This is a genomic window from Microbacterium atlanticum (genome assembly GCF_015277815.1).
Taxonomy (GTDB): Bacteria; Actinomycetota; Actinomycetes; order Actinomycetales; family Microbacteriaceae; genus Microbacterium; species Microbacterium atlanticum.
This window is the reverse complement of record NZ_CP063813.1, coordinates 2980772-3037291: the sequence shown is the minus strand read 5'-3', so window position 1 is coordinate 3037291 and position 56520 is coordinate 2980772. Positions and strand designations below refer to the sequence as shown.

Sequence of the window (56520 nt, the reverse complement as noted above, 5' to 3'; positions counted from 1 at the left end):
CGGTGCGCTTATCGCCCAGGAGCACCTCGACGCCGCTCGGTCCGCGCCGCAGCAGGTACACGACGCAGACCTCGGGCAAGGACATGCGTCGAGGGTACGCCCGGCGCCGTCCGGTGAGTGTGCAGGGACCGCGCGTTCCGCGAGTGACCGGCCTGCCTCGCGGCGGATGTCGGCGGGCGAACGTACCGTGTGGGCATGCGCATCCTGCACACCTCGGACTGGCACATCGGGCGGTCGTTCCACGGCCACGCCACGCTCGACGCGCTCCGCGGTGTGCTCGAGGCGCTCGCCGGTCAGGTGCGCCAGCACGCCGTCGACCTGGTGGTCGTCGCCGGCGACGTGTTCGACTCCGCCGCCCCCGCCGCGGCCGCGTACACGCTGCTCACCGACACCCTGCGCGCCCTCGCGGACGCCGGCGCGACCGTGGTGGTGACCAGTGGCAACCACGACTCCGCGGCTCGCCTGGGATTCCAGTCGGCGCTCCTGCGCGACGGCATCCACATCATCACCGATCCGGCCGCTGTCGGGGTTCCCGTCACGGTGGCCGATGAGCACGGCCCCCTCCACGTCTACGGCATCCCTTACCTCGAGCCGGTGCTGCTGCGCAGCGTCTGGCCGGGGGTGCGCACGCAGGCCGACGTCGTCACCCGCGCGATGGACCTCGTGCGCGCCGACTCCGCCCGGCGCGGCGGCAGGTCGGTGGCCATCGCCCACTGCTTCGCCGCCGGGGTGCAGCCCACTCCCCACCTGGAGCGCGACATCCAGCAGGGCGGTCTCGACGTCGTGCCGCTGTCGGCCTTCGACGGCGTGGACTACATGGCGCTCGGCCACATCCACGGGCGGCAGCAGCTGTCGCGCGCGGTGCGCTACGCCGGCGCGCCGCTGCACTACAGCTTCGACGAGGGCGCCAAGCCGCGCGGCTCGTGGCTGGTCGAACTCGACGCCGGCGGGCTCGCCGACGTGCGGTGGCTGCCCCTCCCGGTGCCGCGTCCGCTGGCGACCGTCAACGCGACCCTCGACGAGCTCCTGACCGACAAGCGCTTCGCCGAGCACGCCGACCACTGGATCCGCGCCGAGTACACCGACCCCCTTCCGCAGCGCGATCCGATGCGCCGGCTTCTCGCCCGCTTCCCCTTCTGCGCGGAGGTGCGGCACGCACCTGTCGCCGGTCCGGCCGGAGACGGGCGCACCTATGCGCAGCGCGTGCGCGCGGCGCGCAACGACGCCGAGCTCGTGGACGCCTTCCTCGCCCATGTGCGCGGCGGCGAGGGCGCCTCGCCGCGCGAAGCGGAGCTCGTCAGGGAGCTCCTCGACGAGCGCACGCGGGTGGAGGCGGGCACGTGAGGCTGCACCGCCTCGAGCTCACCGGGTTCGGGCCGTTCCGCGAGCGGCAGACGGTCGACTTCGACGCCTTCGAGCGAGAGGGCATCTTCCTCATCACGGGGCGGACGGGCGCCGGCAAGTCGAGCATCCTCGACGGCGTCTGCTTCGCCCTCTACGGCAGCGTGCCGCGCTACGACTCCGGCGACAAGCGCCTGCGCAGCGACCACTGCTCTCCCGACGATCCCACTGAGGTGCGGCTCGAGTTCACGGTCGGCGACCGACGGTGGCGGGTGACCCGGGCTCCGGAGTACCAGCGGCCCGCGCGCCGCGGCGGGGGCCTGACCGCCGAGCCCACCCGGGCCGAGCTCGAAGAGCTCGTCGACGGCGCGTGGGCCGGACGCGCAGCCCGCCCGCGTGACGTCGGCCTGCTGCTCGACGAGGTGCTCGGCCTCAGCGCGCAGCAGTTCCAGCAGGTGATCCTCCTCGCCCAGAACCGCTTCTCCCGGTTCCTCCTCGCCGCGGGGTCGGAGCGTCAGTCGCTGCTGCGCGCGCTCTTCGGCTCCCGGCGCTACGAGGATTATGCGCGCGAGCTCGCCGATCGCAGCAAGGCCGCGCAGGGCGAGCTCGAGGCGCTCGGCGAGCGCGCGCGGACGCTGCTCGGCCAGGCCGAGCGGCTCGTGGCCGCCGCAGCCGCGGACGGCGATGACCCCGCCGGCAGTCGCGGGGACGACGCGCCGCCGCCCGACCTCGCCACCCGCCGCGCGGCGGTCGAGCTGGGGCAGCAGCGCGCGGCGTACCGCCTCGACACCCTCACCAGAGAGCGTGTGGCCGCCGATGAGGCCCGTGCCGCCGCCGACGCCGCACACGCCGAGCTCGTCGCGCTGTCGAGGGCGCAGGCCGAGCTCGCACGTGCCCGCGAACGACTCACCGCGCTCGAGACGGCCCGCAGCCTGGTCGCCTCCGATCGGGAACGGCTCGAGCGCGCGCGGTCGGCCGAGGCGCTCCGTGCGCCGCTGGAGGCCGCCAGCCGGGCCGATCGCGCGGCGGCCGAGGCTCGGACGGCGGCGGCCGAGGCGGCCGCCGCCTGGGAGCTCGCAGCCGAAGCAGGCGGCGAGGACGCCTCCGCCGACCTGTCGGTCGTCGTCGAGCGCCTCACCGGCGAGCTCGCCGTGTGGACGGCGGCGATCGAGCAGGAGTCCGCGCTCGCCGATGCCGAGGCGCGGCTGACCGAGGCCGAGGCGGAGTGCTCGCGGCTCGCGGCCGACATCGCCGCCCTCGACGCCCAGCGCGCGCAGGTCCCCGCCGAGCTCACCCGCCTCGAGGGCGAGCTCGCGCCCTTGCGCGAGAGCGCCGCCGGGCGCGATGCCGCTCGGGTGCGTCACGACGATCTCGCCGCCCGCCTGAGCGCGGCAGAGGAGGCCGAACAGCTCGCCGACGCCCGCCGCGACGCCGAGGTCGACCACCGTGACGCAGCCGCCGCGGTCGCCGCGGTCGGATCCCGCCTCGCCGCGCTGCTGCAGCGACGCCTGGACGGCTACGCCGGCGAGCTCGCCTCGGCCCTTGTCGACGGCGAGCCGTGCGCCGTGTGCGGCGCGACCTCGCACCCAGCGCCCGCCGGGCCCGCCGATGAGCCGGTGACCGACGAGGTCGTCGGGGCCGCCGAAGCCGCCCGCGACGCAGCCCTCGCGCGGGAGCGCACCGCGGCGGAGGCCGCGCGCGCGGCGCGCGAGCGCCACGGCGACGCCGCCGCCCGCGCCGGCGGCGAGGGCGCGGACGCATTGCGAGAGGCACTGCGCGAGGCCGCCGACCAGCTCGCCGCGGCCGACGCGGCAGCAGAGCGCCGCGACGAGCTCGCGACGCAGCACGCGCAGCTCGCGGCACTCGACGCCGACGCCGAGGCGTCCCGTGCGGCACTTGCCGATCTCCTCACCACCGCGCGGACGCGATCGGCCGGTCTCGCCGCGACGGTCGAGGGGATCAGGGCCGCCGTCGACGCCGCGCGCGGTCACCACCCCAGCGTGGCCGACCGCGTCGCCCAGGCCAGGCGTGTCCGCGATGCCGCCCGGCGCGCGCACGATGCGCGCGCCGACGACGCCCGCGCGGCGGCGGCCGCCGCCGAGAGCCGCGCCGACGCCGACGCCAGGGTGCGCGCGTCCGCGTTCGCCGACGCGGACGACGTCATCCGGGCGCTGCTCGAGCCGCGCGAGGCGGAAGCGCTCGCGGAGGGCATCGCCACCCACGACGCGCAGCTCGCCGCCACGCGGGCCCGCCTGCTCGACCTCGAGCTGGAGCTCGCCGGCGCCCCCGACCAGCCCGTCGACACCGCCGCCGCGAAGGCGGCCCTCGATGCCGCGGATGCCGCTCGCACGGCGGCGCTGCGGGCGGAGCGTGACGCGCAGACGCTCGTCGAGGCGCTGCGCGACCTCGCATTGCAGATCGACGAAGCGTACGCGGGCGTCGCCGCCAGGATCGCCGATGCCGAGGCCATCACGCGTCTGGCCGACACCGTCGCCGGACGCGCCCCCAACACCATGAAGATGGATCTCGAGACGTTCGTCCTCGCCGCCGAGCTGGAGGAGATCGTCGCCGCCGCCAACATCCGCCTCGCCGACATGTCGTCGGGGCGCTACCGCCTGCAGCACACCGATGCGCGGGCCGCGCGAGGCGCCGCCTCCGGGCTCGGCCTGGACGTGATGGACGCCTTCACCGGGCAGGCGCGCCCCGCGCAGTCGTTGTCCGGCGGCGAGACGTTCCTGGCCTCCCTCGCCCTGGCGCTCGGACTCGCGGAGGTGGTGACCGCGCGAGCCGGCGGCATCCGCCTCGACACGCTGTTCGTGGACGAGGGGTTCGGGTCGCTCGACGAGGAGACGCTGGAACTCGCCATGAGCACCCTCGACGAGCTGCGGCAGGGCGGTCGGACCGTCGGGATCATCAGCCACGTCGCCGCGATGAAGGAGCAGCTGCCCGCGCAGCTGGCGGTCGAGGTGACGCGCGAAGGGCCGAGCGTCATCGCGCAGGCCGTCGTCGCACCCGCCTGATCCCGCGGCAGCGGCCTCTGTCGCGTTCCGCGCCGCGGGTGTATCGTTCGCGGCAGATCGTGTCACCCGACATGGGATTCCTGGGGGGATCCGCGATCCCGGCTCGACCGCCGGCTCCGTCCGGCCGCGGCAGCGCGCCGCGCCCATCCGTCACGCCGACGTACGGAGGAATCATGCCTTCTCGCATCCGGGCGCGCCGCGCCCTCGCCGCGATCGCGGCAACCGCAGTCCTGCTCACCGGCTCGCTCGTCTCGGCCTCGGCCGCGAGCGCCGCCCCGCCACCGGCTCAGATCGTCCGCATGGCGGCGCTGGGCGACTCGATCACCCAGGCCGCGATGACCTGCTCCAGCCTCACGTCGTGCCCGGCGAACAGCTGGGCGACCGGATCGAGCACCACCGTGAACTCGCACTTCCTGCGGCTCCGCGCCCTCGGCGCGACCGGGCTCGCCGCCTTCAACTTCGCCAAGGCCGGTGCCACCTCGTTCGCGCTCAAAGGGCAGGCCGACGCCGCGGCCGTGCAATCGGTCCAGTACGTGACGATCGAGATCGGTGCGAACGACGCGTGCACGCGCACCGTCGGCGCCATGACGCCTACCGCCACCTTCAAGGCGAACGTGACGGCGGCCCTCACGGCCCTCGCGGCGAGCCCCGGCTCGCCCGAGATCTTCGTCGCCAGCATCCCGAGCCTGCAGCGGCTGTACGAGCTGAACCGGACGAGTCTGTCGGCGCGGCTGGCGTGGAGCCTGCTGCAGACGTGCCAGTCGATGCTGGCGAACCCCAGCAGCACCGCAGCGGCGGACGTGCAGCGCCGCGCCGCCGTCCAGCAGCGGGTGAACGAGTACAACGCGGCGCTCTCGGAAGCCTGCGCGGCGACGGTCAAGTGCCGCTTCGACGGGATGACCGTGGCAGGCTACGCGTTCGCGCGCTCGGACGTCTCGACCCGCGACTACTTCCACCCCTCGCTGTCGGGCCAGGCGACCCTGTCCTCGATCACGTGGCCGAAGACGCAGTGGGTGGTGCCGTAGGTTCCGCGAGCGCCGCGGGCTCCGGCTCGGCGTCTGTGCTGCGTGCAGGGCGGCTCAGACGCCGTAGTCGGCGCGGATGCGATCGCGGAGCTGGCGGCTGCACGCGGCGACCGCGGCGTGCCAGTCGGTGATGGCACCGTCCTGCGCGCGATCGGACACCGCCTTGAGCACCCGGATCGGCACACCGAACCGCTGCGCGACCCAGATGTAGGCGTAGGTCTCCATGTCGACCAGGCCCGCGCCCAGCGGGCGGATCACCTCGACCGCCTCCGCGTCGTCCACGAAGTGGTCGCCGGTGGCGATGGTGACCCCGTCGGTGTCGAGCTCCACCAGGGGCGGCAGCGACACGTGCTGGCCGACGATGCCGTCGATGTCGGTGACGTCGTGCTGCAGCGCCGCGGCGATCTCGTAGACGGATGCCTCCAGCCGCGCGTCGATCGCGCCGGCGGTGCCGACCACCACGACCTCATCGTAGGTGCCGGCGTCCAGCGCGCGCGTCAGGGCGTAGGTGGCCTGCAGCTTGCCGGGACCCGTGACGAGCCGGTCGAACCCGGGGAGATCCTCGGGGAAGGCGACGAGTTCGGAGGCGAGGGCGGCGACGAGGAGTCTCACGCCTCCATCATCTCCCGGCCCCTGGCCGGCCCGCACCACGGCGGGACGGGACTAACCTGGGCACGATGCCCGAGACGCCGCCGCAGACCCCCTCGCGCACGGCGCGCACCGTGCCCGCTCACACGGCGGTCATCCCGCTCTCGGCCGGCGCCCGCTGGCGGGCGTTCTGGGTGTGCGTCTCCGTCGCGGCGATCACGATCCTCGACATGACGAAGGTCAACGTCGCGCTGCCGTCCATCGGGGAGGTGCTGGACGCGGGGTCGACCGAGCTGCAGCTCATCGTGTCGGGCTTCGTGCTGACCTTCGGCCTGGTGCTCGTCCCCATGGGACGACTCGGTGATCAGCGCTCGCGCCGGACGCTCTTCGTGGTGGGGCTCTCGCTGTACACCGTCACCAGCGTGCTGTGCGCCCTCGCGCCCACCGCCGAGGTGCTGCTGATCGCCCGGCTGCTGCAGGGCGTGGCGGCCGGCATCCAGATGCCCCAGGTGCTCGGCATGGCGCAGGAGCTGTTCCAGGGCAAGGAACGGGCCCGCGCGTTCGGGCTGTTCGGAGCCACGATCGGCCTCGCCACCGCGTTCGGGCCGACGCTCGGCGGCCTGCTCATCGCGCTGGGCGGTCCGACGGACGGCTGGCGGCTGATCTTCTGGATGAACGTGCCGCTGTGCCTCATCGCGATCGGCCTCGCGCTGTGGCTGCTTCCCGAGACGCGCACGCGCTCGCAGCGTCCGGTGCAGCTCGACCCGGTCGGGGTGCTGCTCTTCGGCGCCGGCATCGTCTCGCTGATGTGGCCGTTCCTGTTCACGACCGGCGCGCCGACCGACAACCCGGCCCGGTGGTGGCTGCTGGTCGCCTTCGCGCTGTTCGCATCGGCCTTCATCGCGTGGGAGCGCCGCTACGCGGCGCGCGGCCGCAACCCGCTCATCCCGCTCGGCCTCTTCCGCATCTCGTCGTATCGCAACGGCACGCTGCTGCAGACCGCGTACTTCACCGCCCTGCCCGCGCTCTTCCTGCTCACGACGCTGTTCCTGCAGATCGGGCTCGGGCTCGAACCGGTGTTCGCGGGGATGGTGTCGATCGGCTTCGCGCTCGCGAGCGCGGCATCCTCGTGGATCGGCGGCAACCTTGTGAGCCGCCACGGCCGGGTGGTCGTGGTGTGGGGCCTCGTGGGCGTGCTGGTGTGCGCAGGGGGCCTCGTCCTCATCGCGCTGTACAGCGCCCCTGCCTGGACGCCGTACCTCGCCGCGGCGATGATGACGGTCGGCGGCGCCGGGGGCGGCCTCGTCATCGCCCCCAACCAGGCGCTCACCCTGGCCGACATCCCGGTCAAGCAGGGCGGCCTCGCCGGCTCCGTCGGCCAGCTCGGGCAGCGCATCGGCGCCGCGGTGGGAACCGCGGTGGGGCTGTCGCTGTTCTACGCGGCGATCTACCGCGAATCCGGCACCCACGACGACATCGTGGTGTACCACGACGCGTACGCGTTCGGGATGCTCTCGGTCGGCGTCTTCCTCGGCATCGCGTTCCTCATCTCGATCATCGATCTGACCGCGCGCCGCAACCGGGCCGCCGACGGGGCCGCCGCCGGCGGAGAGCAGATGCCGTGAGACCGGGACGCCGGCGGCGAGCCGGTCAGCGCCGCAGCGACACCGGCCCGAGAACGGGCCGCCGGCGGTCGCGCGTCCACCGGGCCCGGGTCCGCCGGAACTCGGCCCGGTCGGTGAAGCGGTAGCGGTACGACACCGCCCGCACCCACCGCGGCCGTGCGCCCGCGAACGGGTCGTGGGCCAGCAGGCGCAGGGTGGGGGCATCCGCCTCCAGCAGCCGCACCAGGAAGGCGGTGAACCAGTCCTCCAGCGACCGCCCGAGCGGGAGGAACCACATCAGCCAGTCCAGGCGCAGGTGGTACGGCGCGAACTGCCGGGGCACCCGGCGGACGTCACCGGGCTTGCCCTTGAATCCGTACTCGTGCCAGGTGGCGGCATCCGGATCGTCGTCCATCGTCCCCTCGACGACGATCTCGATCCGCTCCTTGGTCACCGTCCCGAACGCTCCATAGGCATTCGCCAGCTGCCAGCGGTTGAACGAGGCGTTCATGAGCTGGCGATGCGCGAACAGGTTCTTGAGCGGCCACCAGCTGAGCACGAGGTACAGAGCCCCGACCGCGCTGGTGACGACCACCCAGACAAGCGGCATCCCGTCGACGATCCATCCAGATCCGGCGGCCGCGGGCCGGGGCTCCGCGCCGATCCCGGGGATCCCGACGGCCGAGAATGCCAGCACGATCGTCATCCAGTTCAGCCACGCGAAGTTGCCGGTGACGACGAGCCACGCCTGGGTGGCGATGACGACGGCTGCCGCCGCCGCGCCGACGACGGCCGGCACCGGGCCGGGAGCGATGAGGCCGAGCACCGGCGCGAACAGGAGCCACGGCACGACGAGCTGCGCGAAGTGGTTCCCGAGCACCTCGCCCCGGTGGAACCAGCGCGGCAGCAGGTGCGCCTGGCGGCTGAGCGGACCGGGCATCGGCTGCGTCTCGTGGTGGTACATCAGCGCAGTGAGGTCGCGCCATTCCCGGCCGCCGCGGATCTTGATCATGCCCGCGCCGAACTCCAGACGGAACACCAGCCACCAGAACAGGACGATGATGATGGTGGGCGGCGGCTGGTCGTCCGACCCGAGGAACGCGGCGAGGAAGCCCGCCTCGAGCAGCAGCATCTCCCACCCGAAGCCGTAGAAGGTCTGGCCGATGCTGGTGACCGACATGTACCCGAGCCACAGCAGGAGGAAGCACGCCATCGGCAGCCACGGCGGTCCGAGCTGCGGGATGCCGGCCACGAGTGCCGCCGCAACGCCGATGCCCGCTGCGCACAGCGCCACGAGCCGGCGGTCGGTGTAGCGGACGAAGCGGAACAGGGTGGGGCGCAGGAGCCGCCGACCCCGCGAGGAGGTCCGCGCCCAGTCCAGCAGCGCGGGCGCGGGAAGCAGCCCGCGCTCCCCGAGCAGCGGCCGGAACTGGTTCAGCGTCGAGACGAAGGCGACGACGAAGAGGGCGGCGATGCCCCGCTGGAGCACCTGCCGCGCGAACTCGAAGTCGACCGCCGCGAATCCGTCCATGCGCCCTGCCCGCCGTCACCCCCGGGATCTGCCGCCTGCTCGCCCACGCTGTCATCCTCCGGTGCCGTGGGTGCTGGCGCCAGGGGGGTTGACGTGCGGCGCGCTCCCTGCGCGTGGCGGTCTGGCCACCCGGCCGGTGCGTGGCCAGGATGGAGGTGCGGACGGGCCGCGGAGACGGGGTGTGGTCATGGAATCGGTGCTTCTGGAGACTCCGGCAGGGATCACGGCGCGGCTCGGCTGGGACCCGAAGCTGCCCGAGCACGACCGCAAGCGCCTGCTCGCGAAGGAGATCGTCGCCGCGCGCCTCGGCGTCGAGCCTGAGCGGGTGCGCGTCGAGCGCGAGGCTCCGCGCACCTTCGGCTTCCACACGCAGCTCTTCGCGGAGGTCGACGGCGCCGAGGTGCCGCTCAAGATCCGGAACGTGAGCTTCCGCGCGGCCACGGTGGTGGCCGTCAGCGAGGCGGGCACGTCACTGGGGCTCGACCTGCGCGACGCGCACCCCGACGACGCGGAGCTGAATCTCATGAAGCGGCACTCGCACCTGCTGGAGGAGACCGACCTGCGCCGGCTCCTCGCGCACTGGACGCGGGTCCAGGCGGTCCGCGACGCCGACGGCCGGGGCGCCCGCGTGGCGGCCGACCACGTGCGCCTCGACAGCCCGCTGACGAAGGGCTGGATCCCCGACCGCAAGGTGTCCTACCAGCTGGTCGATCTCTCCCGGGACAGCTGGATCATCACCCTCGCCCACGCCCCGGCTCCGGCGGCCTGACCCCCGCCGTCACTCCTGGACGAGCTCGGGGAGCGCCGACTTCAGCTCCTCCAGCCATGCCCGGGCGTTGCCGTCGGACGGGGCGCGCCAGTCGCCTCGCGGCGACAGCGACCCCGCCGGCGAGACCTTGGGCCCGTTCGGGATCGCCGACCGCTTGAACTGCGCGAAGGCGAAATAACGCTTGAGGAAGACCTGCAGCCACTTCACGACGGTGGGGAGGTCGTACGCATACCGGTCCTCGTCGGGGAACCCGGGCGGCCATGCGCCGGCATCCTTGTCGCCCCACGCCGCGGCGGCGAGGAACGCGATCTTCGACGGCCGGAATCCGAACCGCAGCACGTGGTACAGCGCGAAGTCGTGGAGGGCGTACGGGCCGATGCGGTCCTCGGTCGACTGCATCCTGCCGTCCTGCCCGGCCGGGACCAGCTCGGGCGAGATCTCGGTGTCGAGGACCGACTGCAGCACCTCGCGCGCGCGGTCGCTGAGATCGGCCGAGCCTCCCTCGTCGCCGCGGTGCGAGATCACCCACCGGATGACGTGCTGGATCAGGGTCTTCGGCACGCCCGCGTTGACGGCGTAGTGACTCATGTGGTCGCCCACGCCGTACGTGGCCCAGCCGAGGGCGAGCTCCGACAAGTCGGACGTGCCGATCACCATGCCGCCGTGGTGATTCGCCAGGCGGAAGAGGTAGTCGGTGCGCAGACCCGCCTGCACGTTCTCGAAGGTGATGTCGTGCACCGGTTCGCCGTCGGCGAACGGATGGTCGAGGCGCTCGAGCATCTCCAGCGCGAGCGGACGGATGTCGATCGTCTCGATCGACGCCCCCACCGCCTCGGCGAGGGCGATGGCGTTGGACTTGGTGTGCTCGCTCGTGGCGAAGCCGGGCATGGTGTACGCGAGGATGTCGGTGCGCGGGCGGCCCATGACGTCCATGGCGCGCGCCACCACCAGCAGCGCGTGCGTCGAGTCGAGGCCCCCGCTCACGCCGATGACGGGCTTCGGGCCGCCGATCGCCCGCATGCGCTGGACGAGTCCGGACACCTGGATGTTGAACGCCTCGTAGCAGTCCAGGGCGAGGCGCTCGGGGTCGTCCGGCACGAACGGGAAGCGGTCGAGCACGCGGCGCAGCCCGATGCCGGTCGGCGGCGGATCGAGCTCGAAGTGCACGATGCGGAAGGCGTTCGCACCCGCGCCGGTCGAGGCATCCGTCCAGGTCCGCCGGTTGTCGTCGAACGTGCCCTGGCGCAGGCGGTCCTGACGGAGGCGGTCGAGATCGACGTCGGCGACCGAGCGGCGCGGCCCGTCGGGGAAGCGCTCGGTCTCGGCGAGCAGGTTGCCGCCCTCGTAGATCATGGTCTGACCGTCCCACGACAGGTCGTTCGTGGACTCCCCCTGCCCGGCGGCCGCGTACGCGTACGCGGCGAGGCAGCGCAGCGACTGCGACTTGCAGAGGTCCTTGCGGTCCTCGGCGCGGGCGATCGTGATGGGGCTGCCGCTGAGGTTCAGCAGCACCGTGGCGCCCGCCAGCGCGGCGGCCGACGACGGCGGGATGGGCACCCAGACGTCCTCGCAGACCTCGACGTGCACCACCAGGCCGGGGATGTCGAGCGCCTCGAACAGCAGGTCGGGGCCGAACGGCGCCTCCAGGGCGCCGACGCGGATGTCCTGCCCGGCCTGGTCGTCGCCGGGCGCGTACCAGCGCCGCTCGTAGAACTCGCGGTAGGTCGGCAGATACGACTTGGGGGCGACGCCCAGCAGCTCGCCGCGGTGGATCACGACGGCGCAGTTGTAGAGGCGGTTGCGGTGGCGCAGCGGCGCGCCGACCACGATCACCGGAAGCAGATCGACGGATGCCGCCACCAGCCGCTCGACCGCCGCCGCCACGCCGTCGAGCACGGCGTCCTGCATGACGAGGTCCTCGATGCTGTAGCCGGTCAGGCACAGCTCGGGGAAGACTGCGACCGCGACCCCCTCGGCGTCGCACTCCCGCGCCGATGCCAGCACCGCGTCGGCGTTCGCGACCGGATCGGCGATCGAGATCGGGATCGTGCACGCTGCGATGCGGGCGAATCCGTGACGGTACGCGCTCTCGAAGGGGAGGCTCATGGGTTCAGTCTGGCAGGTGCGTCGCGGGCGGTGCCGGGGTTGCTCCCACGTCACTCTGTGCCCAATCCACCTCTTCTCGCCGAAACCACCCGTCGCGGACCGTCCGTCGCGGGTGGCTTCGGCGAGAAGAGGTGGTCTGGGCATCGGGGCGGGAGGTGTCGGGGGCCGCGGCTAGGGTCGTGGGGGAAGGGCAGGGCATGCGATACATCGAAGACGAAGGCCGGATCGTCTGGAGCGCGAGCGACCTCAAGGCCGCCGCGGAATGCGAGTTCGCGTGGCTGCGGGCGATCGACGCGCGGCTGGGGCGCATCGCCGCCGTCGAAGAGCCCGAAGACCTCACCCTCGAGCGCGCCGGACGCCTCGGTACGGTGCACGAGCGGCGCGTGCTCGCCGACTACGTCGCGCGGTTCGGCGACCGGGTGGTCCAGATCCCCGAGACGAGGTCGTCGGATGCCGCGGGCCTGGCCGATGCGGTCGCTCTCACGTCTGCGGCCCTGGCGTCGGACGCCGAGGTGGTCTACCAGGCGGCATTCGCCACCGAGTCGTTCGTCGGCTTCGCGGACTTCCTCGTGCGCGACCCGTCGGCGGGACCCGCAGCCGACCGGCCGTGGCTCGTGCAGGACACCAAGCTCGCCCGCCACGCCCGCGTGACCGCGCTGATGCAGCTCGCGGCGTACGTCGACCAGCTCGACCGGCTGGGCGTGCCCCGCGCCGGGCGCGTGCAGCTGCTGCTCGGCGACGGCAGCGTCAGCGAGCACGAGGTCGACGACCTGCTGCCCGTCTTCGCACTGCGGCGCGAGCGGCTCGAAGCCCTCATCGCCGATCGTCGCCTCGAGCAGGGGCCGGCGGGTGCGCCGATCGCGTGGGGAGACCCCCGCGGCGACCTCGCGGTCGTCGCGTGCGGACGCTGCGCGACGTGCGACGCCGAGGTCGTGGCATCCCGCGACCTGCTCCTGGTGGCGGGGATGCGGCCGGTGCAGCGCGAGCGCCTGCGCGCCGCCGGCATCGCGACGATCGAGCAGCTCGCCCACGCCGCCCGCGGCCCCGCGGCGATGAACCCCGACGTGTTCGCCTCGCTGCGCACCCAGGCGCGCCTGCAGCTGGAGAGCCCGGCCGGAACGCCGCCGCTCGTCGCGCCGAAGCCCGCGGCGGCCGTCGTCACTGCGGCGGCGGTGGCGGTGGGGCCCGGGGCGGCCACCACCCAGCCGGAGGCCGCCCGGCTCGGGATCGGCGCGCTCGTCGACGAGCCCGAGGCCGCCCCCGACGAGGCGCCGCCCGTCCCGGTGTTCGAGGTGGTGGCCCCGAAGGCGCTCGGTGCGCTGCCGCGGCCCGACCACGGCGACCTCTTCTTCGACTTCGAGGGCGATCCGCTGCACACCGAGCCCCCGCTGCCGGGCGAGCCCACGCAGTGGGGGATCGACTACCTGTTCGGGTGGGTCGACAGCCGCGAGCAGTACACCGCCCTGTGGGCGCACTCGTTCGCCGACGAGCGGCGCGCCCTCGAGGCGTTCCTCGACATCGTGAACCTGCGGCGCCAGCAGTTCCCCGGCATGCACATCTACCACTACGCGCCCTACGAGCCGACGCACCTGCTGGCGATGGCCGCGCGGCACGGCGTGCGCGAGGCCGACGTCGACCGGCTCCTGCGCGACGGCGTCTTCGTCGACCTGTACCCCATCGTGCGTCGCGCGCTGCGCGTCGGGTCGCGCTCATACTCGATCAAGAAGCTCGAGCCGCTCTACATGGGCGACGAGGTGCGCACGAGCGACGTGCAGAAGGGCGACGACTCGATCGTCCGCTATGTCGAGGCGCGCGCTCTCGCTGCCGACGGGCATGATGTCGAGGCGCGGCTCGTGCTGGACGATCTGGCCGACTACAACCGCTACGACTGCGTGTCGACCCGCCGCCTGCGCGACTGGCTCGTCGACCGGGCGCGCGAGGCGGCGCTGGTGCCCTCACCCAACCCCGAGCCCGACGAGCGTGCCTACGAGCCGTCGCCGCGTGCGACGATGCTCGAGGCGCTCGCGCACGGCCATCCGGAGGATTCCGTGGCGGCCCGGTCCCTCCGCCTCGGCGCCGCCGCGATCGACTACTACCCGCGCGAGGCGAAGTCGTTCTGGGCGACCCACTTCCTGCGCCTGCGCGAGCCGGTGTCGCTGTGGGACGAGACGCGCGACGTCGTTGCGATCGACCCCGCACGCAGCCGGGTCCGCGAGGACTGGCACTTCTCGGAGAGCGGCCGGGGCGGCGAGCGCCGCATCGTCGAACTGCGCGGCGACGTGGCGCCGGGCACGCGCCTGAGCGAAGGCACCCATCCCTTCGCGCTGTACGAGCTGCCGGCCCCCTACCCGTTCGAGCCCTCGCCGCGCTGGATCCACTCCGCCCGCTCGGTCACCGTCATCGAGGTGCTCGACGACGGCGCCGTGATCGAGGAGACCGCGGTCGACGGCGTCACCTGGACCCAGCTGCCCCTGGCGCTGACCCCGCAGGCGCCCCCAGCGGCGGGCAACCAGCAGGCCGCGATCGACGCGTGGGCGGATGCCGTCATCGCCGCAGCGCCGGACCTCCCGGCCGACCCCGCCACCGACATCCTGTGCCGGCGCCCGCCGCGGCTCCGACCGGCTCGGGACGGCGCCGTCGCGGGGGCGCTGCCGTCCGCAGACACCGATACCGTGGACGCGATCGCACGCGCCGTCCGCGACCTCGACCGCAGCTACCTGGCCGTGCAGGGTCCGCCGGGCACCGGCAAGACCTACGTCGGATCCCACGTCATCGCCCGCCTCGTGCGCGAGCACGGCTACAAGGTCGGAGTCGTCGCCCAAGGTCACGCCACGATCGAGCAGCTCCTCGACCGGGTCATCCAGGCGGGCGTCCCCGCCGCCCAGGTCGGCAAGGCGCCGAAGGATCCGTCGGACCCGCACACCTTCACCGTGCTGCCGAAGAACGGCGTCGCCGCCTTCACCGCCGAGCACGAGGCATCCGGCTATGTGATCGGCGGCACCGCGTGGGACTTCAGCCACGAGGGGCGCGTGCCGCGCGGCAGCCTCGACCTCCTGGTCGTCGACGAGGCGGGGCAGTTCTCGCTGGCCTCGACGATCGCGGTGTCGCTCGCCGCCCCCCGGCTGCTGCTGCTGGGCGACCCCCAGCAGCTGCCGCAGGTCAGTCAGGGCACCCATCCGGCGCCGGTCGACACGTCGGCGCTCGGCTGGGTGATGGACGGCGCCGACGTCGTGCTGCCCGAGTACGGCTACTTCCTGGCCCAGACCCGTCGCATGCGGCCCGAGGTCGCCGCCCCCGTCTCGACGCTGTCGTACCGGGGCGAGCTCGAGGCCCACCCCTCGACCACGCTGCGGCGGATCGCCGGCATCCCGCCGGGCCTGGTGCCCGTGCCGCTGCGGCACCGCGGGAACGCCACGCAGTCGCTCGAGGAGGCAGCCGAGGTGGCTCGCCTCGTCGCGGACCTCGTCGGACGCGACTGGACCGACGTGGCGACCGACGACGCCGAGCGGAAGTCCGCAGCGGCATCCGCCTCGGTGGCGATGCCGCCGCGCCCGCTGCAGCCGCGCGACATCATCGTGGTCACGCCGTACAACGCGCAGCAGGTGGCGGTCGAGGCCGCCCTCGCCGCGGCGGGATTCGCTGAAGTCCCCGTCGGGACGGTCGACAAATTCCAGGGCAAGGAGGCGGCGGTGGCGATCGTGTCGCTCGCGGCCTCCAGCGGGCGCGACGCACCCCGGGGCCTGGAGTTCCTGCTGCTGCGCAACCGGCTGAACGTCGCCATCTCGCGCGCGATGCACACCGCGTACCTCGTGTATTCGCCCGGGCTGCTCGACGACCTCCCCTACACGCCGGAGGGGGTGGCCCGCCTCAGCGGCTTCGCGCGGCTGGTCGGGCGCGGCTGACCGCCGCGTAGACTCGCGCACACGTCGCACCGACATCACCGGCTCTTCCGCCGGTCCCTCGCCGCGAGACCCGACGCCCGAAGAGGAGCCCGCATGGCCGACGACGCATCGCAGCAGTTCGAGATCGACCTTCCGCCGGAACTGATCGGCGGCGCCTACGCCGACTTCGCCAACGTGTGGCACACGCCGACGGTGTTCGTGATGGACTTCCTCACCCTCGCGCAGCCGCCGCGGGAGCAGGTCGACGCCGAGACCGGCCAGCGTCACACCGTGGTGCCGGCGCGCGTCGTGAGCCGGATCCGCATCCCGCCCGACCAGGTGTTCGAGCTCGCCAAGGCGCTGACCCAGCAGTTGGAGTTCTGGGAGCGCGAGACCGGCCGCAGCAATCCGCAGGAGCCGTCACTCGGGGATTGAGCAGCCGACACCCACGTTTCCCAGGCTCACCCCACGCCGCGGCGGCTTCTAAGCATCCGGCACGAGGATGTCAACCCCGTTGGGGGTCTTTTCCTCCCGTGATTGGGTGGGCCATGCGTCGCACAGACGCTGAGGCGCGGCATCCGTTCGGCGAGGGGCGGATGCCGCGCCGGTCTGTCCGGGTATCACGCTCGGCCCGCCCTCCTCCTCCACAGCGAGGAGGGCGCCATGACCACCATCGAGGACCCGATCGCCGCGACCGTGACGGCGACGGAGGACACGCGGACGGATGCCGCCTCCCGGCGTCGCGGCCCGGTCTTCTGGATCATCCGCTACCTGCCCGCGGAGCTGGTCGGGACCGCCGCGATGGTGTTCGCCGGCCTGCTCGCCACCATCTGGACCGAATCCGCACCGCTCATCGCGCTGGCGGCGCTCGCGGGGGAGACCCTCGGGTTCTACCTCGTGCTGGCCGTCACCATCTACAGCGAGCAGGCGCAGGTGTCCGCGACCTGGCGGCGGGCGGTGGCCCGCACCGGCATGCTGCTGCTGGCGGAGTTCGGCGCGGCCGAGCTCCTCGACACCTTCGTGATCCGCCCCGCCGCCCTCATGCTCGGCGTCTGGCTCCTTCCCGACCCGTTGTGGGGCATGCTCGCCGGCAAGGTCGCCGCCGACCTCGTCTTCTACTCCATCGCCGCCGGCTCCTTCACGGTGACGGCCCGGACCGGTCTGCGCGACGGGCGTCGCCGGACCCCGGTGACATCATGAACCTCAGCACGCTGCGGCGTGAGCCGCGCACCACCCGCCCGTACGAGGACCGCCGCCGGGCCGAGGCATCCGCTCTCCTGTCCACGGTCGCTGCGCGCGCCGCAATCGCCGTGCACGGCACTCCGGTGCTGCTGCTGGACCCCGGCCGCGTCCAGGCGCAGTACCGGCGGCTGCGGGCGGCCCTGCCGTTGGTCGGCTTCCACTACGCCGTCAAGGCGCTCGCCCATGACGCGGTCCTCGACGTCCTCGACAGCGCAGGATGCGGCTTCGACGTCGCCACCGGCGAAGAGCTGCGGCTGCTCACGCGACGCGGGGTGGCGGCGACGCGGATCATCCACACGCATCCGATCAAGAAGCCGGCCGAGATCGCCGAAGCGCTCGCCGCCGGTGTGCGCGTGTTCGTCGTGGACAACGAGGCCGAGATCGCGAAGTTCCGCGGCGCACCGGCCGACACGCGGCTGCTGGTGCGGCTGGCTTACCGCAGTCCGCACGCCAAGAGCGACCTGTCGAGTAAGTTCGGGGTCGGGCCGTTCGAGGCCGCGCGGCTCGTCGAGAGCGCGCTGTCGGCCGGCGTGCGGGTCGCGGGCTTCAGCTATCACGTCGGCAGCCAGCTCGACGACCCCCCGCGCTTCGCCGCGGCGGCGGCCGACACGCTCGAGCTGATGGGCATCCTCGAGCGGCGCCTCGACGTCCGGTTCGACACCCTCGACATCGGCGGCGGCCTGCCGGCCTCGTACGACAGCGAGGCAGCCGGCATCGACGCGATCGCCGCGCTGCTGCGACCGGTGCTGGCGCCGCACGCGCGCCGACTGGACATCATCGCCGAACCGGGGCGGGTCATGGTGGCCGAGGCGATGAGCCTCGTCACGAGCGTCGTGGGCGTCGCCGAACGCGCCGACGGGCGGTGGTACTACCTCGACGACGGCCTGTACGGGTCGTACTCGAACGTGCTCACCGAGGACGTGCATCCGCTCGTGTTCGCCGAGCGCGACCTCGGCGCGACCGACGCCCGGGGTCGCCGGCGTCCGCCGGACGACCACCGCTGGGCGACGCTCGCCGGCCCGACCTGCGACTCGTCGGACGTCGTCGCGCGCGAGGTGCTGCTGCCCGACCTGCAGCTCGGCGACCTGCTGATCAGCCCGACGATGGGGGCGTACACGACCGTCACCGCGACGCGGTTCAACGGCCGTCCGTTCACGCCGGTCGCGATCGTCGGCACCTGGGCGGTTCCCGGTGCCGCTGCCGCGGTGCGGCCGGCCGCCGCCCCCGCGGACGGACTGCCGGTGGCAGAGGGTCAGACGGTGCCGTAGAGACGGTCGCCGGCGTCGCCCAGGCCCGGCACGATGTAGCCCTTGTCGTTGAGCCGCTCGTCCAGCGCACCGAGCACCAGCGTGACGTCGCGCCCGTCGACCTGCTTCTCGATCGCCGCCACGCCCTCGGGGGCGCCGAGCAGGCAGATCGCCGTGACGTCCTGCGCGCCGCGACGGAACAGGAACTCGATCGCCGCGCCCAGCGAGCCGCCGGTCGCCAGCATCGGGTCGAGCACGAAGCACTGGCGATCGCTGAGGTCGTCGGGCAGCCGCTCGGCGTACGTCGACGGCTCGAGGGTCTCCTCGTTGCGCACCATGCCGAGGAACCCGACCTCGGCGGTCGGGATCAGCTTCACCATTCCCTCCAGCATGCCCAGGCCGGCGCGGAGGATCGGCACGACGAGCGGCCGCGGGTCGCCGATCTTGACCCCGGTGGTGGTGGTGACGGGGGTCTGGATCTCGATCTGCTCGACGCGGACCTTGCGGGTCGCCTCGTAGGCGAGCAGGGTCACGAGCTCCTCGGTGAGCTGACGGAACACCGGCGACGAGGTGCGCTGGTCGCGCAGCACCGTGAGCTTGTGCGTGATGAGGGGGTGGTCGGCGACGTGCAGGCGCATACGCCCCAGGGTAGTGCGTCCGGGCCGTCGCGCCCGGGTCGATCCGCGCGGCTACGCTCATCGTGTGCAGCACCAGTCGGCCGACCTCGCCGCGATGGATCGCGCGCTCGCGCTTGCGGCGCTGGCGGGCGAAGCGGGTGACGTCCCCGTCGGAGCGGTGGTGACGGATGACGCGGGGGCGGTGATCGGCGAGGGGCGCAACCTTCGCGAACGCGACCACGACCCCACGGCCCACGCCGAGGTCGTGGCGCTGCGGGCGGCCGCGACCGCGCTCGGCTCGTGGAATCTGGAGGGGTGCACGCTCGTGGTGACCCTCGAGCCGTGCGTGATGTGCGCCGGCGCGGTGCTGCAGTCCCGGGTGTCGCGTCTCGTGTTCGGCGCGTGGGACGAGAAGGCCGGCGCGGCGGGATCGGTCTACGACGTCGTGCGCGACCGGCGCCTGCCGTACCGGGCCGAGGTGGTGGCGGGACTGCGCGAGGGCGAGGCATCCGCTCTCCTGCGCACGTTCTTCGACGCCCGCCGCTGACGATGCGGGGGTCAGCCCCCGGGCGTCGGGGGGTCTGCACCCTGCTGGGCAGGCGACGCCCGGGCCTAGCGTGACGCTCGTGACCCGCCTCATCGAACCCGTCCGCACCGCCCCAGCCGTCGCGCGCTCCGGTGGGGTGCGCTCCCGCGTCGGCTGGACCTTCGTGCTGCTCACCGCCGTCGCGATCGTCGCGTTCTCGGCCGTTCCCTACTTCAGCGCGTCGCTGGCCGAGCTCGCCGAGCGCGAGGTCGGCCTCGCGCCGACGTACGCGCAGGCGCATCCGCTCGTGCAAGGGGCCCTGTACGCCCACATCGCCGGCGGTGCCGTCGCGCTCCTCGCCGGTCCGCTGCAGTTCTGGCGCGGGCTGCGGGCGCGCCTGCCGCGCCTGCACCGCTGGACGGGCCGCGTCTATCTCGTCGGCGTCGGCATCGGCGGGGTCGCCGGCCTGGTCATCGCGCCGTCGAGCCCCGCCGGGTACGTCGGGCTCTTCGGCTTCGGGGCGCTGGGCGTGCTCTGGCTCATCACGGGGTGGCGGGCCTACCGGGCGATCCGCCGCGGCGACGTCCCGAGCCACCGCGCGTGGATGATCCGCAACTACGCACTGACCTACGCGGCGGTGACCCTTCGGCTCTGGCTGCCGGTGCTGCTGCTCGCGCCCCTCGCGCTCGGCCTCCCCTGGGAGTTCGATGCGGCGTTCGCCGACGCCTACGCGGCGGTGCCGTTCCTCAGCTGGCTGCCGAACCTCGTGGTCGCGGAGTGGCTCATCCGCCGTCGCGGCCTGCCGTCGTACCGCCTGCCCGCCTGACGCGGACCCGATCGGGCTCAGCGGGGGAGGTGGGGAAGCACCTCGCCGAGGTACTCGACGTGCGAGACGTCCTGCAGGTCGAGGAGCTGGAAGTACACGCGCTGGGCACCGAGCGCCGCGAGGCGCTCGACCTTCGCGACGATCTCGTCGCGGTCGCCGACGATGTTGACGTCGCCGCGCAGCTCGTCCACGGTCCGGTCGATGCGGGTGGCGCGACGGTCCAGGTCGGCGGCGGATGCCCCGGCCACCGTGGGCAGCGCGACCGAGAGCTTCAGCGACGCCGGGTCGCGTCCGGCCCGCTCGCACGCCTGGCGCACGCCGGCGAACTTCTGTGCCGACTCCTCCTCCGAGCGGAAGCCGATGTTGAACTCCGTCGCGTACCGTGCCGCGAGGTCCGGCGTGCGCCGTGGCCCGCCGCCGCCCACGATGAGCGGGATCCGCCGCTGGACCGGCTTCGGCAGGGCCGGGGCATCCGTCAGCCGGTAGTGGGCGCCCTCGAAGCTGTAGGTCTCGCCCGCGGGGGTGCTCCACAGGCCCGTGAGGAGCTCGAGCTGCTCCTCGAGGAGGTCGAACCGCTTCGCGGGGAAAGGGATGCCGTACGCCTCGTGCTCGCGCGCGAACCAGCCGGTGCCCAGGCCCAGCTCGACGCGGCCGCCCGACATGGCGTCGACCTGCGCGACCTGGATCGCGAGCACGCCCGGCACCCGGTAGGTCACCGACGAGACCAGGGTGCCGAGGCGGATCCGGGAGGTCTCGCGGGCGAGGCCGGCGAGCGTCGTCCACGCGTCGGTGGGACCGGGGAGCCCCTCTCCGTCTCCCATGTGGAGGTAGTGGTCCGAGCGGAAGAATCCGTCGAAACCGAGCCGCTCGGCCGTCTGGGCGAACGCCAGCTGGTCGTCGTAGCTCGCTCCCTGCTGCGGCTCGGTGAAGACGCAGTACTCCATCAGTCGGATGACCGGAGGATGATCGTCTCGGTCGGCGGCGCCGGGTCGCTGGGGTGCCCGACGTATCCGATGACCTCGAGGAGCGCATGGCGGAACTCCGCGGGCCGCTCCAAGTGCGGGGTGTGGCCGACGTCCTCGAGGTCGAGCTCGGTGACCTCGCCCCCGCCGTCGGCGTAGCGGGCCAGCACGTCCCGCGTCTGCGACACCATGGCCTGCGGCGGCGCGATGTCGTCGCCCGGCCAGTCCGGCACGATGCCGAGCTTTCCGAGGTTGTTGTAGTCGTAGAAGGACGCGTCCGACACGATCGGGTCCAGGCGCCCATGGATCCAGAGCACCGGCGGCTTCGGGTCGAGCCCGACGATCCCGCTGAGGTCGCAGTGACCGGGAGCCATCGCGTTCAGCACGCCGATCCTGCCGGCCGCGAATCCCGGCCAGCTCTCGCTCGTCACAGAGTCGCCCGGGTAGTTGCCCGTGGCGGTGGACGTGGTGAGCATCGACTCCACCCACACGTCCTCGTGCGGGGTCTGGAAGCCGGGTGCGACGTACCCGGAGCGGAAGACGCTGCGGGGAGAGTTGGGGTCGTCGCTCATGTCATGGTCGATGAGGCGCTGCACGAAGTCCGGGTTCACGGTGCCGCCGCCGCAGCCGGCGTCGTCGTCCGTGAGGCGGCTGCCGTCCGGGCGCGTGCCGCCGACGCCGTACGGCGAGATCGGTGCTTCCAGCGTCAGGCTGAGCACGGAGTGCTCGAGGGCGTACTGCATGATCACACCGGCGCCCATCGACCATCCGACGAAGTGGGCCGTGGGGATCTCCAGCGCCGTCAGGGTCGCCCGCACGTCGTCGCTGAAGTCCCGCATCCCGCGCGTGGCGTCGATGGGCGCGTGCTCGGTGCCGCCGTAGCCGCGGAGGTCGATGGCGATGACGCGGAGATCGGTCGGCAGGTCGAGCATCAGCGGCTGCCAGAACAGCGACGACGACACGTTGCCGTGGACGAAGACGATCGTCCGCTCGGGGGGCGTCGCGGGGTCGTCGCCGTCCCGCTCGAGCACGTTCACGGTCAGGTCGGGCGTCTCGACGCGGCGTGCGATGATGCCGTCGAAGAGGGTCATGTCGGGTGCCTCCCACGTCCTGCGGGAGCCTCAGCGCCCCCGCACTCATGAGAATAGACCGGCCCGCGTCGCGCGCAATCGACTTCCGGGTGCGGATGCCGCCACCGGCGCGCCGGCCCGCGAGCGGCGTCGCGCCTCACGGCGTCCCGTCGGCCTCCGGGGTCTGCCCGGTGTAGAACGCGTAGGTGTTGTCGGCGGCCCGGCGAGCCGTCTCGGCGTCCGTCCCGTCGGCGGCATGGGCCGCTCCCCAGCCGTCGGCGGCCGCGCGGTAGAAGGCCCGCCCCTCGTTCGAGAGCGCCCACGCCTCGGCCTCGGCCGGCGTCGGCCCGTCGCCGGAGCCGGACAGGTGCAGCGACAGGCCGAGCAGTCCGCCGTCCCAGCCGACGCCCGTCGCACCGGGGCCGTACGTCTCCCAGAAGCCGTCCGGGACGTCGTCGGTGCGGGCCACGTGCTCCAGTTCGAGGCGAGTGGCTTCCGGCCCCTCCGCGGTCAGGCGGACGGTCAGCCACGTCACGCCGCCGCCGTACTCCCAGGTCGCCTTGTAGTGCGCGCGTCCGTCCGCCGGCGTTGCGCACTCCTGGATCTCGCCCCCGGCGTTCCCCTCGAACTGGTACCTGCCGCCCAGCACGAGGTCGCCCGAGACGGGCAGGAACCACCGGGCGATGCGCGCCGCGCTCGTCACGGCGTCCCAGACGTCGTCGATGGGTGACGGGTACGTCTGCGCGAGCGTCTGCACGCGCGACGGGAATCCGTCGATCTCGTCGCTTGCGATCTCGCGCGTCACCGCGGCGACCTGCGCCTGTACGTCCACCATGTCACTCCTCCTGCGGGGTTGTCGGTTCTGATGTCTCGGGTCGGGGCGCGGGCTCCGTCGCCCCGGACCCCGCGGCCGGACCGTCCTGAGCGCCCGCCTCCCGACGTCGCCGTTCGCGTCGGCCGCGCGCCAGCTCCGTCGCCAGGGCATCGAGGTGGGGCTGCCAGAAGCGGCGGAACGGGTCGAACCAGGCCGCCGCGTCCTCGAGCGGAGCGGGGGAGATCGCGTACAGGCGCCGGGTGCCGTCAGGGCGGACGGATGCGAAACCCGCCTCGCGCAGCACCCGGAGGTGCTGCGACACGGCCGGCTGGGAGATGCCGAATTCGCGCTGGACCGCGGCGCCGATCCGGCCGGCGCTCAGCTCGCCCTCCGCGAGGAGCTCGAGGATGCGCCGCCGGACCGGATCACCGAGGACGTCCAGCGCGTGCATGGGTTCATCATTGCGTTCTGGCTTATATAAGTCAAGGCTTTTTGAAACGGATGCCCGCCCCGCCGCTCGTAGGATGACGCCATGCCCTCTCGCCCCACGCTGCTTCCTCCCATCGCGATCCTCGGTGCCGGCTCGATGGGCGGCGCCATCGCCCGCGGGATCTCCCGGTCCGGGCTCGCGGGCGGCGGGGTGACCGCCACCAACCGCTCGCGGGCCAAGGCCGCGGAGCTCGACGGCCTCGCCGCGGTGACCAGCGTCGCGCTGGAGGATCACGAGACGGCGAACACGGATGCCGCCGCCGCTGCCGACGTCATCCTCGTGGGCGTCAAGCCGGCGATGGTGCCCGGCCTGCTGCGCGAGATCGCGCCGGCGGTGCGGCCGGGAGCCGTCGTGGTCAGCCTCGCCGCCGGCGTGACGATCGCGACGTTCGAGCAGATCCTCGGCGACGGCGTCGCGGTGCTGCGCTCCATGCCCAACACGCCGGCACTGGTCGGCCGCGCGGTGACGGGCCTCGCGGCGGGGAATCACGCCGACCCCGCGGCGGTGGACACGGCTCGGCGCGTCTTCGAGACGGTCGGCACCGTCGTGGAGGTGCCCGAGTCGCAGATCGACGCACTGTCCACCATCTCGGGCTCGGGTCCGGCGTACTTCTTCCTCCTGGTCGAGGAGTTCACGAAGGCCGCGATGGACAAGGGCTTCGCGCGCGCGGAGGCGCGACTCATGGCCGAGCAGACCTTCATCGGCGCAGCCGCGCTCCTCGAGGCATCCGCCGATGAGCCGGCCGAGCTGCGCCGGCGGGTCACGAGTCCCAAGGGCACCACCGAGCGCGCCATCGCCGTGCTGCAGCAGGCCCGGCTCGACGAGGTGTTCGCCGAGGCCACCGATGCGGCGCTCGCCCGCGCGAAGGAACTCGCCGCCGGCGGGTGAGGCCGGGTCAGCTCGGCCGCGCGTGATCCATCCACCACTCGGTGAACGAGCTCGCGCGTGGGTCGTCGGCGAGCGTGACATCCCACAGATTGCTGTAGGTCGTGCCGGAGGCGTATCGCGTCTCGCCCTGAATGAAGACCCGGCGGCCGTCCACCCCGACGACGCGCGCATCGAACTGCCACGTCCCCGGCTCGTCCTGCCGCTCCAGCCACGAGGCGACGATCGCGTCGTGGCCGCTGATCGGCGCCCGGAACGGCTCGGTCCGGTACTCGGCATCGTCGGTGAAGGCCGCCCGGATGTCGTCGGGATCGTTGCTCGTCCACGCGCGGCGGTACGCGTCGAGCCAGCGCTCGGCGTCGGCGGCGGTGCTCTCTCGGTCGCTCATGGGGTCAGTCTGCTCCGCCCCGCCGACATCCGCACGCCGCCGGGTCACCGCTCGAGCGACGCGAACCTCTCGATGTCGGAGTTCGTGCCCGACACGATGATGAGGTCGTGGTTGGTGACCACGGTGTTCGCCTCGGCGTAGCGGAAGGGCTTGCCCGGGCTCTTCACGCCGACGACGGTGACGTTGTACTTCGTCCGCACCCCCGACTCGTTCAGGCCCACGCCGCGGATGAACTTCGGCGGGTAGAGCTTGGCCAGCGCGAAGTCGTCGTCGAACCGGATGAAGTCCAGCATCCGTCCGCTCACGAGGTGGGCGACACGCTCGCCGGCCTCCCGCTCGGGATAGATCACGTGGTTGGCGCCGACGCGCGCGAGGATCTTGCCGTGCGACTGCGACACCGCCTTGGCCCAGATCTGCGGCACCTTCAGGTCGACGAGATTGGCCGTGATGAGGACGGATGCCTCGATCAGCGAGCCGACGGCGACCACGGCCACCTGGAAGTCCTGGGCGCCGATCTGCTTGAGCGCATCGATGTTGCGCGCGTCGGCCTGCACGGTGTGCGTCACGCGCTCGGACCACTTCTGCACCAGGTCGAGGCTCTCGTCGATCGCGAGCACCTCCCGGTCGAGCCGGTCCAGCTCCCCGGCGCAGGCGGCGCCGAAGCGACCGAGTCCGATCACGAGCACGGGCGCGTCGCCCCTGATCCGCTCAACCAACGATCGGCCTTTCGACAGGCAGCGAGTACAACTGCGAACGGGATGCCGCGGCCACCGCCGCTGCGAGTGTCACTGTACCAACGCGCCCCATCACGATCGTGATCGCCAGCACATACACAGCCGGATCGGGGAGCGTCTCGGTGAGGCCGGTCGACAGGCCGACGGTGGCGAAGCCGGAGATGACGTCGAAGAGGACGTCCCCGAGGTCGGCCTTGGTGATCTGCGTGATGATGATCGTGGAGATGGCGACGATGGTCGCGCCCCACGCCACCACGGACAGCGCGACCCGGAGCACGTCGCTGGGGATGCGCCGTCCGAACACCTGGTTCGAGGCGCGTCCCTTCGCCTCGGAGACGACCGCGAGCGCGATGACCGCCAGCGTGGTGACCTTGATGCCGCCGGCGGTGGAGGCCGACCCGCCGCCGACGAACATGAGCATGCATCCCACCAGCAGGCTGGACTGGTTGAGCTCGCCGATGTCGAGGATCGCGAACCCGCCTGATCTCGTCATCGCCGACAGGAAGAACGCCTGGAAGGTGGTGTCCCACGCGTCCTCGGTGCCGAGCGTGAGCAGGTTGTCGTACTCGAGGACGAGGAAGACCGCACCGCCCGCGAAGAACAGCAGCACCGTGGTGATGAGGGTGAGCTTGGCGTGCAGCGACCAGCGGCGCACGTGCCACAGCTCGCGGCGGAGCGTGTAGATGACCGGGAACCCGATCGAGCCGAGGAAGACGCCCGCCATCAGCGCGGTCAGGAAGAAGTAGTCGTGGCGGAACGGCTCGAGGCCCTCCGCGTTGGGGGTGAACCCGGTGTTCGTGAACGCCATCGCCGCGTAGAACGGGGCCTCCCAGAGCGCCGCATGCCACGGGACGCCGGCGAGGATCAGACCGGGGAAGAGCAGCACCGCGATGATCGCCTCGATGACGAGGGTCGACAGCGCGACCGTGGCCAGCAGGCTGCCGATCTGGCCCAGCTGCACCGTCTGGCTCTCGTTGACCGGCCCGCCGTGGGTGCGCAGCGGATTCGAGTCGCTCGCGGCGATGAGCTTCGCGCGCAGCCCGAGCCGGCGCGAGATCACCAGGCCCAGGATCGAGGCCAGCGTGAGCACGCCCAGAGCGCCGATCTGCACGCCGACGAACACCAGCACGTGACCGAAGGGCGACCAGTGCGTGGCCATGTCGACCGTGGCGAGCCCGGTGACGCAGATCGTCGAGACGGCGGTGAAGAAGGCGTCGGCGAAGGGGGTCACCTGGCCGTCCGCCGAGGCGATCGGCAGCGAGAAGAGCCCGGTGAACACCAGGATCAGCGAGAGGAAGATGATGATCGCGAACCGCGCGGGGGAGCGCTGGGTGAGCTCGCGGAAGAACTCCACGACGGCGTGGCCGATGACGCGCAGGCGGAGTCGAGGTGCGACGCGGGCGCCTCGCCTGCCATCCGTCATCTGGACTCCTCCGCGTCGCCGGCCACCTGCCCTCGGGGGCGGGGCGCCCTCATGGTACTCCGCAGGGGTCCCGACTACTCTGAGCCTATGGCGGACATCTTCGACGTGATTGCGGACAGAACGCGTCGCGACATCCTGCGACTCCTCCTCGACCGCTCATCCGCCGGAGACCGGGGCACCAGCGTCTCGCACATCGTGACCGAGCTCGGCGCCAGCCAGCCGACGGTCTCGAAGCACCTGAAGGTGCTGCGCGACGCCCACCTGGTGTCGGTGCGCGAAGAAGGGCAGCACCGCTACTACAGCCTGTCCGCAGGCCCGCTCGACGAGGTGGACGACTGGCTCGTGCCCTTCCTCGACGACGGCGCCGCCGAACCCGGCGACGGTGCCGCGGCTGCGCTGCCGGACGGCGCCGCGCACGCGGCCGAGGTGGTCGGCCGCGCGGCGGCATCCGCCAAGCACGCGCTGGAGAACGCGCTCCGGCGACTGCCGGGCCGGTGACCGGCCCGGCGACGGCGATGGCTCAGCGCCGCCCCGCCTTGCGCCGGAAGAGCCACGCGCCCCACGCGAACGAGACGATCAGGATCGCCAGGCACCAGCCGACCGCCCACCACGCCGCGTCACCCATCGGGGTTCCCATCAACAGACTCCGCAGCGCCTCGATGATGGGCGTGACCGGCTGATTCTCCGCCGCCCACTGCAGCCACTCGGGCATCGTCGAGACCGGGACGAAGGCGCTGGACAGGTAGGGCAGGAACAGGATGATGAACCCGTAGCCGTTCGCGGCCTCGGGGCTGCCGGCGGCCAGGCCGATGGCGGCGAACAGGTAGGTGATCGCGAGGATGTACAGCGCGATGAGCGCGACAGCGCCCAGCCATCCCCAGAGATCGGCCGTCGGGCGGAAGCCGACCAGCAGCGCGACGCCGATCACGATGCCCGTGGCCAGCAGGTTGCGCAGCAGGCTGGCGACGACGTGGCCGGTGAGCACCGCGCCGGATCGCAGCGGCATGGTGCGGAAGCGGTCGATGATCCCCGCCTTCATGTCGTTGGCGACATACACGGCCGTGGAGGCGGCGCCGAAGCCGGCGCACAGCAGGATGATGCCCGGCACCACGTAGTCCACGTAGCCCCCGGAGGGATCGATGGCCCCGCCGAAGACGTACGTGAAGAGCACCATGAGCAGCACCGGCAGCATGATCGCCATGACCAGCGACTCGCCGTCACGCATCGAGTGCAGCAGGCTGCGACCGACGAAGACGCTCTCGGCGGTGAGCCCCGAGATGCGCGGGCGCACGGCAGGGGTGGGGGCGACGGCGGTCATGCGAGCTCCTTGGCGGTCTCGGCGGTCGTGCGCACCGCGCCGCGGCCGTCGGGGGAGGTGAGGGTGAGGAAGACGTCGTCGAGGCTCGGCCGCCGCAGGGTGACGACGCCCTGGGTCCCCGACTCGTCGAGCACGTCCAGCGCCCGGCGCAGGCCCGACACCGAGCCGTCCGTGGGAACCTCGCGCAGGAGTGCGCCCTGCGCGTCGTGCACCTGGACCGCGTCGCCTCCGACCCGCGCCTTCAGCTCCGCGGCGGTGCCGCTGCCGACGACCCGTCCGCCGTCGAGCACGGCCACGCGGTCGGCCAGCTGATCGGCCTCCTCGAGGTACTGGGTGGTGAGGAAGACCGTCGTGCCCGCGTCGGCGAGCGAGCGGATGACGTCCCACAGCTCGCGCCGGCTGCGGGTGTCGAGGCCCGTCGTGGGCTCGTCCAGGAACAGCACCTCGGGGGCCACGACGAAGCTCAGCGCGAGGTCGAGGCGTCGGCGCATGCCGCCGGAGTAGGTGCCGACGCGGCGGGTGGCGGCATCCGTCAGTGCGAACTGCTGCAGCAGCTCGGCGGCGCGGGCTCGCGCGGCGCGACGTGAGAGTCCGGAGAGCCGCCCGAGCATCACGAGGTTCTCGGTACCGGTGAGGGCGTCGTCGACCGCGGCGGCCTGCCCGGTGAGGCTGATGCGACGCTGCACCTGTTCCGGTGCGGCCGTCACGTCGAAGCCGGCGACGACTGCAGTTCCGGCATCGGGTCGCACGAGGGTGGTCAGGATGTTGATGGTCGTCGTCTTCCCCGCCCCATTCGGGCCGAGCAGAGCGAAGACCTCCCCTCGCTGGACGTCGAACGACAGGCCGTCGAGCACGCGCTGGCGACCGAACGTCTTGCGGAGTCCGTCGACCGCGATGACCGGTGGAGCGGTGGGGGAACGCATGGCAGTCCTTTCGAGTACGGCATAAACTGTTTATAGCGGTAACTGTTTATCACACCCTCGCTATGTGTACAAGGTAAACAGTCCTAGACTGACCGCATGTCCGACGCAGCCGAGCCCGAGCTTCCGCGCGGCATCGCCTTGGCCTGGGGCGTCGCGGCGACTCCGCAGCGGGGTCCGAAGCGCGAGATGAGCGTGGAGCGGATCGTCGAGGCGGCCGTCGAGATCGCCGACGCGGAGGGGCTGGGGGCGGTCTCGATGGCGGCGGTCGCGGCGCGGCTGGGGTTCACGCCGATGTCGCTGTACCGGTACGTCAGCGCGAAGGACGATCTGGTGCTCCTCATGCAGGAGGAGGCGACGGGCGCGCCGTCGGAGGCCACCCGCACCGCAGGGGGCTGGCGGGAGCGCCTCGAGGCGCTGTACCGCGAGCAGCTGCAGCACTACCTCGCCCACCCCTGGGTGCTCGAGATCCCACTCTCCGGCGTGCCCGCCACGCCCAACAGCGCCGCCTGGATGGATGCCGGCCTCAGCGCGCTCGCCGAGACGCCGCTGTCGTACGAGGAGCGCCTCGCCGTGATGCTGCTGGTGACGGGGACGGCGCGCTGGGCGGGCACGGTCCTCACCGCGTACGCGCGGGTCGAGCGGGAACAGGGGCTGCGCGACGACGAGATCGCCCGCCGGGAGGACGCGATGTTCCGTGCGCTCATCACGGCGGACGCCTACCCGGAGCTGCGCGCGGCGATCGAGGCCGGCGCGTTCCTGGACGAGTCGGACCCGTTCTCGTTCGCCCTCGCGCGCGGGCTGGAGGGAGTCGCGGACTACATCGGTGCGATCGGGGCCGGCGCACGTCCCGCCCGCGAGTCCTGGTTCGCACCCGACGACGCGGACATCGCCGACGACAAGAGCTACCGGGAGGCGCAGCGGGCCGTCCGCGCCGCCGAGAAGGCGCTCCGTGACGCCCGCAAGCTCGAGCGGCAGGCCGCCCGCGAGGCGCGCGAGCGCCGGGCGCGGCAGCGGTCCGAGACGTGAGCGCGCGCATTCGCACCATCTGCCACACGAGTTGACATCGGCCCCGGTTTACACGCTGGTCTACGTCCGTCTAAAGTGATCGCAAGACGTCTGGGGAAGGGGATCGACATGGCGGAACTGCCCGATGTGCGCTTCCTCACGGTGGCCGAGGTCGCCGAGCTGATGCGGGTCTCGAAGATGACGGTGTATCGCCTCGTCCACTCCGGCGAGCTGCCGGCCGTGCGCTTCGGCCGCAGCTACCGCGTTCCCGAGTCCGCGGTGACCGAGGCCCTGCAACGGCCGATCGCCGACGTCGGCTAGACTGTTCCGAGGCATTTTCGTATCTGCCCGTTCCCGGGCGCGCACACGCCGCGCCCAGACCCCGACATTGTGAGGTTTTCCGTGGGTTCTGTCATCAAGAAGCGCCGCAAGCGCATGGCGAAGAAGAAGCACCGCAAGCTGCTTCGCAAGACTCGCCACCAGCGCCGCAACAAGAAGTAAGCGGTATCCGCACCAAGCGCCCCCACGGCGCTGCGCTTCGACAAGCTCAGCACCGGTCGGAAGGGGGCGCTTCGTGTCTGCGCGGTCCGCGTCCCGAGAGGCATCCATGAAGTCCATCACCGTCCAGCAGCTGCGCGAGCGCACCGGCGTTCCGCTGATCGACGTGCGCGAGGTCGACGAGTTCGCCGCCGGGCGCGTGCCCGGCGCGATCAACATCCCGATGTCGGCCCTCGGCGACCGGCTGCACGAGCTGCCCGACGGAGCCTTCGACGTCATCTGCGCCGTCGGTGGGCGCTCCGGACGCGTCGTCGAGGCCCTCGAGGCCCGCGGCTACGACGCGACCAACGTCGACGGCGGCACCAACGACTGGATCGCCTCGGGCTACCCCGTCGAGCGCTGAGCCGCGCCGTGACGACCCTCACCCTCATCGGCAAGCCCGACTGCCACCTCTGCGACGTCGCCCGCGAGGTCGTCGAGACCGTCGTGGCCGAGCTGCCGGAAGATGCGGTCGAGGTCGAGGAGCTGTCGATCGCCGACGACGCCGCCCTCTATGCGCAGTGGTGGGAGAAGATCCCGGTCGTGCTCATCGACGGTGAGCTGCACGGCCATTGGCGGGTGTCGCCCGACCGCCTGCGCGCAGCGCTCAGCGGCTGAACCGTCCCGCGAGCCGCACGCCGTGCCGCGGCATCCGCTCTCCGGTCGTCAGGGCGCCAGGCGCGTGGGACCGCGGAAGAGGTAGGTGACCTCGCGGATCGAGTCCTGACCGAGCAGCAGCATGAGCACGCGCGCGAGCCCCATGCCGAACCCGCCGTGGGGCGGAGCGCCGTAGCGGAAGAAGTCGAAGTAGAAGTCCAGGTGCTCCGGCTCCAGGCCCTTCTCCCTGGCCTGCTCGATGAGCACGTCGACGCGGTGCTCGCGCTGCGCACCCGTCGTGATCTCGACGCCCTTGAACAGCAGGTCGTAGGACTTCGTGAGCCCGGTCTCGGCGTCGCGCATGTGGTAGAACGCGCGGATCTCGGGGTGGTAGTCCGTGATGAAAACGAACTGGTGGCCGTAGGTCTCCTCGACGTGCGCGGAGATCTGGCGCTCGCCCTCGGGGTCGAGGTCGCCGTCCGTGCGGGGGATCTCATAGCCGCGGCTCCGGACGATCTCGCGCGCCTCGGCCAGCGGGATGCGCGGGAACGGGATGGCGGGAACCTCCACGTCGAGCCCGAAGAGCTCCTGGATCTCGGCGCCGTGCTTGTCCTTGACCGCCTGGAACCCGGCCTGCAGCAGCTCCTCCTGCATGCGCGCGACATCCTCGTGCGAGTCGATCCAGCTGATCTCGGCGTCGATCGAGGTGAACTCGGTGGCGTGGCGCGACGTGAACGAGGGGTCCGCGCGGAACGCGGGGGCGATCTCGAAGATCTTGCCGAAGCCTGCCACCTGCGCCATCTGCTTGAAGAACTGCGGCGACTGCGCGAGGTAGGCGGTCTTGTCCTCGAAGTAGGGCACCTCGAACAGCTCGGCATTGGACTCGGATGCCGACGCCATGAGCTTCGGCGAGTGGACCTCGATGTAGTCGCGCTCGATCCAGTACGTGCGGAACGCGTGCTCCAGCGTGGTCTGCACGCGGAAGATCAGGTTGTTGCGGCGCTGGCGCAGGTCGAGGAATCGCCAGTCCATCCGCTTGTCGAGTCCCGAGTCGGCGGCGATCGGGGTCTCGGGCAGAGCGGATGCCGCGACATCCAGCGCCGCGATCTTGATCTCGACACCCCCGAGCTTCACGCGCTCGTCGTGCTTGAGGTCGCCCGTCACCGTCAGGAAGGTGCCGGTGGCGAGGGTGGAGATGAGGTCGGTGAGGGCGAGGGCGGCGGCATCCTGCTCCGCGCCGTCCTCGGCGGGACGCGTCGCGGGGTTGACCAGCTGCACCGCGCCGGTCTCGTCGCGGAGGATGACGAACTGCACCTTCTTCTGGTCGCGGACGGTCTCGACCCACCCGGAGACGGAGACGGGGCCGTCGGCGAGACCCTGCAGCTGGTTGACGAGGACGCGTTCACTCACGAGCGACAAGTCTAGGCGCCGCGGCTCGCCGGAGCGGTCGCGCTACGATGCGGGCATGACCGGCGCGTATCCCGGCGCTTCCGCCGCCGCCCCGCCCCCGGCGAAGCCGCCGGTGAAGACCCTCGATCTGATCGTCACCATCGTCCTGCTCGTGGCCGACGGCGTGCTGGCGGCACTCGCGTCGTTCATGGGCATCTTCCTCGTGATGGGCTCGGACTCCTGCGGCGTGCGGGAGTGCAGCACGGAGCTGATCACGCTCGGCTGGCTCATGGGCATGATCCTGCCCTGGGTGGCGTTCGCGCTGACGGTGGTGGTGGCGATCGTGCTGATGGTCAAGCGCCGGCTCGCGTTCTGGGTGCCGCTCGTCGGCGCGGCGCTCATCGTGCTCTCGCTGGTCCTCGCGTTCGCCGTCACCTCGTCGGGCGTCTCCAGCGCCTGACCTCCCCGCGGGAAGCCCCACCGGCATTCGGGGGTCTGCCCCCGGGATTCGCTCAACTTCGTTCCGTAGCGTGGTGTCGTCGCGTCCGGACGGTTCGCGGCCGCCGCCACACAGCTGCCACCGACGGACGGGAATCCGACGAATGACGAATGCGACGACGACCGCACCGGCCACCGACGGGTCGTGGCTGACCACGCTGTCCGACTGGGCGGTGTCGTTGATGGAAGTCATCGGGCCGATCGGCGCGGGTATCGCCATCGCCCTGGAGAACCTCTTCCCGCCGCTGCCGAGCGAGGTGATCCTGCCGATGGCGGGACTGGCCGCCAGCCGCGGGTCCTTCTCGCTCGTCGAGGCGCTGGTCTGGACCACCGCGGGCTCCCTGGCCGGCGCGCTGCTCCTCTACGGGCTGGGCGCGTGGCTGGGCCTCCGCCGCCTGCGCGCGATCGCGGCGAAGGTTCCGCTGCTGCACCCGGAGGACATCGACCGGACCGTGGCGTGGTTCGGGCGGCACGGCGGCAAGGCGGTGTTCTTCGGGCGCATGATCCCGATCTTCCGCAGCCTCATCTCGATCCCCGCGGGGGTCACCGGGATGCCGGTCTGGCGCTTCGCCCTGCTCACCGCGGCGGGCAGTCTGATCTGGAACTGCATCTTCGTGCTGTCGGGGTTCTTCCTCGGCGAGTCGTGGCACATCGTCGAGCGCTACGCTGACGTCCTCCAGTACGTCGTCATCGGCGTCTCGGCGCTCGCCGTCGCCTGGTTCCTCGTCGTCCGCATCCGCGCACTGCTCGCCGAGCGCGCGGGTGGCGCCGAGCCCGACCTCGACTGACGCTCAGCGGCCCCACAGAACCGGCCCACGTAGACTGGTGCGGTGCCCGCCGACCGCCTCCACCTCGTGCGCCACGGGGAGGTCCACAACCCCCGACGCGTGCTCTACGGGCGTCTGCCGGGGTTCGGGCTGAGCGAAGCGGGACGCCGGATGGCGCGGCAGGCGGCCGAATACCTGCAGTCGCTCGACCGCCCGGTCTCGGCGCTGGTGTGCTCGCCGCTGCAGCGCACCCAGGAGTCGGCCGAGCCGTTCACCGAGCTGTTCGGGCTCGAGCCGATCATCGACGAGCGCGTCATCGAGCCGACGAACGTCTTCGAGGGCAAGCGCATGGTGATGGCCCTCGTCAACCCGTGGAACTGGCGGCACCTCAGCAAGCCCGCGCTGCCCAGCTGGGGGGAGCCGTACGCCGACGTGGTCGGCCGCATGAACGCGGCGATGACCCATGCGTGGGACGCCGCCGACGGGGGCGACGTCGTCGTCGTCTCGCACCAGCTGCCCATCTGGATCACGCACCTCGCCGTGACGGGCCTTCCGCTGCGCCACGACCCGCGAGCGCGCCGGTGCGCGCTGTCGAGTGTGACCAGCTTCGAGATGGTCGACGGCACCTGGACCGAGACCGCCTATGCCGAGCCGGCATCCACGGCCGGCGCCGTGGACGTGGGGGCGGTATGACCCGTCGCGGGACGCGCCGGTCGAGGGCGCGGCGGGGGCGGGCCGCGGCATCCGCTCTCCTGGCCGTCGGGCTGATCGCGGGGCTCGCCGCGTGCGCGGAGGACCCGCTGGCCGAGCAGTACCGCTCCGGCGACAACAAGGGGTTCGTCGCGGCGGACGGCTTCCGCGTGGTCGAGATCCCGGCCGCGGAGCGCACCGACCCCGTGCAGTTCGAGGCGGTGCTCGACACCGGCGGCACGACCTCCAGCGCCGACTACGCCGGTGACGTGCTGGTCGTCAACTTCTGGTACGCCGGCTGCGCGCCGTGCCGCGTCGAAGCTCCCGAGCTCGCCGCCGCCGACGCGTCGTTCGAGGGTCAGGACGTCTCGTTCCTGGGCGTGAACCTCTACGACGGCGCGGAGGCCTCGCGCGCCTTCGCCGAGACGTACGGCGTCGAGTACCCCAGCGCTCTCGCCGTCGAGGACGGCTCGATCAAGCTCGCCTTCGCGGGGGAGACGCCGCTCAACGCCGTTCCGGTGACGCTCGTGCTCGACCAGGACGGCCGCGTCGCCGCCCGCCTCGTCGGCCAGATCGAGGACGCCTCGATCCTCGAGACCCTCGTGCGCGAGATGCTGGAGGAGACGTGAACCTCGGCGCGCTGGTGGCCGACGGGTCGCTGCTGGTCGCCGTCCCCATCGCGATCCTCGCGGGGGCGATCTCGTTCCTGTCGCCGTGCGTGCTGCCGCTCGTGCCGGGCTACCTCGGCTTCATCGGCGGAGCGGTGAGCCCGCGGCCGGCGGCGGAGCCGTCGAAGACGCGCGCAGAATCGGCCGAATCGGTCGCCGCGGCGACGGAACCCGGGACTTCGCCCGCTTCTCTCACGCGCGAGACGGTGGCCGTGGGTGCAGACCCCGACCCAGCTCCCGGCCGCGGCCGCCTCGTGCTCGGCGTGGCCCTGTTCATCGCCGGCTTCACCGTGGTGTTCGTCAGCATCGCGATGCTGGGCGGCACGCTCGGCCGGTTCCTGGTGGAGTACGCGGACCCCATCACCCGCATCCTCGGCGTCGTCATCATCGCCATGGGCCTGGTCTTCATCGGCTGGTTCGGCGCGGCGCAGCGGATCGCCCGGCCCCAGGTGCGCGGCAGCCTCGGGCTCGTCGGCGCGCCGCTGCTCGGCGTCGCGCTCGGGATCGGCTGGGCGCCCTGCATCGGCCCGACGCTCGCCGTGATCCTCACGATGGCCTTCGACTCGGGTTCGGCGGCGCGCGCCGCCCTGCTCGGCGTGGCGTACTCGCTGGGCTTGGGCATCCCGTTCCTCCTGCTCACCCTCGGCTTCGGCTGGGCGACGAAGTCGGTGTCGTTCGTGCGCCGTCACATCCGGCTCGTCAACCTCGTCGGCGGCGCACTGCTCATCGTGCTGGGCCTGCTGATGGTGACGGGGGTCTGGACGGCGATCATGGCCCAGCTGCAGGGGGTGTTCGCGAGTGTCCCGGCCCCGCTCTGACGCCGCCGGAGAGTCGACGATCGACCCCGCGGACCCCGCGCCGGTCGAAGGGCCGCTGCGCCCGTCGGACCACGCCGACGGCGCGGCATCCGATCCGTCGTCCTCCGAGGTCGGCTCGCCCGCGCTCGGCGTGACCGGCTGGCTGCGGTGGGGCTGGCGGCAGCTCACGTCGATGCGCACCGCGCTCGTGCTGCTGCTGCTGCTGGCGATCGCCGCCGTGCCGGGGTCGCTCGTGCCCCAACGGAGCGCCGACCCCAACGGCGTCCGCCAGTACTTCGTCGACAACCCCGACCTCGCACCGGTGCTCGACAACCTGAGCCTCTTCGACGTCTACACGTCGCCGTGGTTCTCGGCCATCTACATCCTGCTGTTCGTCTCGCTCGTGGGCTGCGTCATCCCCCGCACGAAGCACCACTACAAGGCGATGCGGGCAAAGCCGCCGCGCACGCCGGCACGGCTGTCGCGGCTCGACGCGCACCGCTCGGAGGTGCTCGAATTCGGCGACGCGCCGGATGCCGAAGCCGCCGCCGCGGCCGCGATCGACGCCGCGCGCGCTCAGCTTCGCAAGGCGGGATACCGCGTCGAGCGGTACGACTCGGCCGGGACGCTGTCGGTGTCGGCTGAGCGGGGCTATCTGCGCGAGACCGGCAACCTCGTCTTCCACGGCGCGCTGGTCGGGGTGCTGCTCGCCGTCGGCATCGGTGGGGGCTTCACCTACACCGGGCAGACGGTGATCATCGAGGGTCGCACCTGGGTCAACACCATGCTCGACTACACCTCGTTCAACCCGGGGCGGTTCGTCGACGAAGACGCGCTCGAGCCGTATGCGCTCACACTCGACGAGTTCGCGCTGTCGTACGTGGCGCCGGGACAGCAGGGGGCGGGACAGGCCGGCGACTTCGTCGCGCGACTGACGACCCAGTTCCCCGACGCGGCCGCCCAGCAGGGCGAGGTGCGGGTGAATCACCCGCTGGAGATCGCCGGCGACCGCGTGTACCTGATGGGCAACGGCTACGCCCCGACCATCACGATCCGCGACCCGGAGGGCGAGGTCGTGTTCTCGGAGTCGGTGCCGTTCCTGCCGCAGGACGACAACATGACCTCGCAGGGCGTCGTGAAGGTGCCGGACGGGCTGCGTGATCAGGTCGGGCTCGTCGGCTTCTTCTACCCGACCGCGCAGGAGCTCACAAACGGCGCGTTCACCTCGGTCTACGGCGACCTCGAGTACCCGATGCTCACGTTCTGGGTGTACTCCGGCGATCTGGGGATCAACGACGGCATCCCGCGGTCGGTGTACACGCTCGACCCGAGCGAGATGACCCAGCTCGCCGGGGGCGACTCGGGCGCCGAAGCGCTCGAGCTGATGCCCGGCCAGACGGTCGACCTGCCCGACGGGCTCGGCACGATCTCGTTCGACGACGAGTCGCCGGAGGGTGCAGCCGACCTGAAGGAGTCGGTGAAGCGCTACGTGTCGCTGTCCATCCACCGCGATGCGTCGGCGACGTGGGTGCTGGTGTTCGCCGTGCTCGCGACCGCAGGCCTGCTTGCGGCGCTGTTCGTCCCGCGCCGGCGCATGTGGGTCAGGGCCGCCGCCGACGGGCACACCGTCCGGCTGGAGTACGCCGGCCTCGCCCGCGGCGAGGACCCCGCCCTCGACGCCGCCGTCGCCCAGTTCGCCCAGCAGCATCTGGCGTCGCTCGGCGAACCCTCGCCTTCCGCATCGCCCACTTCGCAGGATTCCGGGCCCGAGAACCGCAGCGTGCGCGATTCGAGAGCCGGATCCGCCCCCGACGTAGACTGAGGAATCATGCCCGACGCCTCCCCACTGACCCTCGACTCGGTCTCGGTGCTCCTGGTCTGGACGGCCATCGCGGTCTACGCGCTGGCATTCATCGCGTACGCCGTCGACCTCGCCCGCCGCGGTGCCATGGCCGTCGACACGAAGAATGCGGCGACGAGCAGCGTGCGCGAGCGCGAACTGGTCGCCGCCGGCGCCGGGCGCACGGGCGAGGCGCAGCCGCTCCGTGAGCAGGGGCCGGACGCCGCCCTCAACGCGCCGATCGGTCGTCGTCAGCGCCTGGTGTGGGCGCGCATCGGCACGTCGCTGACCGTGCTCGGGTTCCTCTTCCACCTCGGCGCAGACATCACCCGCGGCATCGCCGCCGGTCGCGTGCCGTGGTCGAACATGTACGAGTTCGCCCTCACCGGCACCCTCCTCATCGTCGCGGTGTACCTCGCGGTGCTGCTGCGCTACGACCTCCGCTTCCTCGGCACGTTCATCACCGGGCTCACGGTGGTGCTGCTGGGCGGCACGGCGATCTGGTTCTACACCGACATCGTCCCGCTCATGGACCCGCTGAAGTCGGTGTGGCTGGTCATCCACGTCTTCGTCGCGTCGCTCGCGACCGCGCTGTTCGCGCTGGCCTTCGGGCTGTCGGTGCTGCAGCTCATGCAGGGCCGCCGCGAGCGCAAGGTCGCCGCGGCCGAGCGTGCGGAACGGACGACGGATGCCTCGGCCGAGGCATCCGTCCCCCGCACCGGTCCGCGCTTCCTGCGCACGCTGCCCAGCGCCGACACCCTCGAGTCGCTGGCGTACCGGTTCGCGATCCTCGGCTTCATCTTCTGGACCTTCACGCTCATCGCCGGATCGATCTGGGCCAACGACGCGTGGGGCCGCTACTGGGGCTTCGACACGAAGGAGGTCTGGACCTTCGTGATCTGGGTGCTGTACGCCGGCTACATCCACGCGCGTGCGACGCGCGGCTGGCGCGGAGCGCGCTCGGCGTGGCTGTCGATCATCGGGTTCACGGCCGTGATCTTCAACTTCACGATCGTGAACATGTTCTTCAAGGGCCTCCACGCCTACTCCGGGCTGAGCTGACGGGTCCTCCCTGAGCTGCAGGTCCCGGCGGGATCGCCGGTGGCGCCGTGTCAAGCCCGTTGGCGACGCCACGCGCGTCCGCGACAGTGGCCGGACGCGAGAGGAGAACCATGAGCGATCCGACACCCCACGAGCGTCACGCCGACGACGCCCGCGCCGACGAGGCGCCCCCGACCGACGCGGTCACCGACGAAGTCCGCGAGGACGCCGCCGACGCGGAGGCCGGCGCCGCGGACGGCACCGGCCCCGAGGAGTAGCCCGGCGGTTGCGGGATCAGGCGGCGACCGGCGCCGCCTTCAGGAGCGCCCGGGCCGACGTGCTGCGGCGGCGGGCGACCACCAGGATCGTCGCGGCGAGCCCCAGCAGCGTCCAGATCACGAGACCGGTGAGGGCGGCGCCGACGCCGGACACCGACGTGAGGGCGGCGAGCATGCCGTTGTAGGCGGGCGCGGTGGGCAGGAGGCCCGCGACGCTCGAGAGCACGCCCGGCACCGTCGAGACCACGCCGGTCGCCATCGCGAACACGCCGACGAGGGCCGAGATCCACCGGCCGCCGCCGCTGAACACCGCCACGAGCGCCTGGTTGACCGCGGCGAAGGCGATCCCCGCGATCACGCTCACGAGCGCGAACGCCGACCACTGCGACCATGAGTAGGAGGCGGCCAGCTGCACGACGCCTGCGACCAGCAGGCCCTGCAGCGCGCCGAGACCCGCGGCCGGGGCGAACGTGCGCAGGGCGAGAAGGGCCGACGGGGCCCGTGAGGTGAGCGCGCGGCGGGAGACGGCCTGAAGGGCGATGAAGGTGCCCAGCCCGCCGAACCAGAGGGCGAGCGTGGCCAGCAGCGGAACCGCCGACGCGCCGAAGAGCGACGTCCCCAGGCCTTCGGCTGCGACCGGGTCGGCGACCACCGAGGCGAGGTCGGTCGCCTCGTCGTCAGTGTAGGTGGGGATGGACTCGGATGCCGTCGTCAAGCCGTTCGCGAGCTCTCCGGTGCCGTCGGCGAGCTGTGCCACTCCATCGGCGAGGCTCGTGGCGCCGTCGGTGGCCTGCGTGGCACCGTCCGCGAGCTGGGAGGCGCCGCCGGCGAGGCCGTTCGCGCCGTCCTGGATTCCCGCGGCGCCGCCGGCGAGCTCCCCGGCGCCCGCAGCGGACTGGTCGATTCCACCGGCGAGCTGCGAGAGCCCGCCGCTCAGCGCGACGACGTTGGCGCCGATGTCGCGCAGCTGCCCCGCGAACTCCGCCGTGGCGGCGGTGTCGAACGCCCGCAGCCCGCCGGCGGTTCCCTGGGCGGCCTGCTGGGCGCCGGCCGCCGTGCGCTGTGCGATCGTGGCCTGGGTGACGAGATCCACGCAGAACTGGGGGTCGGTGCTGACCGCGAAGCACCCGCCTGCCAGCTCGAGCGTCTTTGCTGCGGCCGCCTCGGTGTCGCCGGCGAGCGTCGCGCTCAGGTCGGCCCCCGCGTCCAGCTCGTCCGGGACGAGGCCGCTCTGCTCCAGCTGCGCCGCGCCGCCGGTCACCCCGTCGGCCAGCTGCTGCGCGCCCCCCGCGGCTTCGCGCGTCTTGCCCGCGATCGTCGTCAGGCCGCTCTGGAGGGAGCTCGCGCCCCCGGCGAGCTGACCGGCGCCGCCCGCGAGCTGCGAGGCGCCGTCCGCGAGCTGTGCGTTGCCCTCGGCAAGCTGCGAGAGTCCGCCGGGCAGCTCGGCGGCGCCGTCGGCCGCCTGCGTCGCACCGTCGGCGAGCTGCGTCGCGCCGTCCGCGGCGGTGCCCAGCTGCTCACCCAGCGTCGTGAAGCCCAGGAACACGTTCTCGAGGTAGACGGTCGACAGCTGCGTGCCCATCGTCGTCGCCGCCGCCGAGGCGACCTGCGCGGTGATCGCATCGTCCACGATCAGGCTGTCGGGCGGGGTCGTCACCTCGATGGTCGCCCGCTCGGGGGTCTCGCCGGGCTGGGTCGAGGTGGCCGCGGCGGAGAAGTTCTCGGGGATCGTGATGACCGCGGCGTAGGTGCCGTCGGCGAGTCCCTCCTCGGCGTCTTCGGCGTTGGAGATCGTCCAGGTGAGATTGCTGTCGAGCTCGTCCGAGCCCTCGACGAGCCCTGCCGTCAGCTGGCGGCCGAGCGGCACCAGCTGCCCGTCGATCGTCACCGGCTCGTCCTCGTTGACCACGGCAGCGTTGAGGCTGTCGAGGCGCTCGACCGGGTTGTACAGCGCGGCGACGAGGATACCGCCGATGACCACGGGGAGGAGGAGCACCCCGATGAGCGTCAGCCACGTGATGGGGCGGCGCGAGCGGGCGCGTTCGATGGGGAGCGTCATGCGGTCACCTCTGCGGAGCGAGTGGTCTGAGTGCTGCCGGCGTGCAGGGCGATCGCTGCGACGTCGGGGCGGTGCGCGTCGGCGAGGAGCGCGAGGGCGGCGCTCTCGGTGCGCGAGGTCAGGACGAGGGTGAGGCGGGCGTCCGATTCCGTCAGCGAATCGGTCGCGTCGCGCAGGAGCGCCGCGGCCTGGTCGCGCTCGGCGGCGTCGAGGGCGTCCACCCCGTCGATCACGACGACGCTCGCCCGCCCGCCGAGGGCGCGCCGCAGCGCGGGCAGGCGGTCGTCGGCGTCGCCGAGGAGGGCGAGACCTGCGTGGGCGCGCACCCACGCCGCGCGCTCGGGCAGCAGGTGGCCGGCGACGCGCAGCCGGCCGTCGGTGGGGGCCAGGCGGCCCCCGACGGTCAGCGCGAACGCGCGCGCGGCGCGCGGGTCGCCGGTGGCGATGAGGGTGCCGCCGGGCTCCACCCGGAACGACGCGCCCTCGAAGAGCACGACCTCGCCGGCAGGGCCGCCGGCGTCGGCCCGCACGCCCACCCCGTCGCCGACGACGACGGCCGTCGTGTCGGCCTCGGGCCACGTCGCGAGGGCGAGCTCGCGCTCGACCGCCTCCCCTTCGATGTCGAAGTGGGGGAGGATGCGCTCCAGCCAGCGCGGCATCCACCACGCGTTGTCGCCGAGCAGGGTCATCACCGCGGGCACGAGCGTCATGCGGACGAGGAACGCGTCGACGGCGATCCCCACCGCGAGGCCGAGGGCGATCGGCTTGATGGAGGAGTCGCCCTCTGGCACGAACGCCGCGAAGACCGCGAACATGATGACGGCCGCCGCGGTCACCACCCGGGCCGAGGCGGTGAAGCCGGAGCGCACCGCGCCGACCGCGATGTCGCGGCGGCTGCGCGCGGCGTGGCCGCGTGCGCGGCGCGCATGCACGTAGTCCTCGCGCATGCGGCTGACCAGGAACACCTGGTAGTCCATCGCCAGGCCGAACAGCACGCCCATGAGGATGATCGGCATGAAGCTGATCACCGGGCCGGTGCGGGTCACGTGCAGCAGATCGGCACCCCAGCCCCACTCGAAGACGGCGGCGACCACACCGAACGACGCGGCCACCGACAGCAGGTACCCCAGCGCGGCCTTGATCGGCACCCACACGGAGCGGAACACGATCATCAGCAGCACCAGCGACAGGCCGACGACGAAGACCCCGAACGGCAGCAGGGCGGCGCCGAGGCGATCCGAGATGTCGATGCCGACGGCGGTGAAGCCGGTCACCAGGAGGTCGACGCCGTACTCGTCCTCGAGCTCGGGCGCGAGCTCGCGCAGCGCGCGGACGAGGTCGGCGGTCGCCGGGTCGTCGGGCGCCGTCTCGGGCACGATCTGGATCAGGCCGGTGTCGGCCGTCTCGTTCGGCGTCGCGAGGGCGACCTCCTTCACCCCCGGGACCTGCTCGATCTCGGCGGCGAGGTCCGCCATGAGCCCCAGGGGGTCGGTCGAGGTGACGATCGTGCCCGTCATGATGAGGGGGCCGTTCGCGCCGGGCCCGAAATGCTCGGCCGTGAGGTCGTACGCCTGCCGCGCCTGACTGGACTCGGGCTGCACGCCGGCGTTGGGCAGCGCGAGGGCCAGGCTCGCCGCCGGGATCGCCATGATCCCGAGGGTCACCACGACCGCGATCGTCGTGATGAGCGGATGCCTCGTGATCAGCATCACCCACCGGTTCGGCCTCTTGCCGGGGCCGGCATGGGGGTCCGCTTCCTGCTGAGGGTCCGCAGCGCCCGGCGTCCCCTCCTCGTCGGCGGCGGCGGCGTCGCCGCGGGTCGCGCGCGAAGTCGTTCCCAGCGGCATCCCGCGTCGCTTCCGGCCGTGGCCCCAGCCGACCACCCGGTCCTTGGCGAAGCCCAGGAGAGCGGGCGTCAGCGTGACGGCGACGACCACCGCGATCGCGACGGCGACGGCGGCCGCGATGCCCATCGTCGTCAGGAACGGGATGCCTGCGAAGCCCAGGCCGATCAGGGCGATCAGCACCGTGACGCCGGCGAAGACGACGGCCGAGCCGGCCGTGCCGGTGGCGCGCGCGGCCGACTCCTCCGGTGCGATGCCGGCGCGCACCTGGTCCTGATGCCGCGCGACGATGAAGAGGGCGTAGTCGATGCCGACCGCGAGGCCCAGCATGATCGCGAGCATCGGGGTCGTCGACGAGATCGACGCGAACGCCGTCGACACGAAGATGAGCGCGATGGCAAGGCCCACGCCGATGAGTGCGGAGACGAGCGGGAACCACGCGACCGCGAACGAGCGGAACGTCACGATCAGCACGAACAGCGCGATGAGCACACCCACGGCCTCGATGAGCGACAGCGCCGGAACCGACGTCGAGAAGAGATCGCCGCCCATGGCGACCTGCGATCCGTCCGGGAGGTCGGCGCGCAGGTCCTCGGCGACGTCCTCCAGCGCGGACTTGGTCTCGTCGGAGACGTCGGTGGCCTGGCCGTCGAACTGCAGGCGGATGATGGCGGCCGAGCCGTCGTCGGCGACCATGCCCGAGACCATCTCGTTGAACGGGTCGGTCACGGCGATCACGCCGTCGAGGTCTTCGAGCTGCGACACCGCCCCGTCGATGCCCGCCGCGTAGGGCCCGTCGTCGATGCGGTCGCCGTCGGCGGCGACCACGACGAGCTGGGCGCTGGTGCCGCTGGCCTGGGGGAAGCTGCGGTCGAGCAGCTGGATGCCCTCCTGCGCCTCCGTGCCGGGGATCGAGAAGGAATTGTCGGTCCCCTTCGCGAACACCAGCGCGCCGCCGCCTGCCAGCACGAGCAGCAGCACCCACGAGACCAGCACGCGCCAGGGGTGACGGTACGACCAGCGTCCGAGCGCATAGAGAAGAGTCGACACAGCGCCTCCGGTTCACGGGTGGAAAGGTGAGAGTCTTTCGATACAGCGCCGTATCGGATACATGAGTGTATCGTAAGACGGGTTGCCCGCCCGAAACTGAAGAGTCCGTGTGAGACTGGCGGGGAGGAGAGGACCGATGAGCGATACCGGTGTGGCCGAGGCGCCCGGCACCTCGCCCGGCACCTCGAAGCGGCGTGAGGCCACGCGTCAGAAGCTGCTGGATGCCGCGGCCGAGGTCTTCGCCGAGCTCGGCCTGGACGCGGCATCCGTCGAAGTCATCTGCGAACGGGCCGGCTTCACCCGCGGCGCGTTCTACTCCAACTTCGAGACGAAGGACGAGCTGATGCTCGCGCTGACCGAGCGCGTCGCCGGCGAGAAGATCGACGCGGTCGCCGCGCGCGTCGCCGAGCTGCAGTCGCAGGGACAGGACCTGGAGGCCGGTGCCCTGGTGCGCCAGCTGCTGGACGTGGCATTCGACCGCGAGCACGGCATCCTGCTCACCAGCGAGATCCGCACCCGCGCGATGCGCGACCCGCGGCTGGCGGCGACGTACGTGGCGTGGCAGGAGGGGATGGCCGAACGCGTCGGCTCGTTCATCGAGAGCCTCGCGCAGTCGTACGGCTTCGGGCTGCGGCTGCCCGCGACCGAGTTCGCCGGGCTCATCATGCAGACCTGGGAGGACGCGTGCGCGTACGCGGTGATGACCGGCCTCACCGCCGCGCAGGCGCATCAGCTCACGAACGAGCGCACGGCGCGCCTCGCGACGGCGCTGGTCGACCCCGCCTGACCGGTCGTCAGCCCGCCGCCGCCAGCACCGCGTGGCAGCGGGTGAGGCGATCCAGCCACCACTGCGTGCGGTCGGCGGATGCCGCGTGCGCGGCCAGCAGCGCCGGGTCGGGGTCGACGCGGCCGACGCTCAGGTGGCCGGCGTGCGGGATCAGCGGCGGGTCGACGACGTCTGCCGCCAGGAGCGCTGCGGTCCCCAGCCCGCAGTCGTAGTCGAGCTCGGGGAGGGCCGCGGCCAGGGCGACGCCCATCGAGAGGCCGATCGAGGTGTCGAGGGCGCTCGACACGACGGCCGGAAGCCCCGCTTCGGCGACGATGTCCAGCGCGCGCCGGATGCCGCCGAGCGGCTGCGCCTTGACGACCAGCAGATCGGCCGCGCCCGCGCGCGCCACGGCGAGCGGATCGGCGGCCTTGCGCACGCTCTCGTCGGCGGCGATGGGGATGCCCATGTACTTCACGCGCCGTCGCAGCTCGGCGAGCTCCTCGACCGACGCGCAGGGCTGCTCGGCGTACTCGAGGTCGAACTCGGCGAGCGCGTGGAGCGCCCGCTCGGCCTCGTCGAGGTTCCACGCCCCGTTCGCGTCGATGCGCACGCGCCCCTCGGGACCCAGTGCGTCGCGGACCGCGCGCACCCGCGCCACGTCGTCGGCGAGCCGCTGACCGGGCTCCGCGACCTTCACCTTCGCCGTGCGGCACTCGTCGAATCGCGCGAGCACGGCGGGGACGGATGCCGCGGCCACGGCCGGCACCGTCGCGTTCACGCCGATGGCATCCCGGCGGGCGGCGGGGCGCGGCACCCAGGCGTCCTCGATGGCTGCGCCCAGCCACGTGGCCGCCTCCTCGTCGCCGTACTCGGCGAAGGGCGAGAACTCGCTCCACCCCTCGGGGCCCTCGAACACCAGGGCCTCCCGCACGTCGACGCCCCGGAACCGCGTCACGAGCGGCAGCGCCACGACGCGCGCCCCAGCGAGGATCTCGGACAGCGGGGGGAGGGGCGCGGGTGTGCTCACCTGCCCAGTCTGCCCCGTCCGCCGTCCCATCCGAGGAGATCTGCCGAATCGAGGACGGAGGTGGCGGATGCCTCCTCTCACGCGCAGATCCCCTCCCTGCCGACGCGGCGCGCGCCGGCGACGATGAAGTGTGGTTGACAATGGTGTGCGTTACACAGTATCGTGTGGGGCATGAGCGAGTCCGAGGTCCTCGAGACCCACCTTCAGGAGCTGCGACGCGGCACGGTCGTGCTGGCCTGCCTGCGGCTGCTCGAGCAGCCCGGGTACGGCTACGGCCTGCTCGAGCAGCTGGCGGAACGCGGCTTCGCCACCGACACCAACACGCTGTACCCCCTGCTCCGCCGCCTGGAGAAGCAGGGATATCTCACGAGCGAGTGGAACACCGACGAGGCCCGGCCCCGCAAGTTCTATCGCGCCAGCGCCGCCGGCAGCCGGCTGGCGGCGGCCCTCATCGAAGAGTTCCACGCGATCGCCGCCGCGATCGACGCGCTGCCCGAGGAGAACTGACATGCACACCACCCCCGCCACCCTCACCGACCGCTACGTCGACGCCGCGCTGCGCACGGTGCCCGAGAATCAGCGCGCCGACCTCGGAGCCGAGCTGCGGGCCTCCATCGACGACCAGGTGGAAGCGCGCGTCGCCCAGGGCGAGCCGCCCGCGGATGCCGAGCGGGCCGTGCTCGTCGAGCTCGGAGACCCCGACAAGCTCGCCGCGCAGTACACCGACCGCCCGCTGTGGCTGGTGGGGCCGCGATACTTCCTCACCTGGTGGCGCCTGACGAAGCTGCTGTGGGCGATCGTCCCGGTCTGCGCGGCGTTCGGCGTGGCGCTCGGTCAGACGCTGTCGGGTGCGGGATTCGGCGAGATCGTCGGGTCGGTGGTCAGCGTCGTCCTCAGCGTGATCGTCCACATCGGCTTCTGGACCACGCTCGTGTTCTTCGTCGTCGAGCGTTCCACCCACAGCGCCGACGTGGGGCTGGTGAGCAGCTGGACCCCCGACGATCTGCCCGAGCCGCGCGAGCGCGGGACCGGTCTCGGTGACCTCGTGGCATCCCTGGTGTTCCTGGCGATCGCCGCCGGCGCGATCCTCTGGGACCACTTCGTCGGGTTCGCCTACAGCGCCGAAACCGGGTGGACCTCGTTCCTGGCCCCGAGCCTGTGGCCGTGGTGGATCGGCGGGCTCTTCGCCGTGATGCTGCTGGAGGCGCTGCTGACGATCTCGGTGTACGCCAAGGGCAGGTGGGACCTCGGCTCGGCGACGGTCAACCTCTTCCTCAACCTCACCGTGGCCGGCGGGGCGCTGTGGCTGCTCTCGCAGCAGCAGCTGATCAACCCGGTGTTCTTCGACACCGTCATCCCGGCGGAGTCCGCCGACACCGTCACCACGGTCGTCACGACGGTCTTCGCGTTCGGCATCGTCGCGATCGCCGCGTGGGACACCGCCGACGCCTACCTCAAGGCGGCGCGGGCGCGGCGCTGACAGTGACGGATGCCTCGACCCGGCGTGCGACGCCGGGTCGAGGCATCCGTCCGCGAACGAGGACCACCCCTCCCAGGCCGCCTTAGTCTTTCCCCATGCCCCTCCTCGATGCTCCGGTGCGCCTCGGCGTGCAGTTGCAGCCCCAGCACGCCCCCTACTCCTCCTTCCGCGACGCCGTCCGGCACCTCGAGGACATGGGCGTGGACGTGCTCTTCTGGACGACCTCGCCGAGGGCCTCGCGCGCATCGAGGCGCGCTGGCGCACGCTCAACCCGGCGCCGACGCGCGACATCCCGGTGATGATCGGCGGCAAGGGCGAGCAGAAGACGCTGCGGCTCGTCGCCCGGCACGCCGACATCTGGCACAGCTTCGTGCGTCCGCACGAGCTGCCCCACAAGCTCGACGTCATCGAGCGCTGGGCCGAGCGCGAGCAGCGCGACACGTCCGGCCTGGTCATCTCGAACGAGCTGGGGCACCGCGGCGAAGACCACGCCGACGACCTCTACGACGCCGGCGTGCGCCTGTTCACCCTCGCCTTCCACGGACCGGACTGGGACTACGACCTCGTCCGGCGCTGGCTGCGCTGGCGCGACGCGAAGAACGCCTGAGCCCGCTTCGCGGCGGCGAGATCGCGCGGTCCCGGCGAGCGCGCAGACGCCGGACCGGCCGCGTGCGCCGGGCAGCGGCATCCGTCACGAACCGCAATGCGAAACGGGACCGCGGCTAAAATCGCGAGGTGACCGCCGCACCGCCCGCCCCTCGCTACGCGCTCGACATCGAGGGCGTGCCGCGGCCGGGGCGGTCGCAACAGCTGCTGGACGCCGTGCGCGACCGCGTCGTCATCGCCGACGGCGCCATGGGCACGATGCTGCAGCAGTACGACCTCTCGGTCGACGGCGACTTCAACGGCCTCGAGGGCTGCAACGAGATCCTCAACGTGTCGCGCCCGGACGTCGTGGGCGAGATCCACGACGCGTACCTGGCCGTCGGCGTCGACGCCGTCGAGACCAACACGTTCGGCGCGAACTGGTCGAACCTCGACGACTACGGCATCGTCGACCGCATCGCCGAGCTCGCCGAGGCGGGCGCGCGCATCGCGCGCGAGCGGGTCGAGGCCGCCGAGTCCGCCGACGGTCGCGTGCGCTGGGTGCTCGGATCGATGGGTCCCGGCACGAAGCTCCCGAGCCTCGGCCACACCACCTACGACAACCTCAAGCAGACGTTCGCGCTGCAGGCGGAGGGCCTCATCGACGGCGGCGCGGACGCGTTCCTCGTCGAGACCTCGCAGGATCTCCTTCAGACCAAGGCGGCGATCAACGGCTGCCGGCAGGCGATCGTCAGCCGCGGCATCCGTCTTCCGATCTTCGTCGAGGTGACCGTCGAGACGACCGGCACCATGCTCATGGGCTCCGAGATCGGCGCCGCGCTCACCGCCATCGAGCCGCTCGGGGTCGACGCGATCGGCCTCAACTGCGCCACGGGCCCGACCGAGATGAGCGAGCACCTGCGGCACCTGTCGAAGCACGCGACGGTGCCGATCGCGTGCATGCCCAACGCCGGGCTGCCCGTGCTGGGTGCGAACGGCGCGCACTACCCGCTCACGCCCGTCGAGCTCGCCACGGCGCACGAGCAGTTCATGCGCGAGTTCGGGCTGGGACTGGTGGGCGGATGCTGCGGCACGACGCCCGAGCACCTCGCAGCCGTCGTCGAGCGGCTGCGTCCGCTGCGGGGCGCGGGGGAACGTCACCCGGCGATCGAGCCGGGGGTGGCCTCGCTGTACCAGCACGTGCCGTTCCAGCAGGACGCGTCGTACCTCGCGATCGGCGAGCGCACGAACGCGAACGGCTCGAAGGCGTTCCGCGAGGCGATGCTCGAGGAGCGCTGGGACGACTGCGTCGAGATCGCCCGTGACCAGATCCGCGTCGGCGCGCACCTGCTCGACGTCTGCATCGACTACGTGGGCCGCGACGGCGTCGCCGACATCCGCGAAGTCGTCTCGCGCTTCGCATCGGCGTCGACGCTGCCGCTCGTCGTCGACTCGACCGAGCCGGCGGTCATCGCCGCGGGGCTCGAGCTCATCGGCGGCCGACCCGTCGTGAACTCGGTGAACTACGAGGACGGCGACGGCCCGACCTCGCGCTTCGGGCGGATCATGCCGCTCGTCAAGGAGCACGGCGCCGCCGTCGTCGCCCTCACGATCGACGAGCACGGCCAGGCCCGCACCACCGAGGGCAAGGTCGCGATCGCATCGCGCCTCGTCGACGAGCTCGTCGGCGAGTGGGGGATGCGGGTGAGCGACATCATCGTCGACTGCCTCACCTTCCCGATCGCCACCGGCCAGGAGGAGACCCGCCGCGACGCCATCGAGACGATCGAGGCGATCCGCCGGATCACCGCGAAGTACCCGGGCATCAACACCACGCTGGGCGTCTCGAACGTCTCGTTCGGGCTCAACCCGGCCGCGCGCAGCGTGCTGAACTCGGCGTTCCTGCACGAGGCGGTCGAGGCGGGCCTGACCTCCGGCATCATCGACGCCGCCAAGATCGTGCCGCTCGCCTCGATCTCGGACGAGCAGCGCCAGGTCGCGCTCGACCTGGTGTGGGACCGCCGCGAGTACGACGCCGACGGCAACGTCACGTACGACCCGCTGGCCCGGATGCTCGACCTCTTCGCGGGCGTCGACACCGCCGCGCTGCGCAACCAGCGCGCCGCCGAGCTCGCGGCGCTGCCGGTCGGCGAGCGCCTCGAGCGCCGCATCATCGACGGGGAGGGAAAGGGCCTCGATGCAGATCTCGAGCTCGCCCGCGAGGGCGGCCTCACGCCGCTGCAGATCATCAACGACCACCTCCTCGAGGGGATGAAGGTCGTCGGCGAGCGGTTCGGCGCGGGGGAGATGCAGCTGCCGTTCGTGCTGCAGTCCGCCGAGGTCATGAAGACCGCCGTGGCCCTGCTCGAACCGCACATGGAGAAGTCGGATGCCTCGGGCAAGGGCCGCATCGTCCTGGCGACCGTCCGCGGCGACGTGCATGACATCGGCAAGAACCTCGTCGACATCATCCTCACCAACAACGGCTACGACGTCGTCAACCTCGGCATCAAGCAGCCGATCGCCGACATCATCGCCGCCGCCGAGGAGCACGACGCCGACGTCATCGGCATGTCGGGGCTGCTCGTGAAGTCGACGGTCGTGATGAAGGAGAACCTCGAGGAGCTCACCTCGCGGGGCCTCGGCACCCGGTGGCCGGTGATCCTCGGCGGCGCCGCCCTCACCCGCGCCTACGTCGAGGACGACCTCGCCTCGCTGTTCGACGGCGAGGTGCGCTACGCCCGCGACGCGTTCGAGGGCCTCGCGCTCATGGAGCCGCTCGTGAAGATCGCCCGCGGCGCCGACCCCGCCGCGGTCGGGCTGCCGGCGCTGAAGAAGCGCCGCCACGCCGCGGGTTCGAAGCTCACGCTCACCGAACCCGAGGCGATGCCGGCGCGCTCGGACGTGGCATCCGACAATCCCGTGCCCGCCCCGCCCTTCTGGGGCACCCGCATCGTCCGCGGTCTCGCGCTGCACGACTACGCCGCCTTCCTCGACGAGCGCGCCACCTTCATGGGGCAGTGGGGGCTCAAGCCCGGCCGCGGATCCGAGGGGCTCAGCTACGAGCAGCTCGTCGAGGCCGAGGGTCGCCCGCGGCTGCGCTACTGGCTGGACCGCATCCTCGCCGAGGGCATGCTCGACGCGTCGGTCGCCTACGGCTACTTCCCGGTGGTGTCGGAGGGCAACGACGTCGTCGTGCTGCACCACGGCGACGACCCTGCCGGCGTGATCGGCGTACCGGGGCTGCTCGCGCCGGACGGCGGCTCGGGCGGTGCGGTCGGCGCCGACCGCCTGCGCTTCCATTTCCCGCGCCAGCGTCGCGACCGCCACCTGTGCCTGGCGGACTTCGTGCGCTCCCGCGAGTCGGGCCAGGTCGACGTGCTGCCGGTGCAGCTCGTGACCGCGGGCGCGAACATCGACTCGGTCACCGCGAGGCTCTTCGCCGCGGACAAGTACCGCGACTACTACGAGCTCAACGGCCTCGTGATGCAGCTGACCGAGGCGCTCGCGGAGTTCTGGCACGCCCGCATCCGCTCCGAGCTCGGGTTCTCGCACGAGGACCCGACCGAGACGGCGGGCCTGTTCAAGCTCGAGTACCGCGGCGCCCGCTTCTCGCTCGGCTACCCCGCGTGCCCAGAGATGGAGGACCGTCGCAAGGTCGTCGAGCTGCTCCGCCCCGAGCGCATGGGCGTCGAGCTCAGCGAGGAGCTGCAGCTGCACCCCGAGCAGTCCACCGACGCCTTCGTCTTCCACCACCCCGAGGCGAAGTACTTCTCGGTCTGAGCCCGCAGCGCCGCGCGGGGGCGGGCGCCGCGCCTCGCGCCGAACGTACGACGTGTCGTCGAGCGCACGACTCCCGGCTGTCGGTTACCCGTGCGCTCGGGGCGAAGTCGTGCTCTCGGCGGGCGGGGCGGACGGCCCGTGATCCTCACGAGAGGGCGGCAGCAGCGGGCTCTCGCGGGGCGGGCACGGTCTGCGGCCGCGTCGCGAGCGGCTTGGCGCGGCGGAGCGCGGCGAGGATCGGCCGGCCCACGAGGACGAGCCCGATGACGGTGGTGATCGCGCGGAGGGTGTCCCAGCTCAGGGTCGAGGTCACCAGAGAGTAGACGAGGAAGCTCGAGAGGTTCACTCCGAGCGGGGCGGTGCCGTCGTACGAGATGCCGGTGCCGAACCCGACCGCGAACGGCCAGAACCACAGGTTCATCAGCAGGCCGAACACGTACGAAGCCACGACTCCGTAGACGGCGAGCATCGCGATCTCGCCGGGGCGCGGCATCCGTCGCGGCAGGAGTCCGGCGATCGCGCCGACCCATGCGCACGCGAACATCTGGAACGGGGTCCACGGCCCGAACGTGCCGGTGATCAGCGTCGACAGGACGATCGTCGCCATGCCGAGCAGCATGCCGAACCGCGCGCCGTAAGCCCGCCCGGCGAGGATCAGCAGGATGAACACGGCCTCGACGCCGCCGACGCCGGTGCCCGCGATCCGCACCGCGGCGCCGATCGCCGCAAGGGTGCCCAGCAGCGCCAGCATGTGCGCCGACCTCACCGTGCCGTCGAGGGTCGCCACGACGACGAGCGCCGCGAGCGGAATGAGGGCGAGCGCGGCGACGGGCACGGCGGCGTACGCCTGCTCGGGCACGGCGCTGGCGACGAGGGGCCAGCAGAACGCCCCGAGCGCGACGAGGTTCGCTGCCGCGAGGGCCCCCAGGCCGGCGCCGCGCGCGTGGGGTGTTCGGGATTCAGTCTGTGCGGGCGGGTCAGCCACGGCGACAGGCGGGATATCGAGGGGACGGGCGACGGCTGCGGCGCGTCTGGACTGAATCCTGAACGCGCCCTGCGGGACGGCCGGCTCCACGGGCCCCGGACGCTCAGTCGACAACAGCCCGGACCGCATGGTCAGCCGACGGTCTGCGCGGGCGGCGACCTCCGGCTCGTGCGACGCCACCAGCACCGCGGTGCCGCTCCCGGCGAGCGCGGTGAGCGCCGCCCACACCAGCTCGCGCGCCGCGAGGTCGAGGCCCCGCGTGGGCTCATCCACCATCAGCACGCGTGGCGAGCCCGCGAGCTGGATCGCGAGGGCGAGGCAGCGACGCTCACCCGCCGAGAGGTCGCGCGGGTGCCGCGCCATGCGCGCTGCCAAGCCGGGGGACTCGGGGTCGAGACCGAGGAAGCCCGCGAACCGCGCGGCGGTGGCGGGTGCGGCGCCTCGCGCGGCACGCCGGTCCGCCCGTCGGCACTCGGCCGCCACGGTGTCCGATGTGAACAGGTCGTCCGAGGCATCCGGAACCAGCGCCACCCGGCCGGCCGCCTCGACGTCCATTCCGCGGCCGGGCAGCGCGAGCGCGGCGAGCAGGGTGGACTTTCCTGCGCCGTTCGGTCCGACCAGCGCGACGATCTCACCGGCGTGCAGCTCGACGGCCGCGCCGGCCACGGCCACCGTGTCGCGGTGACGCACGGTGATTCCGCGGGCTCGAAGCACGCAACCCTGCGACGAGCCTGCTTCGGCACGGCTCGCGTGCGCTCGGGGCGTACCCCCCGCACCCGAAACCTCCGCGCCGCCCACGGGCGACGCCATACAGCGGATCACGCCGTCGTCGATCCTCAGCACCGTGTCGGCGATCCCCGCGAGCGTGCCGACGCGGTGCTCGGCCACCACGACGCACATCCCCGCCTCGTGCGCGAGCGCTTCGAGCAGCCCGGCGACACGCGCCCGAGCGTCCGCGTCCAGGTCGGCGAGCGGCTCGTCGACCAGGAGCAGGATCGGGTGCTCGACGATCGCGGCGGCGATGGCCACCAATGTCGCCTCGCCCGCCGAGAGTCCGCGCGTCGGGCGGTCGAGCAGCCCGGTCACCCCGACCCGGTCCGCGATCTCGGCCACGCGGGCGGCCACGATCACGGGTGCCACACCCCGCAGTTCCAGAGCGAGCCCGATCTCGTCGCGCACGCGCTCGGAGGCGAACGCCTCACGCGGATGCTGCAGCACGACGCCCACCCGCTGCGCCAGGTCGCGCGGGGGAACGGTGGCCCGCTCATGCCCGACGACCCGCAGCGACCCGGCGATCCAGCCGCCGTCCGTGTGCGTATGAAGCCCCGAGAGCGCGCGCAGCAGCGTCGACTTGCCGGAGCCGGTCGCGCCGACGACGAGCGTGAGGGTGCCCGCCCCGAGCGTGAGGGAGGAAGGGAGACGGATGCCTCGCCCCGAGGTGCAGCCGCCGAAGCCGACCTCCACGGCCTCGGCCTCGACCGGTCCGAGGCAGTCGCCGGCCAGTCCCCGCCCGGCGAAGCCGCGCAGCTCGAGGGCGGCGGCCACCGCCGCGGCGCGCTCGAGGGTGCGCTCGAGCAGGGGGAGCAGCATCCGTGCCCCGGCGCGCTCGCCGCGGAGTCGCTGCGCGAACCGGACCGCCCTGGCTCCCTCCGCGAGGGAGGGGAGGGTGGCGGCCGCGATCGCGAGCGCCCGGGCGATGCCGCGGAGCGGACCCCGGCGGGACGCCCGCGCGAGCGCCCGGTGCAGGTCGACGACGGCGTTCACCGCGCCGAACGCCAGGATCGCCAGCGCGATCGGCAGAGCGCTCGCCGCGGCATCCCGCAGTCCGTCCGTGGTGACCGGCCCGAGCATGACCACGTGCGCGAACGGCGCCGGTAGCCGCAGCTCAGGCAGCGCCAGCAGCGTGAAGCCGTCGCCGCCGGCCCCGTGGAACAGGATGCGGTACACGACCCGGGCCGCCACGAACCCGGCGGCGAGGACCGCCGCCGCCCGCAGGGGACCGGGCCGGAACGTCATGTCACGGTGCCGGCGCGGCCGGCTCGCCGTTCAGAGTGAAGAGCAGCTGCAGCGAGTCGCCCGGCTCGAGCTCCAGAGTCGACAGTCCCTCCTGCGCGTACCCCCACTCGCCGCCCGACGGCTTCGTCCACAGCGACCAGTACGCGAACGCCGCGGGCATGGACGCGCAGGTCTCGAAGTAGTCCGAGCCGTCCTCCGCCGGGATCGCGACATCGGCCGCGGGCACGCCGTTGACGCGGCACACCACCTGGTCGCCGTACTCCTCGGTGCCCTCGGTCTCGACGCCGACGAGAGTCAGGGCGTCGGACGCGGCGAGCGTCTCGTCCGCCGCGATGCACCACTCCTTGCTGTCGCCGTCCTCCAGTGACGAGGCGTCGACCACGACTGTGACGCCGGAGTCGTCGGCGCAGGCGGCGTCCAGCACCGCCACGGTCTTCGTCTCAGCCGGCGTCGGGGCCGACGCGGGACCGGGCGACGCGCAGGCGGCGAGGGCGAACAGCACAGCGGCGGATGCTGCGGCGGCCGCCGCGGCACGAACAGTCGAAGTCACCGGTCCAGGCTAGGGCCCGGGGCCCGCCTGCGGTGGCAGATGACGCCCGCTTGCAGCCCGCCGTAGGCTGGCCGGGTGAGCGTTTCGGAACTGTTCGACGATGACGAGTGGATGCCGGCGCCCGGCGCCCCCGAGGGCGGCTACACCGACATCACCTCACACGTCTCGAAGGACGGCCGGATCGCTCGGATCGCATTTCACCGGCCCGAGGTGCGCAACGCGTTCCGCCCGCACACGGTCGACGAGCTCTATCGCGCCCTGGACCTCGCGCGGCAGGACCCGCGCGTCGGCGTGGTCCTCCTCACCGGCAACGGGCCGAGTCCGAAGGACGGCGGGTGGGCGTTCTGCTCGGGCGGCGATCAGCGCATCCGCGGGCGGGACGGCTACAAGTACTCCGAGTCCGACGCCGTGACCGACCCGGCCCGCGCCGGCCGGCTGCACATCCTGGAGGTGCAGCGGCTGATCCGCTTCATGCCGAAGGTCGTGATCGCCGTGGTCCCGGGGTGGGCAGCGGGTGGCGGGCATTCGCTGCACGTCGTGTGCGACCTGTCGATCGCCTCCGCCGAGCACGGGCGCTTCAAGCAGACCGACGCCGACGTCGGGTCGTTCGACGCCGGGTACGGCTCGGCGTACTTCGCGCGGCAGATCGGCCAGAAGTTCGCCCGCGAGGTCTTCTTCCTCGCCGAGGAGTACTCCGCGCAGCGCGCGTACGAGATGGGGGCCGTCAACCGGGTGGTGCCCCATGCCGAGCTCGAGCGCGAGGCGCTCGCGATGGCGCGCACGATCCTGACGAAGTCGCCGACCGCCATCCGCATGCTCAAGTTCGCATTCAACGCGGTGGACGACGGGCTCGTCGGCCAGCAGGTCTTCGCCGGCGAGGCCACCCGGCTGGCGTACGGCACGGATGAGGCGGTCGAAGGCCGCGACGCGTTCCT

52 protein-coding genes (2 of these 52 only partly in view) are annotated in these 56520 nt (G+C 72.4%); 32 read left to right on the top strand and 20 right to left on the bottom strand.

Translation table 11 applies throughout. The features are described from left to right. Nucleotides 1–85 carry the start of an 8-oxo-dGTP diphosphatase gene (locus IR212_RS13945; protein WP_194396476.1) on the bottom strand. The gene continues 389 nt to the left of window position 1, outside the view, so only the first 85 of its 474 coding nucleotides appear in the window; it begins with the start codon at nt 83–85; its stop codon lies beyond the left edge, outside the window. Nucleotides 86–195: 110 nt separating this feature from the next. On the opposite strand from IR212_RS13945, the gene IR212_RS13940 reads away from it, so the two are divergent. The 3 genes from IR212_RS13940 (at nt 196) to IR212_RS13930 (ending at nt 5386) form a co-directional block, all read left to right on the top strand. Next, a complete protein-coding gene (locus IR212_RS13940) occupies nt 196–1344 on the top strand; it encodes an exonuclease SbcCD subunit D (RefSeq protein WP_194396475.1) in 1149 nt (382 codons plus the stop codon). Next, on the top strand, nt 1341–4361 hold the full coding sequence (locus IR212_RS13935) for an AAA family ATPase (RefSeq protein ID WP_194396474.1): 3021 nt from the start codon (nt 1341–1343) through the stop codon (nt 4359–4361). The genes IR212_RS13940 and IR212_RS13935 overlap by 4 nt, the downstream gene beginning before the upstream one ends. 173 nt (nt 4362–4534) lie before the next feature. After that, nucleotides 4535–5386 carry an SGNH/GDSL hydrolase family protein gene (locus IR212_RS13930; RefSeq protein WP_194396473.1) on the top strand — a complete coding sequence of 284 codons (852 nt, stop codon included), beginning with the start codon at nt 4535–4537 and terminating at the stop codon, nt 5384–5386. 54 nt (nt 5387–5440) lie between these two features. Here the strand turns inward: IR212_RS13930 and IR212_RS13925 are convergent, their stop codons facing one another. Further along, nucleotides 5441–5998 (bottom strand): phosphorylase family protein, encoded by a 558-nt coding sequence (locus IR212_RS13925; RefSeq protein ID WP_194396472.1) that lies wholly within the window; start codon nt 5996–5998, stop codon nt 5441–5443. Between the two features lie 65 nt (nt 5999–6063). Here IR212_RS13925 and IR212_RS13920 point away from each other — a divergent pair, with 65 nt between their 5' ends. After that, nucleotides 6064–7599: an MFS transporter gene (locus IR212_RS13920; protein ID WP_194396471.1), complete on the top strand. Its 1536-nt coding sequence runs from the start codon at nt 6064–6066 to the stop codon at nt 7597–7599. A 25-nt stretch (nt 7600–7624) separates the two neighbouring features. Here IR212_RS13920 and IR212_RS13915 read toward each other — a convergent pair whose 3' ends face one another. After that, nucleotides 7625–9109, bottom strand: coding sequence for a lipase maturation factor family protein (locus IR212_RS13915; protein ID WP_194396470.1), 1485 nt, complete (start codon nt 9107–9109; stop codon nt 7625–7627). Nucleotides 9110–9296: 187 nt separating this feature from the next. On the opposite strand from IR212_RS13915, the gene IR212_RS13910 reads away from it, so the two are divergent. Then, the gene (locus IR212_RS13910; RefSeq protein WP_194396469.1) at nt 9297–9878 is read left to right on the top strand and encodes a hypothetical protein; all 582 of its coding nucleotides are present in this window, start codon (nt 9297–9299) and stop codon (nt 9876–9878) included. 9 nt (nt 9879–9887) lie between these two features. Here the strand turns inward: IR212_RS13910 and IR212_RS13905 are convergent, their stop codons facing one another. After that, nucleotides 9888–11984, bottom strand: coding sequence for an NAD(+) synthase (locus tag IR212_RS13905; RefSeq protein ID WP_194396468.1), 2097 nt, complete (start codon nt 11982–11984; stop codon nt 9888–9890). 197 nt (nt 11985–12181) lie between these two features. Between IR212_RS13905 and IR212_RS13900 the strand changes: the two genes are divergently transcribed. The 4 genes from IR212_RS13900 (at nt 12182) to IR212_RS13885 (ending at nt 18375) form a co-directional block, all read left to right on the top strand. Beyond that, nucleotides 12182–15886 (top strand): AAA domain-containing protein, encoded by a 3705-nt coding sequence (locus IR212_RS13900; protein ID WP_194396467.1) that lies wholly within the window; start codon nt 12182–12184, stop codon nt 15884–15886. 93 nt (nt 15887–15979) lie between these two features. Next, nucleotides 15980–16300 carry a DUF3467 domain-containing protein gene (locus IR212_RS13895; protein ID WP_194396466.1) on the top strand — a complete coding sequence of 107 codons (321 nt, stop codon included), beginning with the start codon at nt 15980–15982 and terminating at the stop codon, nt 16298–16300. Between the two features lie 228 nt (nt 16301–16528). Further along, complete coding sequence (locus IR212_RS13890; RefSeq protein ID WP_194396465.1) at nt 16529–17065, top strand: hypothetical protein; 537 nt, start codon at nt 16529–16531, stop codon at nt 17063–17065. Then, nucleotides 17062–18375: a type III PLP-dependent enzyme gene (locus IR212_RS13885; protein ID WP_194396464.1), complete on the top strand. Its 1314-nt coding sequence runs from the start codon at nt 17062–17064 to the stop codon at nt 18373–18375. The genes IR212_RS13890 and IR212_RS13885 overlap by 4 nt, the downstream gene beginning before the upstream one ends. Here IR212_RS13885 and upp read toward each other — a convergent pair. Further along, nucleotides 18360–18992 (bottom strand): uracil phosphoribosyltransferase, encoded by a 633-nt coding sequence (gene upp, locus IR212_RS13880; RefSeq protein ID WP_194396463.1) that lies wholly within the window; start codon nt 18990–18992, stop codon nt 18360–18362. The genes IR212_RS13885 and upp overlap by 16 nt on opposite strands. 94 nt (nt 18993–19086) lie before the next feature. Here upp and IR212_RS13875 point away from each other — a divergent pair, with 94 nt between their 5' ends. Both IR212_RS13875 and IR212_RS13870 read left to right on the top strand, forming a co-directional pair. Then, nucleotides 19087–19518 (top strand): nucleoside deaminase, encoded by a 432-nt coding sequence (locus IR212_RS13875; protein ID WP_194398689.1) that lies wholly within the window; start codon nt 19087–19089, stop codon nt 19516–19518. A gap of 79 nt (nt 19519–19597) precedes the next feature. After that, nucleotides 19598–20323 (top strand): DUF2306 domain-containing protein, encoded by a 726-nt coding sequence (locus IR212_RS13870; protein WP_194396462.1) that lies wholly within the window; start codon nt 19598–19600, stop codon nt 20321–20323. Nucleotides 20324–20340: 17 nt separating this feature from the next. Here the strand turns inward: IR212_RS13870 and IR212_RS13865 are convergent, their stop codons facing one another. The 4 genes from IR212_RS13865 to IR212_RS13850 all read right to left on the bottom strand — a co-directional run bounded on the left by IR212_RS13865 (nt 20341) and on the right by IR212_RS13850 (nt 23620). After that, nucleotides 20341–21267 carry an LLM class F420-dependent oxidoreductase gene (locus tag IR212_RS13865; protein ID WP_194396461.1) on the bottom strand — a complete coding sequence of 309 codons (927 nt, stop codon included), beginning with the start codon at nt 21265–21267 and terminating at the stop codon, nt 20341–20343. Further along, nucleotides 21267–22376: an alpha/beta hydrolase gene (locus tag IR212_RS13860; protein ID WP_194396460.1), complete on the bottom strand. Its 1110-nt coding sequence runs from the start codon at nt 22374–22376 to the stop codon at nt 21267–21269. The genes IR212_RS13865 and IR212_RS13860 overlap by 1 nt, the downstream gene beginning before the upstream one ends. Before the next feature lie 136 nt (nt 22377–22512). Further along, a complete protein-coding gene (locus IR212_RS13855) occupies nt 22513–23190 on the bottom strand; it encodes an SRPBCC domain-containing protein (RefSeq protein ID WP_194396459.1) in 678 nt (225 codons plus the stop codon). 1 nt (nt 23191) lies between these two features. Then, nucleotides 23192–23620: an ArsR/SmtB family transcription factor gene (locus IR212_RS13850; RefSeq protein WP_194396458.1), complete on the bottom strand. Its 429-nt coding sequence runs from the start codon at nt 23618–23620 to the stop codon at nt 23192–23194. Nucleotides 23621–23701: 81 nt separating this feature from the next. Between IR212_RS13850 and proC the strand changes: the two genes are divergently transcribed. Beyond that, complete coding sequence (gene proC / locus IR212_RS13845) at nt 23702–24547, top strand: pyrroline-5-carboxylate reductase (protein ID WP_194396457.1); 846 nt, start codon at nt 23702–23704, stop codon at nt 24545–24547. Nucleotides 24548–24554: 7 nt separating this feature from the next. Here the strand turns inward: proC and IR212_RS13840 are convergent, their stop codons facing one another. Genes IR212_RS13840 through IR212_RS13830 form a run of 3 tightly spaced genes read right to left on the bottom strand, consistent with a single transcriptional unit; the run spans nt 24555 to nt 27089 of the window. Next, nucleotides 24555–24932 carry a nuclear transport factor 2 family protein gene (locus IR212_RS13840; protein ID WP_194396456.1) on the bottom strand — a complete coding sequence of 126 codons (378 nt, stop codon included), beginning with the start codon at nt 24930–24932 and terminating at the stop codon, nt 24555–24557. Between the two features lie 44 nt (nt 24933–24976). Beyond that, the gene (locus IR212_RS13835) at nt 24977–25648 is read right to left on the bottom strand and encodes a potassium channel family protein (RefSeq protein WP_194396455.1); all 672 of its coding nucleotides are present in this window, start codon (nt 25646–25648) and stop codon (nt 24977–24979) included. Further along, nucleotides 25641–27089 carry a TrkH family potassium uptake protein gene (locus tag IR212_RS13830; RefSeq protein WP_194396454.1) on the bottom strand — a complete coding sequence of 483 codons (1449 nt, stop codon included), beginning with the start codon at nt 27087–27089 and terminating at the stop codon, nt 25641–25643. The genes IR212_RS13835 and IR212_RS13830 overlap by 8 nt, the downstream gene beginning before the upstream one ends. Before the next feature lie 87 nt (nt 27090–27176). On the opposite strand from IR212_RS13830, the gene IR212_RS13825 reads away from it, so the two are divergent. After that, complete coding sequence (locus IR212_RS13825) at nt 27177–27587, top strand: ArsR/SmtB family transcription factor (RefSeq protein ID WP_194396453.1); 411 nt, start codon at nt 27177–27179, stop codon at nt 27585–27587. 22 nt (nt 27588–27609) lie between these two features. Here IR212_RS13825 and IR212_RS13820 read toward each other — a convergent pair whose 3' ends face one another. Then, nucleotides 27610–28407, bottom strand: coding sequence for an ABC transporter permease (locus IR212_RS13820; RefSeq protein WP_194396452.1), 798 nt, complete (start codon nt 28405–28407; stop codon nt 27610–27612). Then, entirely contained in the window at nt 28404–29330 is a 927-nt protein-coding gene (locus IR212_RS13815; RefSeq protein ID WP_194396451.1) for an ATP-binding cassette domain-containing protein, read from the bottom strand. The genes IR212_RS13820 and IR212_RS13815 overlap by 4 nt, the downstream gene beginning before the upstream one ends. A 96-nt stretch (nt 29331–29426) precedes the next feature. Between IR212_RS13815 and IR212_RS13810 the strand changes: the two genes are divergently transcribed. From IR212_RS13810 to IR212_RS13790, 5 genes are all read left to right on the top strand, one after another. After that, nucleotides 29427–30356 (top strand): TetR/AcrR family transcriptional regulator, encoded by a 930-nt coding sequence (locus IR212_RS13810; protein ID WP_194396450.1) that lies wholly within the window; start codon nt 29427–29429, stop codon nt 30354–30356. Nucleotides 30357–30464: 108 nt separating this feature from the next. Continuing rightward, nucleotides 30465–30656: a helix-turn-helix domain-containing protein gene (locus IR212_RS13805; protein ID WP_019182077.1), complete on the top strand. Its 192-nt coding sequence runs from the start codon at nt 30465–30467 to the stop codon at nt 30654–30656. Between the two features lie 81 nt (nt 30657–30737). After that, nucleotides 30738–30836: a 30S ribosomal protein bS22 gene (locus IR212_RS13800; protein WP_003792170.1), complete on the top strand. Its 99-nt coding sequence runs from the start codon at nt 30738–30740 to the stop codon at nt 30834–30836. Nucleotides 30837–30942: 106 nt separating this feature from the next. Further along, nucleotides 30943–31236 (top strand): rhodanese-like domain-containing protein, encoded by a 294-nt coding sequence (locus IR212_RS13795; protein ID WP_194396449.1) that lies wholly within the window; start codon nt 30943–30945, stop codon nt 31234–31236. 8 nt (nt 31237–31244) lie between these two features. Next, nucleotides 31245–31490 (top strand): glutaredoxin family protein, encoded by a 246-nt coding sequence (locus IR212_RS13790; RefSeq protein ID WP_194396448.1) that lies wholly within the window; start codon nt 31245–31247, stop codon nt 31488–31490. Nucleotides 31491–31538: 48 nt separating this feature from the next. On the opposite strand, the gene aspS is transcribed toward IR212_RS13790, so the two are convergent. Next, entirely contained in the window at nt 31539–32879 is a 1341-nt protein-coding gene (gene aspS / locus IR212_RS13785) for an aspartate--tRNA(Asn) ligase (protein ID WP_194396447.1), read from the bottom strand. On the opposite strand from aspS, the gene IR212_RS13780 reads away from it, so the two are divergent. The 8 genes from IR212_RS13780 to IR212_RS13745 all read left to right on the top strand — a co-directional run bounded on the left by IR212_RS13780 (nt 32770) and on the right by IR212_RS13745 (nt 39437). Continuing rightward, nucleotides 32770–33318, top strand: coding sequence for a DUF6264 family protein (locus IR212_RS13780; RefSeq protein ID WP_228479331.1), 549 nt, complete (start codon nt 32770–32772; stop codon nt 33316–33318). The genes aspS and IR212_RS13780 overlap by 110 nt on opposite strands. Before the next feature lie 142 nt (nt 33319–33460). Continuing rightward, nucleotides 33461–34144 carry a DedA family protein gene (locus IR212_RS13775; RefSeq protein ID WP_194396445.1) on the top strand — a complete coding sequence of 228 codons (684 nt, stop codon included), beginning with the start codon at nt 33461–33463 and terminating at the stop codon, nt 34142–34144. Between the two features lie 42 nt (nt 34145–34186). Next, nucleotides 34187–34816: a histidine phosphatase family protein gene (locus IR212_RS13770; protein ID WP_194396444.1), complete on the top strand. Its 630-nt coding sequence runs from the start codon at nt 34187–34189 to the stop codon at nt 34814–34816. Beyond that, nucleotides 34813–35442, top strand: coding sequence for a TlpA family protein disulfide reductase (locus tag IR212_RS13765; RefSeq protein WP_194396443.1), 630 nt, complete (start codon nt 34813–34815; stop codon nt 35440–35442). Before IR212_RS13770 ends, IR212_RS13765 begins: the two co-directional genes overlap by 4 nt. Further along, a complete protein-coding gene (locus IR212_RS13760; RefSeq protein ID WP_194396442.1) occupies nt 35439–36299 on the top strand; it encodes a cytochrome c biogenesis CcdA family protein in 861 nt (286 codons plus the stop codon). Before IR212_RS13765 ends, IR212_RS13760 begins: the two co-directional genes overlap by 4 nt. After that, a complete protein-coding gene (resB, locus tag IR212_RS13755) occupies nt 36280–38100 on the top strand; it encodes a cytochrome c biogenesis protein ResB (RefSeq protein ID WP_194396441.1) in 1821 nt (606 codons plus the stop codon). Before IR212_RS13760 ends, resB begins: the two co-directional genes overlap by 20 nt. Nucleotides 38101–38106: 6 nt before the next feature. Continuing rightward, nucleotides 38107–39180, top strand: a complete 1074-nt coding sequence (ccsB, locus tag IR212_RS13750; protein ID WP_194396440.1) for a c-type cytochrome biogenesis protein CcsB — start codon at nt 38107–38109, stop codon at nt 39178–39180. 110 nt (nt 39181–39290) lie between these two features. Beyond that, nucleotides 39291–39437: a hypothetical protein gene (locus tag IR212_RS13745; RefSeq protein ID WP_194396439.1), complete on the top strand. Its 147-nt coding sequence runs from the start codon at nt 39291–39293 to the stop codon at nt 39435–39437. Nucleotides 39438–39453: 16 nt separating this feature from the next. Here IR212_RS13745 and IR212_RS13740 read toward each other — a convergent pair whose 3' ends face one another. Beyond that, nucleotides 39454–41496: a YhgE/Pip family protein gene (locus IR212_RS13740; RefSeq protein ID WP_194396438.1), complete on the bottom strand. Its 2043-nt coding sequence runs from the start codon at nt 41494–41496 to the stop codon at nt 39454–39456. Next, nucleotides 41493–44390 (bottom strand): MMPL family transporter, encoded by a 2898-nt coding sequence (locus IR212_RS13735; protein ID WP_194396437.1) that lies wholly within the window; start codon nt 44388–44390, stop codon nt 41493–41495. Before IR212_RS13735 ends, IR212_RS13740 begins: the two co-directional genes overlap by 4 nt. 136 nt (nt 44391–44526) lie before the next feature. Between IR212_RS13735 and IR212_RS13730 the strand changes: the two genes are divergently transcribed. Then, nucleotides 44527–45177, top strand: coding sequence for a TetR/AcrR family transcriptional regulator (locus IR212_RS13730; RefSeq protein ID WP_194396436.1), 651 nt, complete (start codon nt 44527–44529; stop codon nt 45175–45177). 7 nt (nt 45178–45184) lie between these two features. On the opposite strand, the gene IR212_RS13725 is transcribed toward IR212_RS13730, so the two are convergent. Next, nucleotides 45185–46216 (bottom strand): o-succinylbenzoate synthase, encoded by a 1032-nt coding sequence (locus tag IR212_RS13725; RefSeq protein ID WP_194396435.1) that lies wholly within the window; start codon nt 46214–46216, stop codon nt 45185–45187. Between the two features lie 141 nt (nt 46217–46357). Between IR212_RS13725 and IR212_RS13720 the strand changes: the two genes are divergently transcribed. The 4 genes from IR212_RS13720 to metH all read left to right on the top strand — a co-directional run bounded on the left by IR212_RS13720 (nt 46358) and on the right by metH (nt 52034). Continuing rightward, the gene (locus IR212_RS13720; protein WP_194396434.1) at nt 46358–46693 is read left to right on the top strand and encodes a PadR family transcriptional regulator; all 336 of its coding nucleotides are present in this window, start codon (nt 46358–46360) and stop codon (nt 46691–46693) included. A gap of 1 nt (nt 46694) precedes the next feature. Then, nucleotides 46695–47666 (top strand): permease prefix domain 1-containing protein, encoded by a 972-nt coding sequence (locus IR212_RS13715; RefSeq protein WP_194396433.1) that lies wholly within the window; start codon nt 46695–46697, stop codon nt 47664–47666. 298 nt (nt 47667–47964) lie between these two features. Further along, on the top strand, nt 47965–48273 hold the full coding sequence (locus IR212_RS17295; protein WP_337907604.1) for a hypothetical protein: 309 nt from the start codon (nt 47965–47967) through the stop codon (nt 48271–48273). A 128-nt stretch (nt 48274–48401) separates the two neighbouring features. Further along, nucleotides 48402–52034, top strand: a complete 3633-nt coding sequence (gene metH / locus IR212_RS13705) for a methionine synthase (RefSeq protein WP_194396432.1) — start codon at nt 48402–48404, stop codon at nt 52032–52034. Between the two features lie 145 nt (nt 52035–52179). Here metH and IR212_RS13700 read toward each other — a convergent pair whose 3' ends face one another. Beyond that, nucleotides 52180–55035, bottom strand: a complete 2856-nt coding sequence (locus tag IR212_RS13700; protein WP_194396431.1) for an ATP-binding cassette domain-containing protein — start codon at nt 55033–55035, stop codon at nt 52180–52182. Between the two features lies 1 nt (nt 55036). Continuing rightward, nucleotides 55037–55585: a hypothetical protein gene (locus IR212_RS13695; RefSeq protein ID WP_194396430.1), complete on the bottom strand. Its 549-nt coding sequence runs from the start codon at nt 55583–55585 to the stop codon at nt 55037–55039. A gap of 75 nt (nt 55586–55660) precedes the next feature. Between IR212_RS13695 and IR212_RS13690 the strand changes: the two genes are divergently transcribed. Continuing rightward, nucleotides 55661–56520 carry the 5' portion of a 1,4-dihydroxy-2-naphthoyl-CoA synthase gene (locus IR212_RS13690; protein WP_194396429.1) on the top strand. Its footprint extends 46 nt past the window's final position, so 860 of the gene's 906 nt are visible here — the first part of the coding sequence; its start codon is at nt 55661–55663; its stop codon lies off the right edge, out of view.

Coding starts and splice junctions, on each gene's coding strand:
- IR212_RS13940 (WP_194396475.1), top strand. CDS start 196: ATGCGCATCCTGCACACCTCGGACTGGCACATCGGGCGGTCGTTCCAC.
- IR212_RS13930 (WP_194396473.1), top strand. CDS start 4,535: ATGCCTTCTCGCATCCGGGCGCGCCGCGCCCTCGCCGCGATCGCGGCA.
- IR212_RS13920 (WP_194396471.1), top strand. CDS start 6,064: ATGCCCGAGACGCCGCCGCAGACCCCCTCGCGCACGGCGCGCACCGTG.
- IR212_RS13915 (WP_194396470.1), bottom strand. CDS start 9,109: ATGGACGGATTCGCGGCGGTCGACTTCGAGTTCGCGCGGCAGGTGCTC.
- IR212_RS13910 (WP_194396469.1), top strand. CDS start 9,297: ATGGAATCGGTGCTTCTGGAGACTCCGGCAGGGATCACGGCGCGGCTC.
- IR212_RS13905 (WP_194396468.1), bottom strand. CDS start 11,984: ATGAGCCTCCCCTTCGAGAGCGCGTACCGTCACGGATTCGCCCGCATC.
- IR212_RS13900 (WP_194396467.1), top strand. CDS start 12,182: ATGCGATACATCGAAGACGAAGGCCGGATCGTCTGGAGCGCGAGCGAC.
- IR212_RS13895 (WP_194396466.1), top strand. CDS start 15,980: ATGGCCGACGACGCATCGCAGCAGTTCGAGATCGACCTTCCGCCGGAA.
- IR212_RS13890 (WP_194396465.1), top strand. CDS start 16,529: ATGACCACCATCGAGGACCCGATCGCCGCGACCGTGACGGCGACGGAG.
- IR212_RS13885 (WP_194396464.1), top strand. CDS start 17,062: ATGAACCTCAGCACGCTGCGGCGTGAGCCGCGCACCACCCGCCCGTAC.
- upp (WP_194396463.1), bottom strand. CDS start 18,992: ATGCGCCTGCACGTCGCCGACCACCCCCTCATCACGCACAAGCTCACG.
- IR212_RS13875 (WP_194398689.1), top strand. CDS start 19,087: ATGGATCGCGCGCTCGCGCTTGCGGCGCTGGCGGGCGAAGCGGGTGAC.
- IR212_RS13865 (WP_194396461.1), bottom strand. CDS start 21,267: ATGGAGTACTGCGTCTTCACCGAGCCGCAGCAGGGAGCGAGCTACGAC.
- IR212_RS13860 (WP_194396460.1), bottom strand. CDS start 22,376: ATGACCCTCTTCGACGGCATCATCGCACGCCGCGTCGAGACGCCCGAC.
- IR212_RS13855 (WP_194396459.1), bottom strand. CDS start 23,190: ATGGTGGACGTACAGGCGCAGGTCGCCGCGGTGACGCGCGAGATCGCA.
- IR212_RS13850 (WP_194396458.1), bottom strand. CDS start 23,620: ATGCACGCGCTGGACGTCCTCGGTGATCCGGTCCGGCGGCGCATCCTC.
- proC (WP_194396457.1), top strand. CDS start 23,702: ATGCCCTCTCGCCCCACGCTGCTTCCTCCCATCGCGATCCTCGGTGCC.
- IR212_RS13840 (WP_194396456.1), bottom strand. CDS start 24,932: ATGAGCGACCGAGAGAGCACCGCCGCCGACGCCGAGCGCTGGCTCGAC.
- IR212_RS13830 (WP_194396454.1), bottom strand. CDS start 27,089: ATGACGGATGGCAGGCGAGGCGCCCGCGTCGCACCTCGACTCCGCCTG.
- IR212_RS13825 (WP_194396453.1), top strand. CDS start 27,177: ATGGCGGACATCTTCGACGTGATTGCGGACAGAACGCGTCGCGACATC.
- IR212_RS13820 (WP_194396452.1), bottom strand. CDS start 28,407: ATGACCGCCGTCGCCCCCACCCCTGCCGTGCGCCCGCGCATCTCGGGG.
- IR212_RS13815 (WP_194396451.1), bottom strand. CDS start 29,330: ATGCGTTCCCCCACCGCTCCACCGGTCATCGCGGTCGACGGACTCCGC.
- IR212_RS13810 (WP_194396450.1), top strand. CDS start 29,427: ATGTCCGACGCAGCCGAGCCCGAGCTTCCGCGCGGCATCGCCTTGGCC.
- IR212_RS13805 (WP_019182077.1), top strand. CDS start 30,465: ATGGCGGAACTGCCCGATGTGCGCTTCCTCACGGTGGCCGAGGTCGCC.
- IR212_RS13795 (WP_194396449.1), top strand. CDS start 30,943: ATGAAGTCCATCACCGTCCAGCAGCTGCGCGAGCGCACCGGCGTTCCG.
- IR212_RS13780 (WP_228479331.1), top strand. CDS start 32,770: ATGACGAACTGCACCTTCTTCTGGTCGCGGACGGTCTCGACCCACCCG.
- IR212_RS13775 (WP_194396445.1), top strand. CDS start 33,461: ATGACGAATGCGACGACGACCGCACCGGCCACCGACGGGTCGTGGCTG.
- IR212_RS13765 (WP_194396443.1), top strand. CDS start 34,813: ATGACCCGTCGCGGGACGCGCCGGTCGAGGGCGCGGCGGGGGCGGGCC.
- ccsB (WP_194396440.1), top strand. CDS start 38,107: ATGCCCGACGCCTCCCCACTGACCCTCGACTCGGTCTCGGTGCTCCTG.
- IR212_RS13745 (WP_194396439.1), top strand. CDS start 39,291: ATGAGCGATCCGACACCCCACGAGCGTCACGCCGACGACGCCCGCGCC.
- IR212_RS13740 (WP_194396438.1), bottom strand. CDS start 41,496: ATGACGCTCCCCATCGAACGCGCCCGCTCGCGCCGCCCCATCACGTGG.
- IR212_RS13730 (WP_194396436.1), top strand. CDS start 44,527: ATGAGCGATACCGGTGTGGCCGAGGCGCCCGGCACCTCGCCCGGCACC.
- IR212_RS13725 (WP_194396435.1), bottom strand. CDS start 46,216: ATGGGACGGCGGACGGGGCAGACTGGGCAGGTGAGCACACCCGCGCCC.
- IR212_RS13720 (WP_194396434.1), top strand. CDS start 46,358: ATGAGCGAGTCCGAGGTCCTCGAGACCCACCTTCAGGAGCTGCGACGC.
- IR212_RS13715 (WP_194396433.1), top strand. CDS start 46,695: ATGCACACCACCCCCGCCACCCTCACCGACCGCTACGTCGACGCCGCG.
- IR212_RS17295 (WP_337907604.1), top strand. CDS start 47,965: ATGATCGGCGGCAAGGGCGAGCAGAAGACGCTGCGGCTCGTCGCCCGG.
- IR212_RS13700 (WP_194396431.1), bottom strand. CDS start 55,035: ATGACGTTCCGGCCCGGTCCCCTGCGGGCGGCGGCGGTCCTCGCCGCC.